Raw genomic sequence first — 56,021 nt, forward strand, 5'->3', positions numbered from 1 at the left:
AGTTGTCCACCAACCCCAAACAGGGCACGAACACCACCAACACCCCCGTCCCCACCCCCACACCCCGCACGATCAGGCCCCGGCCCGTGGCCAAAACCCAAAACCCCGCCCCCCCCCCCCCACTTCGCACGTCATCGCGTGGTGTCCCCGACCGGATGCCCGGGGCTGTCCAGCCACGCGTATTGTCGGCCGTCCGGCCGTACGGTGAGCCCGAACCTCGTCAGCTCGGGGCGCCCCCGCTCCAGCCACCACGTACGGGCCCGGCAGACCTCCTCCCAGAGCCGCCTGGGTCCTGCCTGCTGCACCGCCCCTTCGTCCGCCCAGTTCCGATAGCGGGCGGACGCCCACGAGCCGAGGCCGTCCGAGAGTTCGATCCGGTAAGTGGCTCCCGGGTCGGCGCAGTCCCAACGGTGAACGGATCGCACATTCGGCACCCGAAGGCCGATGGCGAAGGCGGCGTGGACGTCCTCCTCCGCCGACGCCGGGTCCATCGGAGAGGCGCAGGCCCTCGTCATGCCCGGGGCCGGCGCGGCCACCGCGTGCGGCCGCTGGGCACGCATCCACATGAAGGAGGCGTTCTCGACGAATCGCCCGTGCGCCGCTCTCCCCGCTCCTTCTGTGATGAGGCGCAGTAACCCCGCGTTGGCGTAAGGTGTTCCCCAGGGCGTCACGACGACCCCGCCGGGAGCCGTCTGCTCGATCCATGCCGGGGGAATCATCCGGACGGCCGCCGTCGAGTGGATGCGGTCGTAGGGCGCTTCAGGGCTCCAGCCGCCGAGTCCGTCCCCGACCACCCGACGGGGAGCGAGGTGAGCGGCCTCCAGCTTCCGTCCGGCCTCGGCCGACACCACCGGATCGATCTCGATGGTGGTGACCTGCTCGCCGCCGAGACGGGCGGCGAGCAGGGCGCTCGTCCACCCGGTCCCGGTGCCCACGTCGAGGACCCTGTGCCCCTTCCGGACGGCCAACTCCCTCAGCATGGTTGCCACCAGGGACGGCATGGAGCCGGACGAGGTCGGCACTCCCGGGCCGCCGCTCGCACCGTCGTCGAGTTGCGTGACCACGGAGTCGTCGGTGTTCACCGCGTCCCACCAGGCATCGGGTTCCCGACTCCGGGTGACCTGCCGATAGCCGGACAGGCTGTGCTCGTCGGGAAGCCAGATGGTGTTCGGGACGAAGACGTGGCGCGGGGCGCGTTCGAACGCGCCCCGCCAAGCTGCCTCCAGGGTGCCGGACGTCGTCAGTCCGGCGATCACCTCCGCGTACCTGTGCACGGATGCCTACTTCTTCTTCTCGTCCGGTCCCGGCGGAGGGACCGGACGAGTCCATCTACCGTCCGACTCCTTCGGAGACTGCTGCTGATCGCCGGTCTTCCCGTCCTGGCCGTCGCCGTGCTCGCCCATGTCGTCGGTCTCCGTCCTGTCGGGTCAGGCTTTGCCGGGAATGGGCATGGGGTCGGGTGTGGGGCCGGTGCCGGGTTCGGGCGGTGTCGGACCGGGGCCGGGGAAGGGGGTGCTCATGCCGGAACTCCTCTCGTCGGGAAGTTTCTCGGATCACGCTAGAAGCGCCCCCTCAGAACTTTCAAGAGAATTCCTGTTACCGACTAAATGCCGTTCCTGAAGTCGTTGGCGACTGTGGACAGGAAGGCGTCGGAAGCCGCGCCAAAAATGGCCATTCCTTCATACAGGGCGAAGATGGCAAGATGTTCGGAGATGTCCCGGGAGTCCCGGAAGACTATTCTTCCGGTGAACGTCTCCACGGTCGCCAGATGCTCGCCGTAGACGGTGAAGGTGTTCATCGGGCCCCGGCCGGTCACTACGCCGTTCGGGACGATCCCGATGCGCACGTTCGGCAGTCGGGAGAGTGCGACCAGGCGCTCGACCTGTACGGACATCGCCATCGGCGGCACCACTGCCCATCGCACAGCCTGCTCCGTGAGCAGGAAGGTGAACGACTTGGAGGTGTCGTACAGCACCGCCTGCCGTTCCAGCTTCCGTGCGACGACGGACGCGGTGTCGCCGGGGGAATGTGCGAGTCCGGCCCGCACGTACTCGGGTGTGGCCAGCAGTCCGGTGACCATCGCAGGCAGGAAGTAGCGGAACACGGTCGCCGACGTCTCGAGCGCGGCCAGTTCGGTTTGCCGCTTCTCCAGGCCGCGACGCAGGGAGGCGCGGACGCCCTGCCACTCGGTGTTCGCGACCCTGGCGAGGGACATGATTTCCTCGGCCGGCCCAGGTGGTACTCCGAGCGCGCGGAGAATGGATTCCACCTCGGTGAGGCGCGGCGTCTTCCGCCCGGTCTCGATCTTGCTGATCGTGCTCTGGGACAGGCCGCAACGCCGAGCGAGCCGGTCTCCGCTGAGACCGGCTCGCTTACGCAGATCGCGGAGCAGCCGGGCCAGATCGGCCTTCGACCGGTCCAACTGCTCAGGGGCGAAGGTCACTCACCCATGATCCTTCACGTACTCCAGGAAGGGAACGGACTCGGCGATCGCCAGGCGCTTCCAGGCGGAGTATGGGGCGGAATCGCCGTCGTGGACCTGGCGGTTGATCTGGGTGCCGTCCCGGCGGTAGTTCATCAGCACCACGCGGCGGTCGTCGAAGAGCCAGAAGTCCCGGTCGGGCAGGCCGGGATTCGGCCGGTCGGTGAGGTCGAGGATCCTGATGTCCTCCCCGGCCCCGACGTTGTGGCGGTAGTGCGCGAACTCGTAGTGCAAATAGTCCGTCAGGGGGCGCGTGAGTACATGGACACGGCCGATACTCCGGCCGGTCTCCCGGTATCCCCGGACGCGTGCCGTCCACGCGGCGGTCGCCTCGGCGGTGAGAGGTTCGCCGGTGAGGAAGCGGCGGAGTCCTTCCTCCTCCTGCGGCATCGTGTAGACGTCGAGGGTCTCCAGCCGCCAGGCGTCGTGTTCCATGGCGTCGAAGTACGCCCGCCAGTCGTCACCATCCAAGAACACGGAACGCCTCCCGCAGGGTCTCCTCGGGGATCTCGACGAGCGACTCCCCGTCGGGCGCGCGGAAGCCCGTGAACGTACTGCCCTGGACCACGAACGAGCCCTCGCCGGTCGCGTAGACGTTGGGGCAGTCGTCCGATCCGCATTCGCCCGATCCCTCGCCGCTGCCGCTCCGGGTGAGGCGGATCAGTCCCGGCCTACCGGTCATGGTGAACCCCCTTGTGGGTGCGCCTGGTTGAACAAGCCGGGGGTGACGTTACGCGCGGCGACCGTGGGGTGACCATCCGAACAGGCGACTATTCCTGTTCTCGCCTAAAGATCTTGCGGGGAGCGGGAAGTCGGGCCCGCCGACTTCCCGCTCCACGGCAGGTCAGCCGGGCAGGCGGAGGGTGTAGTAGGCCTTCAGGGCGGCGTCGGCGCCGGAGCCGGTGGCGGTCATGATGCGCTGGCCGCGGGCCGAGCGGAGGTCGCCGGCGGTGAGGACGCGGGGGTGCTGGCGGTCGGGCGGGCAGTAGCCGTCCTCGGTGCGGACCAGGGTGCCGGGCAGGGCGGCCGGGCGGACGCCCAGGTTCACGAAGACCGTGTCGGGGGCGAAGGCGCCCAGGCCGCCCGCCGTGACGTGGCCTTCGGGGGAGCGGCGGAGGTCGAGGGCGTCCAGCTCCAGCAGGGTGACGCGCGGATCGTCGCGGACCTCGTCGGCCTTGTAGGCGTCGGTGGCCGGGTGCGGGACGAGCAGGTCGAGTGCGGCGTCGGGGTGGGCGCGCAGCAGGGTGCCGAGGGGGCGGTCGGCGCCGAGGACGAGGGTGCGGCGGCCGGTCAGGAGCGCGGCGTCCGCTTCCCAGAGCGGCGGCGGGGCGTCCACGGTGGAGCTGAGCCAGGCGGTCTCCTCCGGTCGGGCCGCGCGGACGCCGGTGGCGACGATCGCGTACCGGCCGCGCACGGTGGTGCCCGGGGCGGCGAGGTGGACGGTCACGCCCTCGTCGTCGGCGTGCAGTTCGGTCGCCGGGGTGCCGAGCAGGAGGTCGCAGGAGTCGGCGACCCGCCGGACGTCCGCCGCGACGGCGTCGGCGAAGGCGGTGCCGGTCGCGAAGCCGAGCACGTTCTGCACCGCCGGGACGCGCCGCAGGGTGGCGCCGGGTTCGCGCCGCTCGACCAGGGCCGTCCGCAGCCCGACGCTCGCCGCCATCACGGCCGCCGCGCAGCCCGCGGGCCCGCCGCCCACGATCACCAGGTCGTACGTCTCCACGGTCCGCACCCCCTCCGTCGTCGGCGACCGGTACCCGGCCGCACCGCGCAGCGTAGTGCGGACCGAGGGGGACGGAAGCGGGACCGGCCGGCGCCCTGGTGAGGGGCGCCGGCCGGTGGGGACGGATCAGCCCTGCGGCGGAGCCGGCGGCTGGTACGGCGGCTGGTACGGGGCGGCCGGGGCGACGGGGGCCGCGGCCTGGTACGGCGACGCGGGCGCTGCCGGGGCGGCGGCCTGGAAGGGCGCGGCCGGCTGGGGGTACTGGCCGCCCTGCGGGTACGGCGCACCCTGGTGCTGGTACGGCGAGGCGGCCGGGACGGGCGGCGCGGCCGGTGCCTGGGAGCGCGTGACCAGCGCCTTCACCGCGTTGGCTATCAGCAGCACCGGCAGGATGAACGCCTTGAAGAAGATCACGTAGCTGGTGCCCTCGAAGACGAAGGCGAGGTAGTACGCGTAGCCGGTGAAGCCGAGGCCGGCGAGCACGTTGAGGGCGCGCCAGCCGAGCTTCAGGCCGCCGAGGTTGACGGCGCCGATGACCAGCAGGGCGATGCCGCTGACGGCCAGCAGGACGACGTACCAGGAGAAGAGCGGGTCGACGTCGAAGTCGAGGTTCACGAGTGGTTCCTGTTGTTGCCGGGGTCGGGCGGACGCGAACGGGCGGCCGCCGGGGGACGAGTGGGGACAGTACTGGAGCGGGACGACATCCGTCCTCACGATTTCGTCACGGTGTCATCGCCGAATCCGCCCGGAGAACCTCCCTTCCACCCCTTGAAAACCGCTCAGGAAGCGTCCGTGCGTTCGGATATGATGCGCCCGTCGCTGGTGGTTGGGGGGCGAAGCAGCGACCCGGGTGAGAGTCCCGGAGCGGCCTCCCACCTCGGCGAAACCGCCCTGCTGCCGGGTTCGTCGGGTTCGCCCGCCTTCCTTCCGTGAGGTCCCCCGTGCGTATTCAGCACCGCAGATCCCTGGCCCTCGCCGCCGCTGCCACCCTGGTCTCGGGGGCGGCCCTGACCGCCGCCCCCGGTGCGGCCGCGCTGTCGCGTTCCGGCGGTACCGGCGGAGCGGTCCTCGGTGCCCCCAACGGGGTGGGCACCCCGGGGCCGGTCGGGACCCAGGAGCGGCGCAGCCCGGTGACGATCACCGTCGCGGGCTTCCCCGGCACCCTGACCGCAGGCGGTCCGGCCGCCGAGTTCACCGCCACGCTGCGCAACTCCGCCGACCACGCCGTCGACGTCACCACCGGTTTCGTCGTCGCGAACGTCGATGCCGGGATCCGTGAGAACCAGCTCGTGCTCGGTTACCAGTCCCCCGGCGGGGCCTCCTGGAAGCCCGCCGCCCCCGCCCCCGGCGCCGGTACCGGCGCCGGCTGGAACCTCGACACCTTCGCCACCCGGCTGAGCCTGCCCGCCGGGGCCTCCGCGACGTACCGGCTGCGCCTGGCCGCCACGGCCGACGCGCCCGCCGGCCGGGCCACCGGCGGGTTCACGGCGACGGTCGCCGACCCGACCCTGCCGCCGGAGACCCGGATCACCGAAGCGGCGAGCCAGCCCAGGGAGTTCACACTCGCCGCGGCCGGCCCCACCGGGGCGCCGACGACCGCCCCCGCGCCCGGTGTGCCCTACCTCGGCCTGGACGCGGTGCCCGGCTCGTTCACCGCGGGTGGCGAGCCGAAGCCGTTCCGGCTGACGCTCACCAATCGGAGCGGCAAGGACGTCGCGTTCCTGCCCGAACTGACCTTCCGGGGCAAGGCCCTGCCCGGCGCGGAGGCGGTCCGGCTGGAGTTCCGGGCTCCCGACGGCGAGTGGCTGCCGGCCGTGGACAGCGGTCAGGGCGCCGCCGGGCGGCTGACGCTGACGCTGCGCACGGGTGACCGGGAAGCCTCGCTGGTGCGGCTGCGCGACGGCGAGTCCCGGACGCTGAACGTGCGGCTGGCGTTCGCCCAGGACACCCCGGCCGGGGTGCTGTCGCTGCTGCCGACCGGGAGCAGCCTGCCGGCGGTCGGTACCGGCGCCGGGGTGCCCGCCGCCGGCTCGGCGGTCGACATCACCGTGGCCGCCCCCGCCGCGCCGTCCCCGTCCGCCGTGCCGAGCACCCCGTCCGCCGAGGCCGGCGGCTCGCCGTCCGCCCCGGCCGCGCCCCCGGCCGCCGAACCGCCCGCATCGACCGGTACCGCCCCCGGGGTGGGACTGGCGGCGGTCACGCCGTCGGCGGACCCGAGCGGCACACCGGCGGCCGTCCCGGCCTCGGAGGTCACGCAGACGCCGCCGAGCACGGCCGCCGTCCCGGCTCCGGCGGTCACGGTGACCGTGGCGGCGCCCCCGGTGCCGTCCGTGGACCTCGCCTCGACCGGTGGCTCGTCCACCAACACCCCGATGGCGATCACCGGCGCCACCTCGATCGCGATGGGCATCGGCACCCTGGTGGTGGCTCACCGGCGGCAGCGGACCCGCCCGGCGGCCGCCCGGACGCCACTCCCCGCCGGGGGCCCGGGCGCGGGCCCGCACCCGGTGGCGGGCGGTCCGGGCGCGCGGCCGGGGGCGGCTCCGGCCGTCCGGCCCGCGCCGGGCCCGGCCGCCGGTCCCGCGGCGCGCTGAGCCGACCGGACCCGCAGGTCCGGCCGGAGGGTGCCAACCGGCCTGCGCGACCGCCGCGCGACCGCCGCGCGGACCCGATCGGACGAGGAGTGACCGCGGCATGGCCGACCACGAGGTGCTGTACGTGTTCTGCGGGCCGGACGGTACGCACGGCAACGCGCTGGGCGTGGTCCGGGACGGCGCGGCCGTGCCCGACGACGCGGACCGGCAGGCGATCGCGCGACGGCTCGGCTTCAGCGAGACGGTGTTCGTCGACGACCCGGAGCGCGGCGCGATCGACATCCGGACCCCGACCCTGCGCCTCCCGTTCGCCGGTCACCCGTGTGTCGGCGCCGCCTGGCTGCTGGGCGTGGACCGGCTGGTCACCGCCGCGGGCGTGGTCCGGGTGCGGCACGGCGGCGGGTTCACCCGGGTCGCGGCTCCGGCCGCCTGGGCGCCGCCGCGCACGCTCCGCCGGTACGCGACGGCGGCCGAGGTCGACGGGCTGGCGGTGCCGCCGCCGGGCGAGTGGATCTATGCCTGGGCCTGGCAGGACGAGGCGGCGGGCACGGTCCGCGCCCGGGCCTTCCCGGGACGGGGCGACGGCATCGACGAGGACGAGGCGACCGGTGCGGCCGCGCTCCTGCTGACGGCCGAGCTGGGCCGGGGGCTGACGATCACCCAGGGGCGTGGCTCGCAGCTCGTCACCGGGCTCCTCGGGGACGGGCTGGTCGAGGTCGGCGGCCGGGTCCGCCGCGCGGACCGGTAGCGCGGACCGGTAGCGCGTCCCGGCAGCCCGGGAACGGGTGCTGCTCAGCTCCGCCGGGCGGGGCCCGGCGAACCGAGGCTGAGCAGGGGTTCGGCCTTCCGCCCGGGGTGCGCGGCCGGGGTGGCGGCGGCCCTGGCAGGGGTCGGGACGGTGACGGTCACGCTGTCCTGAGCCTGAGCCTGAGCCTGAGCCTGAGCCTGAGTCGGGGCCGAGGTCGCAGCCGAGGCAGAGGCCGGGGCCGGGGTCGCAGCCGGAGCGGGGTCCGGCTCCGCGGTGCGGCCGAGATCCTGGAGGCCCGCGTCGCGCCGCAGGAGCAGGATCCGGCCGGCCGGGACCAGGGCGAGGTGGGTCGCCGCGACACCGGCGACGGCGAGCAGTATGTGGTCGACGTTGAGCACGTGCCCGGGCGCCCACGAGGAGAGGAACTCCAGTGCTGTGGCCAGCAGGGCCGAGGCGCCGGTGGTGCGCAGGAAGGACGGGAGCCAGGGGGTCCCGAGCCGGCCGCCGGCGAGCGGGAGGAGGACGCCGAGCGGGGCGGGCAGCAGCAGCTCGCCGAGCAACTGGCCCGCGGAGGAGAAGCGGAGCGAGGCCAGTGGCGTCAGGTTGGCGTCGTAGACCCAGGCCACCGGCAGTGGTCTCAGCACCAGCCAGCCCAGCAGCAGCAGGTGGAGGGCGAGGCCGAACAGTCCCACCGCCCGTAGTCGACGCCGATGGTGCTGGACGGCCGTCGCCCGTCCGGTCTCGGTCCGCACGTCGGCACGCTCCCCGCGTGTCCTGGTGCCATCTCGCTGCACGGGGGGAAGGACGTGTTCCGGCGGCGTGACGGTTCCACACCCGGTGCGAACTTTGCGCCGCGCGCCGGGGACGGGTCCCCGACCCGGGCGGAACCGCCGGGTGAACTCCCCGGCGGCCCGCCCGTACGAACCGCTGACCGCGCACCTGCGCCGACCGGCCCGAAGGCGACCGGCCCGAAGGCGACCGGCCCGGAGGCGACCGGCCCGGAAGCCGACGGACCCCGAACCGCCGACCGCCCGCCTACCGGCAGGGCGGCGCCGTGGTCGAGGCCGACGGCGACGGCAGCGCGCCGAACACGTTGTCCGCCGGCCCCGTCGGAGCGGCCGATGCGGCCGATGCGGTCGGTGCCACCACCGAGGGCGAGGGCGACGCCGAGCCGCCCGGCGGGGCCGGGTGCGCCGCGGCGGTGGGTGTCGGCGCGCCGTGCGCCGCCGCGGCCTGCGGCGGGCCGCCGACCGCGCCGGACGGCGTGCTCGGGGCCGTGGGTATCCGCGCCACCGTCGGACAGGCGGTCCGGCTGGCCGGCGCACCCGCGTCGACCGGGACGGCCGTCGGACGGATGCCGCAGCCGGCGGCCAGCACGGCCAGCCCGACCAGCGCGGCGGCGGCGAACGGGCGCCGCAGCGGGCTCGCTCCTCGGGTCACCGGGCACTCTCCTCGGCGGTGTCGGCGGACGGCGGCGGAGGCGGCTGGGTCAGCGGCAGCGTCAGCGTGAACACCGCCCCCACTTCGCCGTTCGCGGCCGTGATGGACCCCCCGTGGATCTGCGCGTTGGCCATCGCGATGGACAGGCCCAGGCCGCTGCCCTCCGAGCGGGCCCGCCCCTTGTCGGCCTTGTAGAAGCGGTCGAAGACGTGCGGCAGCACGTCCTCCGGGATGCCGGGACCGCTGTCCGACACCGCGACGACCACGGTGTCCCCCTCCTCGCGCACCCGCACCCGCACCGGCGAACCGCCGTGCTTCAGCGCGTTGCCGATCAGGTTGGCGAAGACGACGTCCAGCCGGCGCGGGTCGACCACCGCCAGGATGCCGCGCGGGGCGTCCACCTCCACCGCGTCGTACCAGGCCCGGCCGTCGATGCAGGACATGATCAGGTCGGCGATGTCCACCTCGTCGGCGACGAGCTTGGCGGTGCCGGCGTCGAAGCGGGTCACCTCCATGAGGTTCTCCACCAGGTCGGAGAGCCGCCGGGTCTCGCTGACCACCAGCCGCACGGCCGGTTCGATCATCGGGTCCAGCGACTCCGCCTCGTCCTCCAGGATGTCCGTCACGGCGGTCATCGCGGTCAGCGGGGTGCGCAGCTCGTGCGACATGTCGGCGACGAACCGCCGGCTCTGCGCCTCGCGCGCGCTCAGCTCCTCGACCTGCCCGTGCAGCGACTCCGCGGTCCGGTTGAAGGTCCGCGCCAGGTCGGCGAGTTCGTCCGAGCCCTCGACCTCCAGCCGGGTGTCCAGATGGCCCTCGCCGAGCCGCCGGGCCGCGTCGCCCAGCCGCTTGACCGGCCGCAGCACCGTCGCCGACGCGGCCTGCGCCAGCAGCGCCGAGCCGATCAGCGCCAGCAGGGTGGCGATCGCCAGCGACCAGCCGAGCGTGTTCAGGTCGGCCCGCTCGTTCTCCAGCGACTTGAACATGTACGCGGTCGGGCCGGTCGTCACCACCTTGGTGCCGCCGATGACGAACGGCCGCCCGTCGAGGTTCTGCCGCTGCCAGTACAGGTGGTAGGTGTACGGGTTGGACTCGGTGATCTCGCGCGGCTTGCCGACCGCCGTCCGCAGCGCGGCCGGCACACTGGCGATCGTGTACGACGCCGAGCTGGACGAGGCGACGCAGTTCGGCAGCGCCGGATCGGCCACCACCACGTCGTAACTGAGGCCGGAGCTGGCGACGGTGCTCGCGAGCGTGTTCAGGTCCTCGCAGGTGGCGTTCAGCGGCAGGTTCGACACGTTGCGGCTGAGCGAGACCCGGAAGTCGTTGAGCGCGGTGTCCTGGGCCCGCTTCAGCACCGCGTCGCGGTTGAGCCAGTACGCGATGCCGGACGCCGAGACGGCGGTGGTCAGCGCGACCGCGGCGAACACCGCGATCAGCCGCACGCGCAACGAGCGCAGGCGGCGCCACGGGCCGGAGGAGAACCGGGCCGTCGTCTGTTGGTCAGTCACAGGAGCCTGTCGTTACGGAGGCCGTCAGCGCGCGCGGCGGGATATCGCCGGCGCCGGACGGAGGTGGGCGGGTGCGTCGGTCGGGCCGGTCACGCCGGCGGGTCCAGCCGGTAGCCGACCCCGCGCACGGTGCGGATCAGCGTCGGCGCCGAGGGCACGTCCTCGACCTTGGCCCGCAGCCGCTGCACACAGGCGTCCACCAGCCGGGAGTCGCCCAGGTAGTCGTGCTCCCAGACCAGGCGCAGCAGTTGCTGCCGGGACAGCGCCTGCCCGGGCCGCCGGCTGAGCTCCAGCAGCAGCCGCAGCTCGGTCGGGGTGAGCTGGAGGTCCGCACCGTCCTTGGTGACCGTCATCGCCGCACGGTCGATCACCACGGTCCCGTACACGGACGAGTCCGAGCTCTCCCGCTCGCCGCGCCGCAGCACGGCCCGGATCCGGGCGTCCAGCACGCGGGGCTGCACCGGCTTCACGACGTAGTCGTCCGCGCCCGACTCCAGGCCGACCACGACGTCGATGTCGTCGGACCGGGCCGTCAGCAGGACGATCGGCAGCTGGTCGGTGCGGCGGATCCGGCGGCACACTTCGAAGCCGTCGATTCCGGGCAGCATGACGTCCAGCACGATGAGGTCCGGCCGCTGCTCCTTGAAGAGCCTCAGGCCGTCCTCGCCGGACGCGGCGGTGGCCACGCGGTGGCCCTGGCGGGTGAGGGCGAGTTCGAGGCCGGTGCGGATGGCGTCGTCGTCCTCGATCAGAAGGAGGAAAGGCACGGCCTCATTCTGGCTCACCCGGAGCGGCGAATCACCCCCCACTGTCCGCTCGGGGGTCGCACCCGCCCCGCCCGCCGCGCGACCGGGAACCGGAATGCCCGCCACCGGCGTCCGTCAACGGCGGGACAGCGGCAGGGACGAAAGCCCCGGGCCTGTGACAGCCCTGTGACAGTCGACGGACAGCGCCATCACAACCGGCGGGCAGGATTTTCCGTGTCGCCGCAGGACAGCGGGCCGATCGGCCCACTGGACGGCGGCGACGGAACCGCTCGAACCGATCCAGAGGGGGCGCACGATGAACGCCACGCTTCAGACCCGGACCAACCCGGCCGTCCGGACCGCGCGTTCGTCAGCGACCGCCCACCGGAGCCGTTTCGAGACCGGGGCCGAGGAGGTCTCCGGTGCCGTGATCGCACGGGGGTGCGCGCACAGCACGGGTGCAAGCACTGTCGCCCGCCGGGTGAGCGGCGGCGGCAGGACGGGGGAGCTGTACGGGATCGGCCACCGGGGGAACACGGCCGACTCCGCCGCGACCTTGACGCTGCGGGGGATCCTCCCCGTCCGCGTCGAGGGCGCGGACACCCCGGCGGGGAACCGGGGAATCGCGGGAACGGGCCTGCGGAAGGCCGACTCGGGGGAGTCGGCCGGCCGCGAGGCCGCCGGTGCGACGCTGCTGCGGCTGAACCCCGCGGCGGCCCGCACCACCGAGCGGACGGCGGGCGGGGCGGCGTTCACCGCGGCGCAGGGCGAGCGCCCGGCGGTCGCGGAGGACCACATCACGGAGTTCACCGCGTACGTGCGGGAGCGCCGCGCCTCCCTCTACGCCACCGCCTACCACCTCACCGGTGACCGCTACGAGGCCGAGGACCTGCTGCAGAGCGCGCTCTTCAGCACCTACCGGGCCTGGGGCCGGATCACCGACAAGGCCGCGGTGGGGGGCTACCTCCGCCGCACCATGACCAACCTGCACATCTCCGCCTGGCGGCGCCGCAAGGTCAACGAGTACCCGACCGAGGAGCTGCCGGAGACGGTCGGCGACACCGACGCGATGGGCGGCACCGAGCTGCGCGCCGTGCTCTGGCAGGCGCTGGCCAAGCTGCCGGAGAACCAGCGGACCATGCTGGTGCTCCGCTACTACGAGGGCAAGACCGACCCGGAGATCGCCGACGTGCTCGGCATCAGCGTCGGCACCGTCAAGAGCAGCATCTGGCGCGCGCTGCGCCGGCTGCGCGACGACGAGCAGCTGAACACCTCGGGCGACACGATCCGGGCGTTCGGCGAGCTGGTCGCGTAACGCGACCGGGAATGGACTCCCGTCGGGGGACGGGTAGCAGGACGGAAACGGACCAGGCGGCGCCGGCTCGGGGGAGCGGCGGCGCAGGGGGGAGCCGTGACCGTCCGGGGAAGGCGGCGGGCCCGGTGCGGGGGAGACGCACCGGGCCCGCCGTTCCGCGTTTCCGCCGTTCCGTGTTTACGCCGTTCCGCGTGCCCGCTGTCCCGGTCTCCGCCGTTCCGCGTGCCCGGCGCACCCGTGCGAGGGGCGGCCGTCGTTCAGACCGCCGAGAGCTCCCCGGCCCGGGCCGCCGCCCGGATCCGCCGCTCGGCCTCGGCCCCGGCGCACGGACGCGCCCCCAGCGCGACCTGGCGGCCGACGATGCCCCGCTCGGCCCGCATCAGCCGCCAGCCGCGCCGCACCAGCACGGGCAGCGACTTGCGGCCCTCGCGGACGTCCCGGCGCAGCCGCCACCAGGCGGTCGTGAGCGCGCCGTTGCGCAGGCACAGCGCGTCGCCCAGCAGCTCCGCCGCGGCGCAGTCGGCCGTGATCTCGGCCGCGAAGATGCCCTCGGCGACGAAGGCGGTGGCCCCGTCGAGCTCCAGCACCCTGGTGGAGACCCGCCCGTTGGCCGGGATCGAGTACACCGGCACCTCGGCCCGGCCGGTGTCGCACAGGGCGCGGATGGCCGCCAGGGCCTGGTCGCGGTGCCAGGAGAGCGGGGAGTCCCAGTCCACCGCCCCGTCGGGCAGCAGGGGCAGGCTGGGGTCGTCGCCGTCCTTGTAGAAGTCGTCGAGCTGGAGCACGGGCAGGCCGCTGCGCTCGGCGAGCGAGGACTTCCCGGAGCCGGAGGGCCCGGAGAGCAGGATCACCCGGGCAGGGGCTGTCGGCACAGGGTTCAGCGGGGAGTCACTCACGGGACACCAGTCTGACGCATCGGGGCCCGATGCCGAAACCCCGCGGATCACACCGCCCGCGCGACCGCCGGGGCGAGGAGCGAGGCGTGCAGCAGCGGCAGGTACCGGCTGTCGACCTGGAGGTACACCGGGTGATCGGCGCCGGGCGCCCGGTACGCGGTGGCGGCCCAGTCCTGGTCGTGCCAGACGTCCGGCTCGGGGGCCTCGAAGGTGCCGCCGACGGCCAGCTCGAGCGGGTCGCGGTCGCGCGCGGTGAAGACGACGAGCGGGGCACCGGGGGTGATCCGCAGCTTCCCGGCGACGTAGTCGGGCCGCCCGCCGGGGCCGTCGGCCCGCCCGCCGGGGCCGTCGGCGCGGGCCGAGCAGGGGATCCGGACCGGCCGCCCGGCCGCCAGCCGGCGCTTGGTACGGGCCACCCCCAGTGTGCGCAGGAACCCGTCCGCGAACAGGGCCATCAACTCGCCGACCAGCTCTCCCACGGACGTTCTCCCCCTCGGTGCGCGGTTGTCGGCCCCAGTCTGCGCGGCCGCTCCGGGGCGGCGGCAGCGTCGAACGGCTCGACCCGGTGCGACGAAAGTCGACGGCCGCGGCGGCCGGGGCAACGGCGCCGACGGGCGGGCCCGGGAAGTACGACGGACCCGCGCCAGGGGGGGAGAGGCGCGGGTCCGTCCTGTGACCGTCCGGGCCCTGGGGGGGTGAGGGCACGGGGGACGGCCAGTCTGTGGAGTTGTCACCGACTCGCGGTCACGGAGCGTAGCAGCTCCCGGGGGACCGTAGGTCAGATACCCATCGGGTGCCAGACCGTCTTGGTCTCCAGGAACGAGAGTAGCCGGTCCGTTCCGGGAGCATTGGTCCAGTCCTGGGCGAACGGGTCCGGTTCCGGTCGGATCACCCGCTTCAGGGTATCCGCGGCCAGCACCTCCAGGCCGCCCGCCGCGCCGGGACCGTCGGCGGCGATCGCGCCGGTCAGGTCCAGCGCGTTGACGTCCTGGTGCGAGGCCAGGGTCGGCGCGATGTCGGCGGTCCGGCCGGACAGGATGTTGACCACGCCGCCCGGGACGTCCGAGGTGGCCAGCACCTCGCCCAGGGACAGCGCGGGCAGCGGCGCGTCGGCCGCGGCCGCCACCACCACGGTGTTGCCCGTGGCGATCGCCGGGGCGATCACCGAGACCAGGCCGAGCAGCGAGTGACCGTAACCGGCCTGCGGCGCGACGATCCCGACCACGCCGGTCGGCTCCGGGGTGGAGAGGTTGAAGTACGGACCGGCGACCGGGTTGGCGCCGCCCGCGATCTGCGCCACCTTGTCGGTCCAGCCCGCGTACCAGACCCACCGGTCGATCGCGGCGTCCACCAGGGCGGCGGCCTTCTTCGCGCCGACGCCCTCGGAGAGCGCCACCTCGGCGGCGAACTGCTCCCGCCGGCCCTGCAGCATCTCGGCGACCCGGTACAGCACCTGGCCGCGGTTGTACGCGGTGGTGCCGGACCAGCCCTTGACCGCCGCGCGGGCGGCGACGACCGCGTCGCGGGCGTCCTTGCGGGTGCCGAGCGGCGCGTTGGCCAGCCACTCGCCCTTCGCGTCCGTCACCTCGTACACCCGCCCGCTCTCGGAGCGCGGGAACTTCCCGCCGACGTACAGCTTGTAGGTCTTGAGGACATCAAGACGGCTCACGACATCAGACATCGAGGTAGGCCTCCAGACCGTGCCGGCCACCCTCGCGGCCGTAGCCCGACTCCTTGAAACCGCCGAACGGCGAGGTCGGGTCGAACTTGTTGAAGGTGTTGGCCCAGACCACGCCGGCCCTGAGCCTGCTGGCCGTCCAGAGGATGCGCGAGCCCTTCTCCGTCCAGATGCCGGCGGAGAGGCCGTACGGGGTGTTGTTGGCCTTCGCGACCGCCTCGTCGGGGGTGCGGAAGGTCAGCACCGACAGCACCGGGCCGAAGATCTCCTCCTGGGCGATCCGGTGGGCCTGGCTGACGCCGGTGAACAGCGTCGGCCGGAACCAGAAGCCGGTGCCCGGCAGCTCGCACGCGGGCGACCAGCGCTCGGCGCCCTCGGCCTCGCCGGCGTCGGTCAGCGCGGTGATCCGGGCCAGCTGCTCGGCGGAGTTGATCGCGCCGATGTCGGTGTTCTTGTCCAGCGGGTCGCCGACCCGCAGGGTGCCCATCCGGCGCTTCAGCGCGTCCAGCAGCTCGTCCTGGACCGACTCCTGGACCAGCAGGCGCGAACCCGCGCAGCAGACGTGGCCCTGGTTGAAGAAGATGCCGTTGACGATGCCCTCGACGGCCTGGTCGAGCGGCGCGTCGTCGAAGACGATGTTGGCGGCCTTGCCGCCCAGCTCCAGCGAGAGCTTCTTGCGGGTGCCGGCCACCTGCTTGGCGATCGCCCGGCCGACCGGGGTCGAGCCGGTGAACGCGACCTTGTTGACGTCCGGGTGCGCGGTGAGCGCCGCACCCGTGCTGCCGTCGCCGGTGACGATGTTGACGACGCCCTTGGGCAGACCCGCCTGGCGGCAGATCTCGGCGAAGCGCAGCGCGGTCAGCGGGGTGGTCTCGGCCGGCTTCAGCACGACCGTGTTGCCGGTGGCCAGCGCCGGGGCGATCTTCCACGCCAGCATCAGCAGCGGGAAGTTCCACGGGATGACCTGGCCGGCCACGCCCAGCGGCTTCGGGTTGGGGCCGTAGCCGGCGAAGTCCAGCTTGTCGGCCCAGCCCGCGTAGTAGAAGAAGTGGGCGGCGACCAGCGGCAGGTCGACGTCGCGGGTCTCGCGGATCGGCTTGCCGTTGTCGATCGACTCCAGCACGGCCAGCTCGCGGCTGCGCTCCTGGATGATCCGGGCGATCCGGAACAGGTACTTGGCGCGCTCGCTGCCCGGCAGCGCCGACCAGTCGGCGAAGGCGGCCCGGGCGGCGGCGACCGCGCGGTCCACGTCCTCGGCGGTGCCGCGGGCGAACTCGGCGAGCACCTGCTCGGTGGCCGGGTTGACCGTCTTCAGCGCCTCGCCGCCGGAGGAGTCGACGAACTGCCCGCCGATGAAGTGGCCGTAGGAGCTGGCGATGTCGCCGGCCGCGGCGGGCGACTCGGGGGCGGGGGCGTAGCCGAAGAGGCCGCCCGCCGGCTTGCCGGCCGGCTCGGCCGGGGCCTGCGGCGAGGCCGCGGGCGCTTCGGTCTTCTTGGTGTTCTTGGCCATGATTCTCAGTCCACCGTCACGTAGTCGGGACCGGAGTACCGTCCGGTGGTCAGCTTCTGGCGCTGCATCAGCAGGTCGTTGAGCAGGCTGGAGGCGCCGAAGCGGAACCAGTGCGGGCTCAGCCAGTCGTCGCCGAGGGTCTCGTTGACCATCACCAGGTACTTCATCGCGTCCTTGGTGGTCTTGATCCCGCCGGCGGGCTTCACGCCGACCTGGACGCCGGTGGCCGCGCGGAAGTCGCGGACCGCCTCCAGCATCAGCAGGGTGACCGGCGGGGTCGCGTTGACGGCGACCTTGCCGGTCGAGGTCTTGATGAAGTCGGCGCCGGCCAGCATCGCCAGCCAGGAGACGCGGCGCACGTTGTCGTACGTCTGCAGCTCGCCGGTCTCGAAGATCACCTTGAGGTGGGCGTAGCTGCCGTCGGGGCGGCGGCAGGCCTCCTTGACGGCGACGATCTCGTTGTACACGTCCAGGTAGCGGCCGGAGAGGAAGGCTCCCCGGTCGATCACCATGTCGATCTCGTCGGCGCCGGCGGCGACCGCGTCCGCGGTGTCGGCGAGCTTGACCGGGAGCGCGGCGCGCCCGGCGGGGAAGGCGGTGGCGACGGAGGCGACCTGGATGTCGGTGCCCCGGAGCGCCGCCTTCGCGGTGGCGACCATGTCCGGATAGACACAGATCGCCGCGACGCGGGGGGTGGTCGGGTCGGTGGGATCGGGGGTCCTGCCCTTGGTGCACAGTGCGCGCACCTTGCCGACCGTGTCCGCGCCCTCGAGCGTGGTCAGGTCGATCATCGAGATGGCCAGGTCGATGGCGTACGCCTTGGCCGTGGTCTTGATCGAGCGGGTACCGAGAGTGGCGGCGCGCGCCTCCAGGCCGACCTGGTCGACACCGGGCAGGCCGTGCAGGAAGCGACGGAGCGAGGCCTCGGACGCCGCGACGTCCTCGAGACCGCTGCCCGCGACGCCGGGGGCATTGGCTGCAAGAGTGGACATAGTCACCACACCAGCATATCTACGCGCGTAGTCAATCGCCAGAGGCGCCGCGCATCGATGCCGGACCGAGATCTCCGTGCCCCGGCAACCGTGATCGTCACCCCTGTGGATCGCGCGGGCCATGGGGCAGAATCGTCGACATGACCGAATCCCACGGCGAGCCCCGACCGGGCCCGGCCGGTTCCGATGGGGAGCCCGTGTACGCCGACCGCGTGTACCGCTCCGTTCCCGGCGTGATCTCCGGGGTGCTGTTGCTGGCCGTCGCGGCCTGGCTGATCGGGGACGCGGCCCTCAACGGCAGCGGCAAGACACCGTGGGTGTCGCTGGCCGCCGTCCCGGTGTTCGCCCTCCCGGTGATCGCCTACACCCTGCGCCCGGCCGTCCGGGCCGACGAGCGCCGCCTGGTCGTCCGCAACCCGCTGCGCACGATCGTCGCGCCCTGGGCCGCCGTGGACGTGCTGCGCGCCGGGTACTCGGTCGAACTCCTCGCCGAGGGCAAGAAGTACCAGGTGTGGGCGGTGCCGGTGTCGCTGCGCCAGCGCAAGCGCGCCGCCCGGGCCCGCGAGCGCGGCGGGCAGGCGCACAGCTCCCGGCTCGGCATGGTCTTCGGCGCGGGCGGTACGCCGTCCGGGGTCGGGGTGCAGGGCTCCACGGACCCGAACCGGGCCTGGTCCGACCAGGTGGTCGGCGTCCTCCAGGACATGGCCGAGCGCAACGCCTCCCGCCCCGACGCGGCCGGACCGGTCGTGGTCCGCTGGTGCTGGTGGATCATCGCTCCGACGGTGGCCGGTCTGATCGCCCTGATCACCGTGATCGCGGTCTGACCCGCCCGCGTCCGCACGTACGAGGAGGGCCCGCCGGCACTGCCGGCGGGCCCTCCTCGTACGTACGGCCGTGTCAGCCGGCGATGCCGGCCGCCGCGGCGAGGTCCCGCTTGACGGTGGCGAGCAGCTCGGCGGCCCGGGCGCGGGCGTCCGCGAGCCCGGCGGCCGAGGCGACCGGGAGCACGACCTCCAGGTAGCACTTCAGCTTGGGCTCGGTGCCCGAGGGGCGGACCACGATCCGCGCCGAGCGGACGGCGTCGCCCGCCAGGTAGTAGCGCAGGCCGTCGGTCGGCGGCAGCTCGGCGGACCCGGCGGTGAGGTCGTCGGCGCGGGTGACGGTGAGCCCGGCCAGGGTCGTCGGCGGCCGCTCGCGCAGGGTGCGCATGGCGTCGGAGATGACCGAGAGGTCCTCGACCCGAACGGACAGCTGGTCGGTGGCGTGCAGGCCGTGCTCCAGCGCCAGGTCGTCCAGCAGGTCGGTCAGGGTGCGGCCGGAGCGCTTGAGGGTGGCGGCGAGCTCGGCGACCAGCAGGGCGGCGGTGATGCCGTCCTTGTCGCGCACGCCCTGCGGGTCGACGCAGTAGCCGAGCGCCTCCTCGTAGCCGTAGCGCAGGCCCTCGGCGCGCGAGATCCACTTGAAGCCGGTGAGGGTCTCGGCGTAGTCGAGCCCGGCGGCCTCGGCGATCCGGCCGAGCAGGGTGGAGGAGACGATGGTGGTGGCGAGGGTGCCGGTGGCCCGCTTGGAGACCAGCGCGGCGCCCAGCAGCGCGCCGACCTCGTCGCCGCGCAGCATCCGCCAGCCCTCCGCGCCGTCGGCCGGGACGGCCACCGCGCAGCGGTCGGCGTCCGGGTCGTTGGCGATGACGATGTCCGGGCCGGCCTCGGCGGCGGTGCGGAAGGCGAGGTCCATCGCCCCCGGCTCCTCCGGGTTGGGGAAGGCGACGGTCGGGAAGTCGGGGTCCGGCTCGGCCTGCTCGGCGACCACGGTGGGCGCCGGGAAGCCGGCCCGGTCCATGGCGGCGAGGAAGGTGTCGCGCCCGACGCCGTGCATCGGGGTGTAGACGACGTCGAGCTCGCGCGCGGTGTGCGGGTCGACGATCGACGCGGCGCGGTCGAGGTAGGCCTCGACGACGGACTCGTCCACCGTCTCCCAGCCGTCCGCGGCCAGCGGGACCTCGGTCAGCGAGCCGATCGCGTCGATCTCGGCGGCGATGCCCGCGTCGGCCGGCGGCACGATCTGCGAGCCGTCGCCCAGGTAGACCTTGTAGCCGTTGTCCTGCGGCGGGTTGTGGCTGGCGGTGACGGTCACACCGGCGGCGGCGCCGAGGTGGCGGACCGCGAAGGCGAGCACCGGGGTGGGCAGCGGGCGCGGGAACAGCAGCGCGCGCAGGCCGGCGCCGACCACCACGGCGGCGGTGTCGCGGGCGAAGTCGTAGGACTTGTGGCGGGCGTCGTAGCCGATCACGACCAGGTCGCCGAGGCCCTGCCGCTTGACGTAGGCGACCAGGCCGGCCGCGGCCCGGATCACCACGGCGCGGTTCATCCGCATCGGGCCGGCGCCGAGCTCGCCGCGCAGGCCGGCGGTGCCGAACTGGAGGCGGTCGGCGAAGCGGTCGGCCAGCTCGGACCAGGCGAGCTTGGCGTTGGCGTCCGCGTCCGGGGTCTCGGCGTCGGCGAGCAGCGCGGCGAGCTCCTCGCGGGTCTGCGGGTCCGGGTCCTCGGCGAGCCAGGTACGGGCCCGGGCGAGGAGGTCGGTGGTGGTTGCCTGCGTCATGGCTGCAGCTCCATCGGGAAGTGCGTCGGTGGTCGGCCGGGAGGTGACTCCGGACCGGGCCGGCCCGGACCGGACCCAGCGGGTCGGGCGGGTCGGGCGGCGGTGGCCGGAGGGTGCCGCGGGGCGTCCTCGGACGGGGACGCCGGGTGCGGGCGGGACGTGGTGGCTCGGACGGGCGTACCGGCGGTGCGGGGTTCTACGGGGCCGTGCGGTGCTTGCGGGGGTGCGCCGGTCCGGGCGGGGCCCACGGGGTCGCGCGGGGCCCGCCGGTCGTGCGGAGCGGGGCGGACGGGACGGGGGATGCGGGAGGAGCGGGAGCAGCGGAAGGAGCGGGAGGTGCGGGACGAAACGTACGGCGCGCGGGCGGCGGGACGCGGTGTCCGCGGCCCCCCGGGCGGCGGCGTGTCGGACCCGGGCACGCGGACGGGGCCCGCGGGCGGCTGTGATCACCGGATCACGCCCGTCCGCGGGCCCCGTCGCTCATGTCGCTGTCGCCCCGGCGTCAGATCCGCTCGAGGACCTTGGCCAGCAGCGCGCCCATCCGCTCGGCGGAGGCCTTGCCGGCCTCCAGCACCTCGGCGTGGTTGAGCGGCTCGCCGGTCATGCCGGCCGCCAGGTTGGTGACCAGGGAGATGCCCAGCACCTCGGCGCCGGCCTCACGGGCCGCGATGGCCTCCAGCGTGGTCGACATGCCGACCAGCTCGCCGCCGATCACCCGGGCCATGTTGACCTCGGCCGGGGTCTCGTAGTGCGGGCCGCGGAACTGGACGTAGACGGCCTCGTCCAGGGTCGGGTCCACCTCGCGGCAGAGCTCGCGCAGCCGCTTGGAGTAGAGGTCGGTGAGGTCGACGAAGTTGGCGCCCACGATCGGCGAGTCCGCCGTCAGGTTGATGTGGTCGCTGATCAGGACCGGCTGGCCGGGGACCCAGGTCGGGCGCAGACCGCCGCAGCCGTTGGTCAGCACGATGGTCGCGCAGCCGGCCGCGGCGGCGGTGCGCACGCCGTGGACGACGGTGGCGACCCCGTGGCCCTCGTAGTAGTGGTTGCGGCCCAGGAAGATCAGGGCCCGCTTCTCACCGATCCGGACCGAGCGGATCGTGCCGGCGTGACCGGCCACGGCGGGGGCGGGGAAGCCCGGGAGGTCGGTGACCGGGAACTCCGCCACGGTCTCGCCGAGGGCGTCGGCGGCCGGCACCCAGCCGGAGCCCATCACCAGGGCGACGTCGTGGCGCTCGGCACCGGTCAGCTCGCGCAGGCGCTCGGCGGCGGCCTGGGCGGCGGCGTAGGGGTCGGCGGAGACGACCGACTGAGGAGATGCGTTCACACGTCCGAGGATAGACGGGAAATGGCTACGCGCGTAGAAAATCCTGGTACGACGTGCCGGATCGTTACCCGGATGGCGTGAACGTACAGCTCCGGGGCGGCGGAACGGTGCCGCGACCCGGAGCAATCTCCAAAGAGGTCTCAGCAGGGACGGCGGCGCAGGTCCAGCACGTAGTCGTCGGGGGCGCCGGCGCTCTCCGCCGCGTCCGCGATCAGGCCCAGGTAGCGGGCCGCCGGCAGGCCGCCCTCGTAGTCGTTGAGCACGTACGTCCAGACCGGCACGTCGCCGTCCAGGGTCTGCGCCCGCAGCCTGGTCTTGCGGTAGATGCCGAGCTGGACGCCCTCCCAGCGGTCCAGCCCCTCCTCGTCCATCGGCGACACGTCGTACAGCGAGACGAAGACCTGGTCCTTCTCGTCCTCCACCACGGTGGCCAGCGAGCCCTCCCAGCCGAGGTGCTCGCCGCCGAAGGTCAGCCGCCAGCCGGACAGCCAGCCCGTGCCGCGCAGCGGCGAGTGCGGGGCGCGGCGGGTCATCTGCCGGGCATCGAGGTTGGTGGCATACGCGGCGTAAAGGGGCATGGGGCGAAGCCTACGTTCACCGGCCGATCCGACAGAAGCCCCGACCCCGGCGTGGCAGTGCTCCCGGCGTGCGGGACAATGGGTGACGTGACTCGGATCGTGATCATCGGTGGCGGACCAGGCGGCTACGAGGCGGCGCTCGTCGCGGCCCAGCTCGGCGCGGAGGTGACCGTCGTCGACCGCGACGGCCTGGGCGGATCGGCGGTGCTCACGGACTGCGTGCCGTCGAAGACGCTGATCGCGACGGCGGAGGTGATGACGACCTTCGACAGCTCGTACGAGGAGCTGGGCATCATCGTCGCCGACGACACCCCGCACATCGACTCCCCGGCCAGGGTCGTCGGTGTCGACCTCGGCAAGGTCAACCGCCGGGTGAAGCGCCTCGCGATCGCGCAGTCCCACGACATCACCCAGTCCGTCACCCGCGCCGGTGTCACCGTGCTGCGCGGCCGCGGCCGGCTGGGCGGCGGCGGGCAGGCCGTGGACGGCTCCCGCGAGGTGCTGGTCGACGCCCCCGACGGCAGCGTGCAGTCCCTGCGCGCCGACGCGGTGCTGATCGCCACCGGCGCCCACCCGCGCGAGCTCCCCGACGCCCAGCCGGACGGCGAGCGGATCCTGACCTGGACCCAGGTGTACGACCTGGAGGAGCTGCCGCGCGAGCTGATCGTCGTCGGCTCCGGCGTCACCGGCGCCGAGTTCGCCGGCGCCTACCAGGCGCTCGGCTCCAGGGTCACCCTGGTCTCCTCGCGCGACCGGGTGCTGCCCGGCGAGGACCCGGACGCCGCCGAGGTGCTGGAGGAGGTCTTCCGCCGCCGCGGCATGAACGTCATGAGCCGTTCCCGCGCCGAAACGGTCAAGCGGATCGGCGACACGGTCGAGGTCACCCTCTCCGACGGCACCGTGGTCGAGGGCACCCACTGCCTGATGGCCGTCGGCTCGATCCCGAACACCGCGGGGATGGGCCTGGAGGAGGCCGGGGTCAAGCTCAACGACTGGGGCCAGATCCAGGTCGACCGGGTGTCGCGCACCTCCGCCCCCGGCGTCTACGCGGCCGGCGACTGCACCGGCGTCTTCATGCTCGCCTCGGTCGCCGCCATGCAGGGCCGGATCGCGATGTACCACGCGCTCGGCGACGCGGTGCAGCCGCTCAACCTCAAGACCGTGGCCTCCAACGTCTTCACCGACCCCGAGATCGCCACCGTCGGCTACACCGCGGCCGATGTGAAGTGCGGCAAGATGGACGCGGTCGAGGTCAAGCTCCCGCTGCGCGGCAACCCGCGCGCCAAGATGCAGGGCATCCGGGACGGCTTCGTGAAGCTGTTCTGCCGCCCCGGTACCGGCATCGTCGTCGGCGGCGTGGTCGTCGCCCCGCGGGCCAGCGAACTGATCCACCCGATCGCGCTCGCGGTGGACGCCAATCTGACGGTCGAACAGGTGGCCAGCGCCTTCACCGTCTACCCGTCGGTCTCCGGCTCCACCGCCGAGGCCGCCCGCCAGCTCCACATCCGCAAGCGCGACGCGGGCGAATCCTGAGCCTCCGGTGCCCAGTTGAGGGCGGTCGCCGTTCGGCGGCCGCCCTTCGCGCGTCCGGGGGCGTCACCCGGACGGCGGGCGCAGCCCCGGCGTACCGGCGGCGCGAATTGTACGGTCACGCGCCGCTCGGGCGTGAGCAATTCCCGCTACTAGCAGCAAACGCCTGAAAGCAGACGGTCACGCAGGTTACCGTCGGTTCTGTGTTTGCAGCAGAACGTCGCCAGTTGATCCTCGAAATGGTGCGCGCCAACGGAGCCGTCTCGCTCCGGGAGTTGGCCCGCGTCGTCCAGACCTCCGAAGTGACCGTACGCCGCGACGTACGGGCGCTGGAGGCAGAAGGGCTCCTCGACCGCCGGCACGGCGGCGCGGTGCTCCCCGGCGGCTTCAGCCGCGAACCCGGCTATCCGCAGAAGACCCACCTCTCCGCCGCCGAGAAGAGCGCCATCGCCGATCTCGCCGCCGGACTGGTGGAGGAAGGCGACGCCGTGGTGGTCGGCGCCGGCACCACCACCCAGGAACTCGCCCGCCGACTCGCCCGGGTGCCCGGGCTGACGGTGGTCACCAACTCCCTCCTCGTGGCCCAGGCCCTGGCGCACGCCAACCGGGTCGAGGTGGTGATGACCGGCGGCACCCTGCGCGGGTCCAACTACGCCCTGGTCGGCAGCGGTGCCGAACAGTCGCTGCACGGACTGCGGGTCACCAAGGCCTTCGTCTCGGGCAGCGGGCTCACCGCCGAACGCGGACTCTCGACCACGAACATGCTCTCCGCGAGCGTGGACCGGGCACTGGTGCAGTCGGCCGCCGAGGTCATCATCCTCGCCGACCACACCAAGCTCGGCGCGGACACCATGTTCCAGACCGTCCCCACCGAGACCATCACCCGGCTGGTCACCGACGAGCACGCCACCGCGGACGACGCCACCGCCCGCGAACTGGACGCGCTCGCCGACTGCGGGGTGCAGATCGACCTCGCCCCGCTCGGGGCCCCGCCGCCCGGCGACGCCCCGGTCCACGGCACCGGCAGCGGCCCCGTCCACCAGACCCAGCCCGGTCCGCTGGCCCGCCGCAGCGCGCCGCCGCCCGGCGGGGCGCCGCTGCCCGGCCAGCGGCGGCCGGGCACCCACGGCGGTCCCGGCGGGCCGGGCGGGCCCGGTGGACCGCTGCCGGTCAGACTCGCCGAACTGGGCCTGCCGCGCGGGCGCTGAGGCCCGCGGGGCGGGGGCGCCGCTCCGGCGCTTCGGCTTGCCGTCGCGTCGCCGTGCCGCCGTGCCACTGCGCTGCCGTGCCACCGCGCCGCCGTGTTGCCGTACCGCCGCTCTGCCGCAGCACCGTGTTGCCGCGTCGCCGTACCACCGCACCGCCGCCGAAAACGTGACCGGTCCGCACACCCGAAGGTGTACGGACCGGCGGCGGACCTCTCGGTGCCCGATCGGGCCCCGGATCAGTCCTTGATCTCGCAGAGCGCCGCGCCGCTCGAGACGCTCGCACCCACCTCGGCCTTGAGGCCGACGACCGTGCCCGCCTTGTGCGCGTTCAGCGGCTGCTCCATCTTCATCGCCTCCAGGACGACGATCAGCTCGCCCTCGGCGACGACCTGACCCTCCTCCACCGCGACCTTCACGATGGTGCCCTGCATCGGCGAGGCCAGCGTGTCACCGCCGACCGCCGAACCGGCCTTCTTGGCACCGACCCGGCGCTTGGCCTTCGCGGCCCCCGCACCGGCCGCCGGGGCGGCGGCGACACCCAGCGAGGACGGCAGCGAGACCTCGATCCGCTTGCCGCCGACCTCGACGACCACGGTCTCCCGGCCCTCCGCCTCCTCGCCCTCGCCGGCGGCACCGGCGAACGCGGGAATCGTGTTGTCGAACTCGGTCTCGATCCACCGGGTGTAGACCGTGAACGGTCCCTCGCCGCCGTGCACCTCGGGCGCGAACGCCGGGTCGGTCACGACCGCCTGGTGGAACGGGATGGCCGTCGCCATGCCCTCGACCTTGAACTCGGCCAGCGCGCGCCGCGCCCGCTCCAGCGCCTGCTTGCGGTCCCGGCCGGACACGATCAGCTTGGCCAGCAGCGAGTCCCAGGCGGGGCCGATGACCGAACCGCTCTCCACACCCGAGTCCAGCCGGACGCCCGGGCCCGACGGCGGCGCGAACAGCGTCACCGTGCCCGGCGCGGGCAGGAAGTTGCGGCCCGGGTCCTCGCCGTTGATACGGAACTCGAAGGAGTGACCCCGCACCTCCGGGTCGTCGTAACCGAGCTCCTCGCCGTCCGCGATCCGGAACATCTCCCGGACCAGGTCGATCCCGGTGACCTCCTCGGTGACCGGGTGCTCCACCTGCAGACGGGTGTTGACCTCCAGGAAGGAGATCGTGCCGTCCGTCGCCACCAGGAACTCGCAGGTGCCGGCACCCTCGTAGCCGGCCTCCTTGAGGATGGCCTTCGACGCCCGGTACAGCTCGGCGTTCTGCTCGGGGGTCAGGAACGGCGCGGGCGCCTCCTCGACCAGCTTCTGGTGCCGGCGCTGGAGCGAGCAGTCACGGGTGGACACGACCACCACGTTGCCGTGCTTGTCCGCGAGGCACTGGGTCTCGACGTGCCGCGGGTTGTCCAGGTAACGCTCGACGAAGCACTCGCCGCGACCGAAGGCGGCGACCGCCTCCCGGACCGCCGAGTCGTACAGCTCCGGGATCTCCTCCAGGTTGCGGGCGACCTTGAGGCCGCGGCCGCCGCCGCCGAAGGCCGCCTTGATGGCGACCGGCAGACCGTGCTCCTGGGCGAAGGCGACGATCTCCTCGGCACCCGAGACCGGGTCCGGGGTACCGGCGACCAGCGGGGCACCGGCGCGCTGCGCCACGTGCCGGGCGGTCACCTTGTCACCCAGGTCGCGGATGGCCTGCGGCGGCGGGCCGATCCAGGTGAGGCCCGCGTCGAGCACGGCCTGGGCGAAGTCGGCATTCTCCGACAGGAAGCCGTAGCCGGGGTGGACGGCGTCCGCACCGGAGTCGGCGGCGGCCTGGAGGACCTTGGCGATGTCCAGGTAGCTGGTGCCGGGGGTGTCGCCGCCCAGCGCATAAGCCTCGTCGGCCGCGCGGACGTGCAGCGCATCCCGGTCCGGCTCGGCGTAGACGGCGACGCTGGCGATACCGGCGTCCGAGCAGGCCCGGGCGACGCGGACAGCGATTTCCCCGCGGTTGGCGATGAGCACCTTGCGCACTGTGGCTCCCTTCTTGAACCTCGTTGAGTTTATGGATTCCTGGGCAGTACCGGCGAGTAGCCCCAGGTTGTGAACTATCCCACACAGAGGGTGATGCGCCCGAGCGGGCGGTGGGCGGCCCGACGGGAGTATGTGCAGGTGGTGGCGCATGCGGCCTGGGTGGTGCGGCGACTGCGCTCGGTGACGGGGCGGCGTGGCGGCGTGACGGGTACGGCGGGCCGGGTGGCACCTGCCGTCGGTCTGCGTGCCGTTGGTGCGCGTGCCGTTGGTGCGCGTGCCGTTCAAGGAGCGGGGGTGGATGCGGGGGTCGGGCCGGGAGTCGGTGCGGGAGTCGGTGCGGGTGCCGTCGTGGACGCCGTCGCCGACGCCGTTGCGGGTGCGACCGCGGGCGTGGTTCCGGGAGTGGTTCCGGCGATGGTGTCCGGACCGCCCGGAGGGGTCGGCGGGTGCTCGACGGCCAGGGCGGTGACGTCGGCGATCTGCTCGACCACGTCCGGCCCGTACGCGCCGGGGTTGACCACCTTGAGCAGCAGGGCGAAGGTGCCGTCCGTGCCGTACAGGCGGACCAGCCGGCGGTGGTGGGCGACCAGGTGGCGGACGCCGGCGTGGTTGGCGATACCGGTCTGGCCGGAGATCAGGAAGACCGGGCGGCCGTGCCCGGGCGTGGCGAGCCGGGCGAGCAGGACGTACTCCCCGGCCCGGAGGTCGGCGGCGTACGAGCGGCCGCCGATGGTGATGGTGTTGTCCCGCACCTCCCGGTCGTTGGAGATCACGACCCCCGGCAGGCCCCAGGCCAGGTGGGCGGCCATCCGGTCGTTGGAGACGGGGCCGCCGAAGCAGAACTCGGTCTTGGTGCCGAGGCCGCGCGGGGCGGCGTCGTGCGCGACCAGGTCGGTGTGCGCGCCGCACTCCTTCACCAGGGCGGCCAGTTCCATCAGCGCGTAGGCGTCGCGCCGGGTGACCGTCCGGGGGTGCGCGCCGGTGCCGATGCTGCGGTTGACCACGATCAGGCACTCGCTGCCGGCGGGCAGGCCGAGGAAGTCCCTGGTCCGTTCCAGCCGGCGTCTTCGGCGCAGGCTCTGGCCGAGCCAGCCGAGGACAGCACTGATCGCGCTGGCCACCAGGCCCAGCAGGACGTTGAGCAGACTGTCGGTCATCCGCTCGCCATCTCCCCCGTCGGTTTGGAGCGTCGGCGCCGTCCGGGCGCCCCTCTAGCGTGCATCACATCGGATTGTCGGATGGTGAGATGGCGACAATTGTGCCGCTCTTTGGCGCGTGGGCGACGCCCCGGCGGCGTTCCGGTGGCCGACTTCCGGCGCGTGGGGGACGCTCCGCCGCGACCGGGCCCGCGGTGCGCGCGGGTCCGTCGTATGCGCAGGGCCCGGTGCGGGTGCGGGGCTTCGGCGCGGGGCGCCGTGGGTGCGGGTGCTGACCGTGGGCGCGGGCGGTCGGGCTGCGGATCCGGTCGGCCCGTCAGACCCAGAGGTCGGTGATCCGCACGCCGAGTTCGGCGAGCAGCCCGCGCAGCAGCGGCAGCGAGAGCCCGATGACATTGCCCGGGTCGCCGTCGATGCCCTCGACGAACGGGGCCGAACGGCCGTCCAGGGTGAACGCCCCGGCCACGTGCAGCGGTTCGCCGGTCGCGATGTACGCGGCGACCTCGGCGTCGTCCGGCGTGCCGAAGCGGACGGTGGTGGAGGCGGTGGCGGAGGCCTGCCGGCCGCTGACGGTGTCGATCACGCAGTGGCCGGTGCGCAGCACGCCCGCCCGGCCGCGCATGGCCTGCCAGCGGGCCAGTGCCTCGGCCTCGTCGGCGGGCTTGCCGAGGGCCTGGCCGTCCAGCTCCAGCACCGAGTCGCAGCCGATCACCAGTTCGCCCTCGGTGAGCGTGACGGCGACGGCCTTGGCCTTGGCCTTGGCGAGCACGAGGGCGAGTTCGGCGGGGGTGGCGGCGGTGATGGCGTCCTCGTCGACGCCGCTGACCACCACGCGCGGGTCGAGGCCCGCCTGGCGCAGCAGCCCGAGCCGGGCGGGGGAGGCGGAGGCGAGCACGAGGGAGCGACGGTCGGTCATGCCACCAGGGTAGAGGGCTGCTCCGGGCGGTCGTTCCGCGGTCGTCAGACCATCAGCAGGACGGCGATCACCAGCGCGAGGACGGCGAGCACATGACCGGCCCGCTGCAGCCGTCGCTGCATGCGCCGTGCTTCCGGGGAGGGCTCGTCGCGGGGGTCTGACCAGAGCATCGTTCCAGGGTGCGCCCCCGGTCGGCGGGACGCCTGAGTATCCGTACTCAGCTTTCGGGGCAATCCGGGCCCTCGGCGGGGTGCTCCTTCCTGCCCGCACTTTGCAAAGTGGGCACTTTGCAAAGTGCGGCTACTGAGCGGGCGCCGAAGCGTCCCGGTGCGGCCCGATGTGCTCGTTGTGGGGGTGTGAGCTGGGGAAACACGCGGTTTTCGCGCGGATTTCGCTGGGCGGTCGCCCGCTGCGGGGCCCGCTCCGCACCGGTCGGAGCGGGCCCGAGGAGCGTGCACTTTGCAAAGTGCACGCTTTGCAAAGTGCGCCCACCGCATCGACGCGTCCACGCGTCCACGCCCACACTCACGGACCCACGCGCGCACCGACGCCGACCTGCCCAGGAGGGAACGGCATCGGGGAGGAACGGCACCGGCAACAGCAACGGCCGCTCGGCACTGCAGCGCGCAGTGCCGAGCGGCCGTTCCCACCGTCCCCCGACGCCGACGTGGCGGCACCGGGGACGGTCGGCGCCGAGCGGTGCTAACCGGCCCAGCCGGAGGTGCGCCAGGCGTTGACGCCGGGGCGCGGGGTCGCGCGCAGCCGGCGCGCGCGGTCGTTCCAGGCGGAGTCCGGGCCGGCGCCCGCGCGGCGGGCCGCCTCGGCGGCGGCCTGCGCGGCGGCGGCCCGGGACTGGACCACCGCCAGGACGGTGGCCAGCTCCTCGGGGGTCGGCTGCCCGTGCAGCACATGGATCGGGGCCATGCTCAATCCTCTCGCGATCCTCCTGAGAGGAGCCACTACAGCGGAATGTTGCCGTGCTTCTTCGGGGGCAGCACCTCGCGCTTGCCGCGCAGCGCGCGCAGGCCGCGGACGATGTGCCGGCGGGTCTCGCTGGGCGCGATGACCGCGTCCACGTAGCCGCGCTCGGCCGCCAGGTACGGGTTGAGCAGGGTGTCCTCGTAGGAGGCGATCAGCTCGGCCCGCTTCTCGTCGGCGAGGCCGGCCGCGTCGGCCTCGGCGATCTCCCGCCGGTGGAGGATGTTGACCGCGCCCTGCGCGCCCATCACGGCGATCTGCGCGGTCGGCCAGGCCAGGTTGAGGTCGGCACCGAGGTGCTTGGAACCCATGACGTCGTACGCCCCGCCGAAGGCCTTGCGGGTGATCACGGTGATCAGCGGGACGGTGGCCTCGGCGTAGGCGTAGATCAGCTTGGCGCCGCGGCGGATGATGCCGTCCCACTCCTGCTCGGTGCCGGGCAGGAAGCCGGGCACGTCGACGAAGGTGATGACGGGGATGTTGAAGGAGTCGCAGGTGCGGATGAAGCGCGCGGCCTTCTCGCTCGCGGCGATGTCGAGGCAGCCCGCCAGGTCCATCGGCTGGTTGCCGACGATGCCGACCGGGTGGCCCTCGACCCGGCCGAAGCCGGTGATGATGTTGCCCGCGTAGAGCGGCTGGGTCTCCAGGAACTCGCCGTCGTCGAGGATGTGCTCGACCACGTGGTGCATGTCGTACGGCTGGTTCGCCGAGTCCGGCACCAGGGTGTCGAGTTCGAGGTCCTCGTCGGTGACGGAGAGGTCCGCCTCCTCCGGGAAGGCCGGCGGGTCGGAGAGGTTGTTGGAGGGCAGGTACGAGAGCAGGCTCTTGACGTACTCGATCGCCTCCTTCTCGTCCGCCGCCAGGTAGTGCGCGTTGCCGGACTTGGTGTTGTGGGTGCGCGCGCCGCCCAGCTCCTCCATGCCGACGTCCTCGCCGGTGACGGTCTTGATCACGTCGGGGCCGGTGATGAACATGTGCGAGGTCTGATCGGCCATCACCACGAAGTCGGTGATCGCGGGGGAGTAGACCGCGCCGCCCGCGCAGGGGCCCATGATCAGCGAGATCTGCGGGACCACCCCGGAGGCGTGCACGTTGCGGCGGAAGATCTCGCCGTACAGGCCGAGCGAGACGACGCCCTCCTGGATCCGGGCGCCACCGGAGTCATTGATGCCGATGACCGGGCAGCCGGTCTTCAGTGCGAAGTCCATGACCTTGACGATCTTCTCGCCGAAGACCTCGCCGAGCGAGCCGCCGAAGACGGTGAAGTCCTGCGCGAACACCGCGACCTGACGGCCGTCCACGGTGCCGTAGCCGGTGACCACGCCGTCGCCGTACGGCCGGTTCTTCTCCTGGCCGAAGTTGGTCGAACGGTGCCGGGCGAACTCGTCGAACTCGACGAAGGAGTCCTCGTCCAGCAGCTCCACGACGCGCTCGCGGGCCGTCAGCTTGCCCTTGGCGTGCTGCTTCTCGACCGCCTTGGCGGAGCCGGAGTGCACCGCCTCGTCGATCCTTCGCCGGAGGTCGGCGAGCTTGCCGGCGGTGGTGTGCGGGTCGTGCGACGCCTCGGTCATTCCGGTGGCTCTCCCTGATCCTGGGCCGCGACCTGTTTTCGGTGGCGCGGGCCGGGTGGGGGCGGCGCGGACGAGGGGTGCAGGGCGGCACAACGAACTACCGTTGGGTAGCGTAGCCAGCGCGGAGGGTCGGCGTAATGTCCGGCGGTTATGGTCAGCGCCACAGTGTCGTCGGCCCCCGTTCCGGGAGACGATGGGACGGCGTATGGGACGGCGTACGGCCTCCCGGCCGGTGCGGGGCGCGGTGTCCGCCTAGGGTGAGCCGCATGACCTCCGACACCCCCCGCCGCAGTGGACTGCGCGGCCTCGGCCACGCCGGGCCGTCGCCGTGGACCGATCTGGACCGCCCGCCGCTGGACGCCGCCACGCTCCGCCGGGACCTGGTGCGCCCCGGCGGGCTCTGGACCTCGCTGGACGTCGTCGAGGAGACCGGCTCCACCAATACCGACCTCGCCGCCCGGGCCCGCGCGGGCGCCCCGCAGGGCGCGGTGCTGATCGCCGAGTCGCAGAACTCCGGCCGCGGCCGGCTGGAACGGCAGTGGAGCGCGCCCGCCCGTTCCGGTCTCTTCCTCTCCCTCCTGCTTCGCCCGGACGAGGTACCCGTCGAACGGTACGGCTGGTTGCCGATCCTGGTCGGCGTCGCCGCCGCGAGCACCCTGGGCCGGGTCGCGGAGGTCGAGGTCGGCCTGAAGTGGCCCAACGACCTCCAGGTGGAGGTCGACGGCGCGGAGCGCAAGATCGGCGGCATCCTGACCGAACTGGGCGGCGGGGCGGTGGTCGCCGGTCTGGGCCTCAACGTGTCGTTGCGGGCCGCCGAACTGCCCGTGCCCACCGCCGCCTCGCTCGCCCTGGCCGGTGCCGCCGTCACCGACCGGCCCACCCTGCTGCGCGCGCTGCTGCGCGAGTTCGCCGAGCTGTACGGGGAGTGGACGGCCGCCGGGGGCGACCCGCACACCAGCGGCCTGCTGCGCGCGTACGCGCAGCGCTGCACCACGCTGGGCCGGCCGGTGAAGGTGCTGCTGCCCGGTGACCGGGAACTGGTCGGCGAGGCGGTCGCGGTGGACGGCGCCGGGCAGCTGGTGGTCCGCACCCCGGACGGCGGCCGACGGGCGGTCGGCGCGGGGGACGTCGTCCATGTGCGCCCGGAGCCGCGCGACGGGCGGTAGCGCGGGCACCCGGAACGGCCCGGGCGGTGCGGGGCGGCGCCCGGCCGGGGCGTACGCGGGCACCGCGCCGTCCCTGGGTCGGGCCTCGCGCCGGGCCCCGCGCCGTCCCTGCGCCGGACGGGTCGCGCGCCGTGCGCCGGGCGGGTCACCGTGCCTCCCCTTACCTCCCCTTGACTCGGGCGGATGCCCCGGATCGCGCGATTCCGTGCGAACATTCCACCTGGCAGCAGTGTGAGGCGCGCCACTGCCCGAACGGGGGCGGCCGCGCCCGCACTGGCACGACACGAGGCGAGTGCGGCGACCGCACGGGGACGGACCGGTGGCAGAGGACGGCAGCAACGGCGGCGGCCACGGCGCCGACGGCAACGGCGGCCCGGCGGGCTCCGACGACCAGACCGTCGCCCTCGACCTCGAACGCCTGATCCTGGACGCGCCACGCCGCTACACCCCGTACCAGGCCGCGCGGGCCGCCGACGTCCCGATGGAACTGGCCACCCGCTTCTGGCGGGCGATGGGCTTCCCGGACATCGGCCAGTCGCGGGCGCTGACCGACGGCGACGTGATCGCGTTGCGCCGGCTGGCGGGCCTGGTCGAGTCGGGTCTGCTGAGCGAGTCGATGGCGATCCAGGTGGCCCGTTCCACCGGGCAGACCACGGCCCGGCTCGCGGGCTGGCAGATGGACACCTTCCTGGAGAACCTCACCCAGTCCGTCGAGCCCGGTCTCACCCGGGCCGATGTCGCCTACCCGCTGGTCGAGCTGCTGCTGCCGGAGCTGGAGCAGTTCCTGGTGTACGTCTGGCGGCGGCAGCTGGCCGCCGTCACCGGCCGGGTGGTGCAGGCGGCCGAGGACAACGAGATCACCAGCGGCCGGCTCGCGGTGGGCTTCGCCGACCTGGTCGGCTTCACCCGGCTGTCCCGGCGGCTGGAGGAGGAGGAGCTCGGCGAGCTGGTCGAGACCTTCGAGAACACCTGCTCGGACCTGATCGTCGGCCGGGGCGGCCGCGTGATCAAGACGCTCGGCGACGAGATCCTCTTCGTCTCCGAGGACCCGGTGATCGCGGCCGGGATCGCGCTCAGCCTGATCGAGGCGCTGGCCGAGGACGACACCATCCCCGCGCTGCGGGTCGGCATGGCCTTCGGCACGGTCACCTCGCGGATGGGCGACGTGTTCGGCACCACGGTGAACCTGGCCAGCCGGCTCACCTCGATCGCGCCCAAGGACGCGGTGCTGATCGACGGCGAGTTCGCGGCCGCGCTGGAGCAGTACGGCAGCGTCGCGCCGGCCGGGGAGGACGGGTCCGGGCTGGCCGACGCCCTGTCGGTGGCCGCTGGGCTGCCGCCGACCGGTCACCACGGGCCGCTGCCGGAGGCCGGGCACCGGTTCAATCTGCAGCCGATGTGGCGCCGTCCGGTGCGGGGGCTCGGGCTGGTCGAGCCGTGGCTGCTCTCCCGGCGGCCGCACGGGGAGTAGGGTCCCGGCCTCGTACGGGCCTGGTCACGGGCCTGGTCACGAGCCTGGTCACGGGCCTCGTCACCGGTCCCTCCGCCGATTCCGGCAACGGCCCGTCACCGGCGGAACCGCCCCGCCCGTCACCGCCCCCGTGGCCGTCCGTCATCGCTGCGCGCCGCCCTCCCGCCGTCCTACGGGCGCCCTCCCGCCGTCCGACGGGCGCACGACGGGCGCCCGTCGGGCCACGCCGAACGGTGGAAGGCGCGCGCGGTCCGGCGAATCCCGGCTCCCAAACAGGGCATAACCGAACGAAACCGCCATAGTCTTGGTGCAGGCGCTCCGGTCCGGGCGGCCGGAGTGGCGAACCGTCGGGCGGGTAACCGATGTCGGACGGGTAGGACCTTCGGGAGCCTTCGGTGGTGGCACCGGTACGGACGGTGCGGGCACGGCGGTCGTCCGCCGGCCACCAGGAGGACCGGGCACAGGGAGCGAGGCGAGCCGGTGAGCAGTGAGGCGATCATGACGGACCGCGACTGCGACCGGACGCGGCAGCCGGCGGCCGGCGGTCCGGTGCCCCCGGCTCCCGGAGCGCCCGGCGATGCCCCCGTCGGTGCCGCGGCCACCGACGCGCGGCTGACGGCCGTGGTCGAGCTCGCCCAGGACATGGCGGGGGCGCTCACCCCGCTGGAGGCGGTCCGGGCCGCCGCCGCCCGTGCCACCGCGGCGCTCGACGCCGCGATGGCCGCCGTCTCGGTCTGGGACCGCGAGTCCGGGCGGCTGCGGGTCCTGGTCAACCACGGCGAGCTCTCCCCCGGCGAGGAGGAGCTGCCCGAGGACGAGTCCTACCCGGTCGCCGACTTCCCCGAGATCGTCACCTACCTGGAGGAGCGCTGGAGCACCGGCCGGCTGCCGCGCGCCTGGGTGCAGAGCGCCGACAACTCCCAGCCGCACGCCGGGCACACCCACCCGACCGCCGGCGCGTACTGCCAGGAACGCGCCGCCGCGCTGCGCCGACGCGGCCGGGCCTGCTGCGTGGTCGCCCCGATCGTGCTGCACGGGCAGGCCTGGGGCGAGCTCTACCTGGCCCGGACCGCGGGGGCGGCCGAGTTCACCGAGGCCGACGCCGACTACGCGACCCTGCTCGCCGCCCAGATCTCGGCCGGCCTGGCCCAGACCGAGCGCCTCGCCGACCTGCGCAAGCTCGCCTTCTCCGATCCGCTCACCGGCCTCGCCAACCGGCGCGCGGTGGACGCCCGGCTGGAGAGCGCGCTGGCCGCCCACAACCGGGACAACACGGTGGTGTCCCTGGTCGTCTGCGACGTCAACGGCCTCAAGCGGGTCAACGACCAGCTCGGGCACGAGGTGGGCGACCGGCTGCTGGAGCGCTTCGCCCACCAGCTGTCGCTGGCCGCGGCGAAGCTTCCCGGGAGCCTCGCGGCCCGGCTCGGCGGTGACGAGTTCTGCCTGCTCGTCGAGGGCCGCAAGGCGGACGAGGTGGTCGCCGTCGCCGAGGAGCTGTGCGCGCGGGCGCTGGCCCTGGCCGAGGGCGAGGGCGTCGCCTGCGGGATCGCCTCCACCGGGGACTCCATCGGTCCCGTCACCACCCCCGACCGGCTCTTCCGGCTCGCCGACGCCGCGCAGTACCGGGCCAAGGCCGCCCGCGCTGCGCACCCGGTGGTCGCCGGCCGCAGCCACGGGCCGGGCTTCGCCCCCGACCCGACGGTGCTGCTCGCGGACGCCGCCGACCCGCAGTACCGCACCGACGGGCGCCCCCGCTCCGGCGGCCGGGCCGGTACCGGCGACCGCCGGCGGTTCCGCGGCGCCGCGCACAGCGCCGATCCCGGCCAACTGCTCACGGCGGTGCTCGCCGCGCTCGACCGGCAGGGCGCCGCCCGCGCCGTCCACCCGGCCGACACCATGGGCAAGCTCGCCGTCGTCGCGGAGACCACGGCCCGGCTGCTGGACGCGGTCGGCTGGTGGATCTCCTACGTGCCGCCCGGGTCGCAGCTGATGCACACCGCGCGGCACGCCGTCTACCGGATGACCAGCGGGCCGAGCAGCACCCGGGCGGAGACCCAGCGCGCCCAGATCGAGGCCCCGGACGCCGTCTTCGACCTCCGCCACTACCCGCTGACCCGGACCGCCGTGCGCGGCGGCGCCTTCGCGCTGCGCGCCGGGGCGGCGGGCAACGACCCGGCGGAGGAGGCCATGCTGGTGGTCGCCGGTTACCGCGGCATGGTCGCGGCCGGTGGCCAGAACCCGGCGGGCGGCTGGCTGCTCGAACTCTTCGCCGACGACGCCACCCTCCCGCTCGGCCAGGTCGCCTCGGCCCTCCGCGCCCTCGTCGCCGTCGCCCTCGCGGGCCCCGCCTCCCCGCCCGGCACCTGACCCGCGGCCCGGTCCCGGGGCGGCGTCGGGACCCGGGTGCCCCGGGGAGTGTGGTGCTTCGGTGACCGGTTGGTTCCGAGCCGGTCGCGGTCCGGTTCCGGGGGTGGGCGGGGCGGGGCGGGCGTGGGATGGTGTCGGCGGTCGGCGGGCCGTCGGGGTCGCGCCGGATCGATGACGGGGGTTGATTCCTGTGCGTGCTCGGGTGACGGGCCTGGTGCTCTCCGCGGTGCTCGCGTTCGGCGGGACGGCGCTGGCGGCCGCGCCGGCGGCCTCGGCCGCTCCGGCTGCGTCCGTGGCTTCCGTGGCCTCGGTGGCTTCCGTTGCCTCCGCGACCGGGGCCGGGGTGCGGACGGCGGCGGGGCAGGGCGCCGGGCAGGTCGGGGCGGCGACGGAGCGTCACGACGCCGCGCAGCTCGCCGCGTCCAAGGACAAGTCGAAGAAAAAGAAGAAGAAGGGCCTCGGCAAGATCATCGGACTGGTGATCGGCATCGGTGCGGTGCTGTTGGTGATCGCGGTGATCGTCGTCGTGGTGCTGATGCTGCGCCGCCGCAACCGCTCCTGAGGCCTGCCCCGGTCCCGGTCCGCCCGGGCGTGCTCAGTCCCGGGCGGGGCCGAGTGCGCCCAGGACGGCCGCGACGACCTGGTCGGCGTAGCCGGGGTCGAGCGGGCCGAGGCCGTGCAGCCACCGGTAGTACAGCGGGCCGTAGAGGAGTTCGACGGCGAGGTCGAGGTCCGCGTCGGCGCGCAGCTGTCCGGCCTCGCGCGCGGTTCGCAGGCGTTCGCGGGTGACGGTCAGCAGGGGGTCGAGCAGGCGTTCGCGGTAGTCGCGCAGCAGGGCGGGGTCGGTGAGGACCTCGGCGGTGAGGGCGCGGCCGGTGCGGTCGAAGGCGGGGTCGGCGAGTTCGAGGGCGGTGAGCCGCAGGACGGTCCGCAGGTCCTCGCCGAGGTCGCCGGTGTCGGGGAGGGCGAGACCGCCGGAGGGGTTCTCGTTGGCGGCGAGGAAGGCGTCGAAGACGACGGCGCCCTTGGAGGGCCACCAGCGGTAGATGGTCTGCTTGCCGACGCCGGCGCGGGCGGCGATCTTCTCGATGGTCAGCTTGCCGAAGCCGAGTTCGGCGACGAGTTCGGCGGCGGCGGTGAGGATGGCGGCGCGGCTCTGTTCGCTGCGGCGGCTCGGGTCGGGGGCGGTCTGCGGTCCGGTCATGGGCGCCATTCTAGCGAGACAACGAGACGATCCGTCTCGTCTTGACAGTGCGGATCCGCCGGGGCATTCTGGTGGCACGTCAACGAGACGAACCGTCTCGTCTCGACAGAGACGGTCGCAGCACAGCCTTCCGAGAGGACCACCGAGATGACCCGCTCCGCCCATGTCGCCATGGTCTCCATCCCGGCCCACGGCCACGTCAACCCGAGTCTCGCCCTGATCGCCGAGCTCGTCGCCCGGGGCCACCGGGTGAGCTACGTCAACGCGCCGTCCTTCGCCGACACGGTCGCGTCCACCGGCGCCACGCCCGTCCCGTACGACACCGCGCTGCCGCTCGACGGCGACCCCGCCGGGTGGCCGGAGGACCCGGTCGCGGTCCAGGACGTCTTCCTCGACGACGCCCTCGCGATGACCCCGGCGCTGCTGAAGCTCTTCGCCGAGGACCGGCCCGACCTCGTGCTGTACGACATCGGCGCCTTCGCCGCCCGGGCGGTGGCGCAGGCGCACGGCGTGCCGGTGGTGCAGCTGTCGCCCACGATGGTCGGCTGGGAGGGCATCGAGGAGGACATGGCCCCGATGTTCGAGATGCTCCGCACCGGGCCCGGCGGTCCCGAGCACTACCGGCGGTTCGCCGACTGGCTGACCGGCAACGGCCTCGCCGTCCAGGACGTCGAGCGGGACGTCGAGCGGTTCAAGAACCGTCCGGACCGCGCGCTCGCGCTGATCCCCCGGGCCCTGCAGCCGCAGGCGGACCGGGTCGACACCGACCGGATCACCTTCGTCGGCCAGTGCTTCGGCGACCGCTCGCACCAGGGCCGCTGGCAGCGGCCCGCCGGGGCGGACAAGGTGCTGCTGGTCTCGCTCGGCTCGGCCTTCACCGACCGGCCGGCCTTCTACCGGGCCTGCCTGGAGGCCTTCGGCGGCCTGCCCGGCTGGCACGTCGTCCTGCAGATCGGCCGCCACACCGACCGGGCCGGGCTGGGCGAGGTGCCGGCCAATGTGGAGGTGCACCGCTGGGTGCCGCAGTTCGACGTGCTGGCGCAGGCGGACGCCTTCGTCACCCACGCCGGCACCGGCGGCGCGAGCGAGGGCCTCTTCCACGGGGTGCCGATGATCGCGGTGCCGCAGGCCGTCGACCAGTTCGCCAACGCGGACTCGCTGGTGGCGCTCGGGGTGGCCCGGCGGCTGGACACCGAGGACGCGACCGCCGAGGCGCTGCGCTCCGCGTTGCTGGAGCTGACCGGGGACCCGACGGTGGCCGGGCGGCTGGCCGAGGAGCGCGCCGCGGTCCGGGCCGAGGGCGGCACGGCGCGGGCGGCGGACCTGGTCGAGGCGGAGCTGCGGTGAGGCGGGGCGGGCCTCGCCGAGGAGCTGGGCCTGACCCTGGTCGGGTCGGGGCTGCGTGGGGCGGGGCGGGCCCGGTCGGGGTGGGGCGAGGGGGCGAGTCGGGCCCGGGCGCGGTGGCGCGGCTCAGGCGATCCGGTCGGGCCGGGTGTAGACGTTGGCGCCCTCGCCGCGCAGGAAGCCGACCAGGGTCAGGCCCAGCTCCTCGGCGAGGTCCACGGCCAGCGAGGACGGCGCCGAGACCGCGGCCAGCAGCGGCACCCCGGCCAGCGCCGCCTTCTGGGTCAGTTCGAACGAGGCCCGGCCGCTGACCAGGAGCACGTGGCCGGTCAGCGGCAGCAGGCCCTCCCGCAGCGCCCAGCCGACCACCTTGTCCACCGCGTTGTGCCGCCCGACGTCCTCCCGGGCGCACAGGAGTTCGCCGGTCCGGCCGTCGAACAGGCCGGCCGCGTGCAGGCCGCCGGTGGAGTCGAAGGTGCGCTGGACGGCGCGCAGCCGGTCCGGCAGGGCGTAGAGCAGCGCGGGCGGGACGCTCAGCGGGTCCGCGTCGACCGGGTGCCGGACGTGGGTGCGCACGGCGTCCACGGTGTCGCGGCCGCACAGTCCGCAGGCGCTGGTGGTGAGCAGGTTGCGGTGGGCGGAGAGCGGCAGCGGGCGGCCGGTGTCGCGCAGCGTCGCGTCCACCACGTTGTAGGTGTTGGCGCCGTCCGCGTCGGTGCCGGCGCAGTAGCGCAGCGCCGCCAGCTCCTCGCCGGTGGCGACCAGGCCCTCGCCCACCAGGAAGCCCGCCACCAGGTCGAAGTCCTGGCCGGGGGTGCGCATGGTGACGGTGAGCGGTTCGCCGCCGAGCCGGATCTCCAGCGGTTCCTCGGCGGCGAGCGCGTCGGGCCGGGTGCTGCGCCCGTCCCCGCGCAGCCGGAGCACCCGCCGCCGTGCCGTCGCCCGCGTCATCGTCCCGCCCGCCTTCCCGTCCGCCGCGCCCGGCGTTGCGCCGTCCGCCTCCCCACAGCGTGCGGCACCGGCCCGGTTATTCGAAAATCCTGATGACCGGCCGGTCCGGCCCGGGGAGTTTCGACCGGGCCGAGATGGTTGTCATATCTCCATTCACCTGCTGAGATGATGCATATGGATATGCACAGTGCTGCGGCCGCCCACGCGCCGCTCGTCCAGGTCGGCAAGGCCGACGTCGGCGCCGAGGACGTGCTGGCCGTCGCCCGGGGCAACGCCCGGGTCGAGATCGGCCCCGACGCGATCGCCGAGATGGCGACCGCGCGCGCCCGGATCGACGCCCTGGCCGCCGAACCGCGCCCCGTCTACGGCGTCTCGACCGGGTTCGGCGCCCTCGCCGTCCGGCACATCAGCCCCGAGCTGCGCGCCCAGCTGCAGCGCTCGCTGGTGCGCTCGCACGCCGCCGGGATGGGCCCGGTGGTCGAGCGCGAGGTCGTCCGCGCGCTGATGTTCCTGCGCATGAAGACCCTCGCCAGCGGCCGCACCGGCGTCCGCCCGCTGGTCGCGCAGACCATGGCGGCCCTCCTCAACGCCGGCATCACCCCGGTGGTCCGCGAGTTCGGCTCGCTCGGCTGCTCCGGCGACCTCGCGCCGCTGTCGCACTGCGCGCTCGTCCTCATGGGCGAGGGCGTGGCCACCGGCCCGGACGGCGTCGAGAAGCCGGCCGCCGAACTGCTCGCCGCCGCCGGCATCGAGCCGGTCGAGCTGCTGGAGAAGGAGGGCCTCGCCCTCATCAACGGCACCGACGGCATGCTCGGCATGCTGGTCATGGCCATCGCGGACCTGCAGCGGCTGTTCACCACCGCCGACATCACCGCCGCGATGACCCTGGAGGCCCTGCTCGGCAGCGACAAGGTGCTCGCCCCCGAGCTGCACGCCCCGATCCGCCCGCACCCCGGCCAGGCCGCCGCCGCCGCCAACATGCTGGCCGTGCTCCGCGGCTCCGGCCTCACCGGCCACCACCAGGACGACGCGCCGCGGGTCCAGGACGCCTACTCGATCCGCTGCGCCCCGCAGGTCGCCGGCGCCGGCCGCGACACCCTCGCGCACGCCCAGCTGGTCGCCTCCCGGGAGCTGGCCGCCTCGGTCGACAACCCGGTGGTGCTGCCGGACGGCCGGGTCGAGTCCAACGGGAACTTCCACGGCGCCCCGGTCGCCTACGTGCTGGACTTCCTCGCCATCGCCGCCGCCGACCTGGGCTCGATCTCCGAGCGCCGCACCGACCGGCTGCTCGACAAGGCCCGCTCGCACGGCCTGCCGGCCTTCCTGGCCGACGACCCGGGCGTGGACTCCGGCCTGATGATCGCCCAGTACACCCAGGCGGCGCTGGTCAGCGAGAACAAGCGGCTCGCGGTGCCGGCCTCGGTCGACTCGATCCCCTCCTCGGCCATGCAGGAGGACCACGTCTCGATGGGCTGGTCCGCCGCGCGCAAGCTGCGCCAGTCCGTGGAGAACCTCGGCCGCGTCCTGGCCGTCGAGCTCACCGCCGCCGCCCGGGCGCTGGAGATCCGCCGGCAGGCCGGCACGGGCGCCGAGCCGGCGCCGGCCACGGCCGCGGCGATGGAGGCCGCCCGTGCCGCCGGGGTCGGCGGCGCCGGTCGCGACCGCTTCCTCTCGCCGGACCTGGAGGCCGCCGCCGCGCTGGTCGCCTCGGGCGAGCTGGTGCGGGCCGTCGAGCGGGTCACCGGCCCGCTGGCCTGACCTCCGCGCCGCACCGCACGGACGGGGCGGGTGACCGGTGGCCGCGAAGGCCGCCGGTCACCGGTCCCAGTCGCTCTCCGGGGCCTTCGTGCCGCGCTGCTCCTGGATCCGCTCGGCGAGCGCGGAGGAGACGTTGACGCCGACGATGCCGCCCCAGCACACCAGCAGGCCCCAGAAACCGGAGCTGCCGGCGGCGATGCCGGACAGCGGGATGCCGAGCACCAGCGAGATGATCGGGAGCCGGGTCGCCGACCGGCCGCCGAAACGGCGCGGCCCGTACCCCGGACGGGCGTACGCCCCGGCCGGTCCGTGGCCCTCGGCGGGGCCGTAACCGTCGGCCGGGCCGAGCCGCTCGGCCACCCGGCGCTCCACCCGGGCGTCCAGGCGGGCGTCGATCCGGGAGAGGAAGGAGTCGACGAGTTCCGACTCGTACTCCGGGCCGAGCTCCTTGCGGGCCTGCAGCGTGGCGTCCAGATCGCGCCGCAGATCGTCCTGACGAGTGTCCATGGGCACCAGCTTCCTCCCCCCGGGGACCGCCGGTCCATCGGTCCGACGGGGATTCAGGGCGGTCTCAGGGGTATCTCAGGGTCACCCCGAGACGGGCCCGCGCCCCGCCCGGGGACCGCTCCGGGAGGTCTCGCCCGATGTCCCGTCGGGCGAGACGTCTTTGCCAGCGGCCGTCCGCTGCTGCACAGTCGTCCGAACAGCTCGCATCCGGAGGTACCGCCATGACCGCCACCGACGACGCCGGCACGGTCGGTCCCTCCGCCCGGCTGCTCCAGCTCTTCGAGGGGCACCGGCTCACCCCGACCCAGCGGCGGATCGCGCACTCGCTGGTCCGGCACGCCACCGAGGCGCCGTTCCTCTCGAGTGTCGAGGTCGCCGAACTCGCCGGTGTCAGCCAGCCCTCGGTGACCCGGTTCGCGGTGGCCCTCGGCTACGACGGCTACCCGGCGCTGCGCAAGCAGCTGCGCGAACTCGGCGCCGGCGAGGCAGCCGCGCCCGAGACCCCGGCCGACGCCGTCCGCAACGAGCACCAGCAGGCCGTGCTCGCCGAGATCGAGCACCTGCGGCACCTGGCCGAGCTGCTCGCCGACCCCGAGCCGATCGCCCGCGCCGCCCGGCTGCTGGCCGCCTCCCGCCCGCTGCCGGTGCTCGGCCTGCGGGCCGCCTCCGCGCAGGCGCGCGGCTTCGCCTACTTCGCCGCCAAGGTGCACCCGGACATCCGGCTGCTGGACGAGGGCGGCAGCATGCTCGCCGACCGCCTCGAACAGGCCGCGGCCGCGGGCGCGAGCGTGCTGCTCTGCTTCGCCCTGCCGCGCTACCCGCGCGAGCTGATGGACGCCCTGGCGGTGGCCCGGGAGTGCGGGCTGACCGTCGTCACCGTGGCCGACAGCGTCTTCGCGCCGGTCGCCAAGCTCTCCGACCTGATGCTGCCGGCCGCCGTCGGCACCGGGCTGGTCTTCGACACCGCCTGCGCTCCGATGATGCTGGGCCGGGTGCTGCTGCAGACCATGTGCGACGAGCTGCCGGGCGCCGAGGCGCGGTTGGAGGCCATCGAGCAGTCGGCGGCCGCCCGGGGGCTGTTCCTGGAGTAGCCCGGCCCCCCGGGGCGGGGCTGGGGGGCTGTTCCCGGTGCGGTCCGGCCTGGTGGTCCGCCGCGGGTCAGGCCTCCAGGGTCCGCCGGATCCGGCGCAGGGTCGCCCGCATGCCGGCCCGGTTGTGCGCGGCCCGCCGCTCCGGGGCGACACCGCTGAAGACCTTGCCGAGCAGTTCGGCGGCGGGTGCGCCGCGCCCGGTCCGCAGGTCCCGCCAGTACTCGGTGAGGATCGTGCCGCCCTCGCCGTCCGGCGCGAACCGGTAGCCCCACTCGGCGATCGGCAGCCCGAACGCGTCCACCCGGAACGCGAAGTCGCTGCCGGGGCGGGCCGTCGTCACCCGGCAGGTGGTGAACCAGACGAACAGGCCGCGCCGGTTGAAGCCGACGAACCGGTCCCCGGCCCGCAGCGGTCCCCGTCGCGCCCACACCGCCCGGCACTCGGGGCTCCACTCGCCGGTCCGCCGGACGGTGCTGACGGCCCGGTAGACCTCCGTCGGCGTGGCGGCCACACCGATGCTCTCCTCGACGCCCCACTCGCGGTCCATCGCCCGCCCTCCCCGTTCGTCCGCGCGGCCAGGAACCACCGCCCCGGCGACCGTACCCGCAGGTTGGCGATCCGCCCAGGGCGGGCATCATTCCGGTCAGGGGGTGCCGCCATGCGTGTGATCCACGAAATGAAGTTCGTCGGCCGGCTCGCCTCCGGAGCCGACGAGTGGTCCTGCCCGACCTGCGGACGGCGCGTCACCCTGCGCCGTCTGCCCGATCCCGAACTCACCGTGCTCGACCCGGGCGACGAGAGCGTCGTCCATGTCGGCGTCATCGAACCCGACGCCCGCGCCGCCGCGGCCGCCGAACAGTACGGCCTCGGCCCCGTCCAGGAGATCCCCCGCCCACCCCGGACCCCGGCACCGCCCACGCCTTCCGGCGCCCGGTCCGCCGAGGGCCCCGACGACGCCGACCGCCGCTGGCTCGCCGAGATCGGCATCGACTGGGACGGCGACGCGGCGGCCTGAGGGCCGGTCAGCGCCGGGGCGCGTACAACGGCAGGTCCACGGTCGGCAGTTCGTCCGTGAACGGCGCGGTGAGCGGCACCGGCTCGCCGTACCTGCCGCGCAGCACGCCCCGGTACTCCCGGTCGCGCGGGTGGGTGAAGTACGTCCAGGTGCCCTTGCGGGGGTCGACGGCCAGGAGTGCGGCGAGCCCCGCGGCGGCGTACCAGTCGGCCCCGGGAGTGGTGCCGCTCGCCCCGTCGGCCCTGGCGGCCACCTCCACCGCGAGTGCCGCGTCCCGGGGGTCGGCGAGCCACTCGTCGCTCCTTCCCCAGTCGGTGGGGAGGACGACGAGGTCCGGGGTCGCGTAGTCCTCGTCGTCGTCCGGTGTGCCCACGGACGAGACCTGGTAGCCGGCGAGCCCGGCCGGCAGCCGCTGGTCGAGCCGGACCCGCAGCCGGCCGACGGTCCCCGCGTGCTTGCCGCAGGGGGGAGGGGCCGCGATCAGGGATCCGCCGATGATCTGCACACGGAGGCCGGTGGTTCGCGCGAGCTCCTCGGCGATGTCCCGGAGTCTGCCGGGGGCTGCCTTCATCGGGTCTCCGTGGGGCGGGGCTGGGCCGAGTGGCTGGTGTCGGCCGTCGTTCAGCGTAGCGGGGGTACGACCTCGCCGCGGGCGCTGATCGGATGTGCGCAGGTCTGGCCGAAGGCTGAATGTTTGGATATATTCAGCGAAGTCGAGCCTGAATGAATTCATCCGCAAGGAGGCCGGGACATGGTGCAGCAGGCGAGTGGGCCGCGAGAGGTGCGGGCGGCGCGGGGGACCGGGCTGACCACGCAGGGGTGGCAGCAGGAGGCCGCCCTGCGGATGCTCATGAACAACCTCGACCCCGAGGTCGCCGAGCACCCCTCCAAGCTGGTCGTCTACGGCGGCACCGGCAAGGCCGCGCGCGACTGGCGCTCCTTCGACGCCATGGTGCGCACCCTCGAGGGCCTGAAGCAGGACGAGACCATGCTGGTCCAGTCCGGCCGGCCGGTCGGCGTCATGCAGACCCACGAGTGGGCGCCGCGGGTGCTGATCGCCAACTCCAACCTGGTCGGCGACTGGGCCAACTGGGAGGAGTTCCGCCGCCTGGAGAGCCTCGGGCTCACCATGTACGGCCAGATGACCGCCGGTTCCTGGATCTACATCGGCACCCAGGGCATCCTCCAGGGCACCTACGAGACCTTCGCCGCCGTCGCCAACAAGCGCTTCGACGGCACCCTCGCGGGCACCATCACCCTCACCGCCGGCCTCGGCGGCATGGGCGGCGCCCAGCCGCTGGCCGTCACCATGAACGGCGGCGTGGCGATCTGCATCGACTGCGACCCGTCCCGGATCTCCCGCCGGATCGAGCACCGCTACCTGGACGTCGAGGCCAAGAACCTCTCCCACGCGCTGGAGCTCGCCACCGCCGCCCGCGACAAGAAGCAGCCGCTCTCCATCGGCCTGCTGGGCAACGCCGCCGAGCTGTTCCCGCAGCTGCTGGCGATGGACGCGCCGATCGACATCGTCACCGACCAGACCAGCGCCCACGACCCGCTGAGCTACCTGCCGGTCGGCGTCTCCTTCGACGACATGGCCACCTACGCGGCCGAGAAGCCCGCCGAGTTCACCACCCGCTCGCGCGAGTCGATGGCCAGGCACGTCGAGGCGATGGTCGGCTTCCAGGACCGCGGCGCCGAGGTCTTCGACTACGGCAACTCGATCCGCGGCGAGGCCCAGCTGGCCGGCTACGACCGCGCCTTCGCCTTCCCCGGCTTCGTCCCCGCGTACATCCGGCCGCTGTTCTGCGAGGGCAAGGGCCCGTTCCGCTGGGCCGCCCTGTCCGGCGACCCGCAGGACATCGCCAAGACCGACAAGGCCGTGCTCGACCTCTTCCCGGAGAACGAGTCGCTGCACCGCTGGATCAGGATGGCCCAGGAGAAGGTGCACTTCCAGGGCCTGCCCGCGCGGATCTGCTGGCTCGGTTACGGCGAGCGCGACAAGGCCGGCGAGCGCTTCAACGACATGGTCGCCTCCGGCGAGCTGTCCGCCCCGATCGTCATCGGCCGCGACCACCTGGACTGCGGCTCGGTCGCCTCCCCCTACCGGGAGACCGAGGCGATGCTGGACGGCTCCGACGCGATCGCCGACTGGCCGCTGCTCAACGCCATGGTCAACGTCGCCTCCGGCGCGTCCTGGGTCTCCATCCACCACGGCGGCGGCGTCGGCATCGGCCGCTCGATCCACGCCGGCCAGGTCACCGTCGCCGACGGCACCGCGCTGGCCGGCGAGAAGATCCGCCGGGTGCTCACCAACGACCCGGGCATGGGCGTCATCCGCCACGTCGACGCCGGCTACGACCGGGCCGACGAGGTCGCCGCCGAGCGCGGTGTGCGCGTCCCGATGAACGAGCACGGCTCGACGGGCGAGCTGTGAGCGACCAGGGCTCCGCGAGCTTCGAACGGATGTGGGCGGAGCTGCTCCCCGTGGGCCGCTCCGCCGCGTCCGGCGGCTACCGCCGCTTCGCCTGGAACAGCGCCGACGCCGAGTGCCGGGCCTGGTTCGAGCAGCAGGCCCGCGACCGCGGCCTGCACTACGAGCTGGACCGCAACGGCAACCAGTGGGCCTGGCTCGGCGATCCGGCCGGCGAGGGCGCGGTGGTCACCGGCTCGCACCTGGACTCCGTCCCGGACGGCGGCGCCTTCGACGGCCCGCTCGGCGTGGTCTCCTCCTTCGCGGCGCTCGACGAGCTGCGCGCCCGGGGAGCGGGGCTCACCCGCCCGCTGGCGATCGTCAACTTCGGCGACGAGGAGGGCGCCCGGTTCGGGGTGGCCTGCATCGGCTCCCGGCTCACCGCCGGGGTGCTCGCCAAGGAGCAGGCGTACGAGCTGCGCGACGCCGACGGCGTCCGGCTGCCCGACGCGATGGAGCGGGCCGGCCAGGACCCGACCGCGATCGGCGCGGACGGCGACCGGCTGGCCCGGATCGGCGCCTTCGTCGAACTCCACGTCGAGCAGGGCCGCTGCCTGACCGAGGAGCACCCGGTCGGGGTGGCCAGCGCGATCTGGCCGCACGGCCGCTGGCGGTTCGACTTCCGCGGCGAGGCCAACCACGCCGGCACCACCCGGATCGAGGACCGCCGCGACCCGATGCTGACCTACGCCAACACCGTGCTCGCCGCGCGGAAGAAGGCGAAGCTCGCGGGCGCGCTGGCCACCTTCGGCAAGGTCGCCGTGGAGCCCAACGGCACCAACGCCATCGCCTCGCTGGTGCGCGGCTGGCTGGACTCCAGGGCGGCCGACGAGGCCACCCTCACCGCGCTGGTCGAGGAGATCGGCCGGGCCGCCGCCGAGCGCGGCGAGCGCGACGGGGTCGAGGTCGGGCTGACCCGCGAGTCCTACACCCCGGTGGTGGACTTCGACGGCCCGCTGCGCGACCGCCTCGCGGCCCGCCTGGGCGGCGTCCCCGTGCTGCCCACCGGCGCGGGACACGACGCCGGGATCCTCGCTTCGGCGGTCCCGACCGCCATGCTTTTCGTGCGCAACCCGAGCGGCGTCTCGCACTCCCCGGCGGAGCACGCCGAGCCGGCCGACTGCCTGGCCGGCGTCGCCGCCCTCGCCGACGTACTGGAGGACCTGGCGTGTCAGTGAACCGTGCCGACGGCACGCCGACCACCTACTGGGCGCGGCACGCCTGGCTGCCGCACGCCAACGGGCCGGTGGTCGAGCCGGACGTGCTGATCACCACCGGGCCCGGCGGCAAGATCGCCCGGGTGCAGCCGGACAGCGGGCCCTGCCCGCCCGGCGCCGTCCGGCTGGAGGGCCTGCTGCTGCCGGGGCAGGCGAACGCGCACTCGCACGCCTTCCACCGGGCGCTGCGCGGCCACGTCCAGGTCGGCTCCGGCACCTTCTGGACCTGGCGCGACACCATGTACCGGTTCGCCGGCGCGCTCGACCCGGACCGCTACCTGGCGCTCGCCACCGCGGCCTACGCGGAGATGGCGCTCGCCGGGATCACCGCCGTCGGCGAGTTCCACTATCTGCACCACGCGCCCGGCGGCGCCCGGTACGACGATCCCAACGCGATGGGCGAGGCACTGATCGAGGCCGCCGCCCGGGCCGGCATCCGGATCACCCTGCTCGACACCTGCTACCTGTCGTCCGGCTTCGGCACCGAGCCGACCAGGCCGCAGCTGCGCTTCAGCGACGGCGACGCCGACGCCTGGGCCGAGCGGGCCGACCTGCTGAAGGCCCGCGAGCACGCCCGGATCGGCGCCGCGATCCACTCGGTGCGCGCCGTGCCCGCCGAGCAGCTCGGCACCGTCGCCGACTGGGCGTCCTCCCGCCGGGCGCCGCTGCACGTCCACCTGTCCGAGCAGACCGCCGAGAACGACGCCTGCCTCGCCGCGCACGGTGTCACCCCGACCCGGCTGCTCGCCGACCGCGGCGCGCTCGGCCCGCGCACCTCGGTCGTGCACGCCACCCACCTCACCGAGGACGACATCGCCCTGCTGACCGGCTCCTCCACGACCGTCTGCATGTGCCCCACCACCGAGCGGGACCTCGCGGACGGCATCGGCCCGGCCCGGCAGCTGGCCTCCGGGGGGTGCCCGATCACCCTCGGCAGCGACAGCCACGCCGTGATCGACCCGTTCGAGGAGGCCCGGGCGCTGGAGCTGGACGAGCGGCTGCGCACCCGCACCCGCGGCCACTGGACGGCGAACGCGCTGCTCCGGGCCGGTGCGGAGGACGGCCACGCCTCGCTCGGCTGGCCGGAGGCGGGGCGGATCGAGGCCGGCGCGCTGGCCGATTTCACCGTGATCGCCCTGGACTCGGTGCGCACCACGGGTCCGGCGCCCCGGCTGGGCGCGGAGATCGCGGTGTTCGCGGCCTCCGCGGCGGACGTCCGGCACGTGGTGGTCGGCGGCCGGCACGTGGTCAGGGACGGCACGCACACCCTGGTGCCGGACGTGCCGGGTGCGCTGCGGTCCTCGATCGCGGCGCTCGGCTGCTGAGGTCCGGCATTCCCGTGGGTGACCGGGGGCGGGCGGCATCGGACCGCCCGCCCCCGCTCCCGTTCTCCCGTTCCGCAGTTCCGCTCCCGCTCCCGCTTCCGTTCCGCCCCCGTTTCCCGCTTCCCGCTCCCCGAAAGGTTCCGACGTGAGCAGCTCGACCAGCACCCCGAGCAGCAGCCCGACCATGCCGAGCACCCTGATCACCGGGATCGGCACCCTGGTCACCAACGACCCCGCGCACGGGACCGGGCCGCTCGGCGCGCTCACCGACGCGGCCGTGGTGATCGACGGCGGCACCGTCGCCTGGGTCGGCCCGGCGGCCGAAGCCCCGGCCGCCGACGAGGTGTTCGACGCGGCGGGCCGCGCCCTGCTGCCCGGCTGGGTGGACTCGCACGCCCACCTGGTCTTCGCCGGCGACCGCACCGCCGAGTTCAACGCCCGGATGTCCGGGCAGTCCTACTCGGCCGGCGGCATCCGCACCACGGTGGCCGCCACCCGGGCCGCCGCCGACGCCGAGCTCGACGCCAACCTGGCCCGGCTGGTGCGGGAGGCGCTGCGTCAGGGCACCACACTGGTCGAGTGCAAGTCCGGGTACGGGCTCACGGTGGAGGACGAGTCGCGGGCGCTGCGGATCGCCTCCTCGTACACGCCGGAGACCACCTATCTGGGCGCGCACGTGGTGGCCCCGGAGTTCGCCGACGACCCGGCGGGCTACGTCGAGCTGGTCACCGGCCCGATGCTGGACGCCTGCGCGCCGTACGCCCGCTGGGTGGACGTGTTCTGCGAGAAGGGCGCCTTCGACGGCGACCAGGCCCGGGCGATCCTCACCGCCGGGATCGGGCGCGGGCTGGTCCCCCGGGTGCACGCCAACCAGCTGACCCACGGCCCCGGGGTGCAGCTGGCGGTGGAGCTGGGCGCCGCCTCGGCCGACCACTGCACCCACCTCACGGACGAGGACGTGGCCGCGCTGGCGGGATCCTCGACGGTGGCGACGCTGCTGCCGGGGGCCGAGTTCTCCACCCGGGCGGTCTACCCGGACGCGCGCCGGCTGCTGGACGCGGGGGCGGTGGTGGCGCTGTCCACCGACTGCAACCCGGGTTCCAGCTTCACGAGTTCGATGGCGTTCTGCATCGCGGTGGCGGTGCGGGAGATGGGCATGACGCCGGACGAGGCGGTCTGGGCCGCGACGGCGGGCGGTGCGCGGGCGCTGCGGCGCACGGACGTCGGCGTGGTGCGGGTGGGGGCCCGGGCCGACCTGCAGCTGCTGGACGCGCCCTCGCCGGTGCACCTGGCCTACCGGCCGGGTGTGCCGCTGACGGCCGCGGTCTGGCGGGCGGGCGTGCGCGAGGTCTGACGGGGTGGCGGGCGGTGCGCGGGGCCGGGAGGGGGTGTCCCTCCCGGCCCCGCCGTCGTGCTCAGCCGAGTCCCAGCGACCGCCGCAGGAAGTCGAGCTGGTGGTGCAGCAGGTGCTCGGCCGTGCCGGGGTCGGCCGGTGCGTGGCCCGCGCCGGGGAGCGGCAGGAACTCGTGCGGCCGACCGGCGGCTAGCAGCGCGGCGGAGAGCCGCAGGCTGTGGGCGGGCAGCACGTTGTCGTCGGCGAGGCCGTGGATCAGCAGCAGCGGTCGGCGCAGCCCGGGGGCGTCGGGGAACAGCGAGGCGGCCTCGTAGCGCTCGGGGTGCTCGTCCGGGTGGCCGAGGAAGCGTTCCTTCCAGTGGGTGTCGTAGAGCCGGTGGTCGGTGGGGGCGGCCCCGGCGACGGCGGCGTGGAACACGTCGGGGCGGCGCAGGACGGCGAGCGCGGCGAGGAAGCCGCCGAAGGACCAGCCGCGGATGCCGACCCGGTCGAGGTCGAGCAGTCCGGGGCGGAGCGCGGCGGTGGCGTGCAGGGCGTCGACCTGGTCGGCGAGCACGGGGGCGGCGATGTCGGCGAAGACGCTCTTCTCCCAGCGGGGGCCGCGGCCGGGGGTGCCCCGGCCGTCGACGACCAGGACGGCGAAGCCCTGGTCGGCGAACCACTGGGAGGTGAGGTCCCACCAGTGCGGGGCGGCGGAGACCTTGGCCGTGGCGGGGCCGCCGTAGGGGTCGAGCAGGACGGGCAGCGGGCCGTCGCCGGGGCGGTGGCCGGCGGGCAGGAAGAGTGCGGCGCGCAGTTCGCGCGGGCCGAGCCGGAGCGGTTCGGGGCGGGCGGTGAGGACGGGCGTCTGTGCGTGCGAGACAAGGGTCGCGGCGGGCCGGCCGGGGCGGTGGACGGTGGTCCGGCCGGTGGGCGCGTCGGGTGTGCGGGCGGTGTGGACGAGCGTGCCGGCGCGGCGCACGCCGGTGTGCGTGCCGGGCTCGTGGCTGAGCCGGACGGCGCCCGCGGCCGGGTCCCACGACCAGAGGTGGGTCTCGGTCGGTTCGTCGGAGGCGGTGAACAGCACCTGCTCGCCGTCGGTCCCGAGGACGGCGCGCAACTGGAGGCCGGGCGGGGTGACGGGGGTGCCGTCGACGGTGAGGTGGCGGGTGTCGCCGTGGTCGGCGGTGTCGACGAGGGAGCCGGCGGCGGTCCGGGCGGGCAGACCGGGGAGGAGTTCGACCCAGTGCTCGTCGTGGCGTTCGGCGAGGACGCGGGTGGTGCCGTCGGCCGGGTCGACCGCGAGCGTGAGCACGGTGCGCTGGTCGCGGCTCTGCACGGCGGCGTAGGGGCCGTGGGCGTCCCAGCCGGCGGCGGTCAGGTACTCGAAGCCGGCCCGGTCCCAGCGGACCTCGGTGCGCGAGCCGTCGAGGTCGAGCAGCCAGAGGGTGACCTCGGCGTTGGCGGTGCCGGCCAGCGGGTAGCGGTGCGTGCGCGGCGGCCGGGCCGGGTCGGCGGGGGCGGCGTGGTGGAGGCGGCGCAGCGGGCGCTCGTCGACCCGGGCGACCAGCAGCCGGGCGCCGTCGGGGGACCACCAGTGGGCGCGGTGGCGGTGCATGGACTCGGCGGCGACGTGTTCGGGCAGGCCGTAGCGGACCTCCTCGTGCTCGGGTTCGGCGAGCGCGCGGTCGTCCCGGCCGTCGGCCCCGACGACCCGCAGGGCGCCGCCGCCGGCGTAGGCGATCCGGCGGCCGGTGGGGTCGGGGCGGGGGTCGTGGACCTCGGTGGCGGTGGGTACCCGGCGGACCTCGCCGGTGGCGGTGTCGGCGAGCAGCAGGGTGCCGGACAGGGCGAGGGCGGCGGTGCGGCCGGTGGCGTCGGTGGCGTACGCGGTGATGCCGCGGCCGAGGACGCGGGCGCGTTCGCGCCGGATCCGTTCGGCCTCGGGGAGGCCGTCGCCGGGGACGCCGGCGTCGGTGTCGCCGAGCGCGGCCGGGTCGGCGATCAGGCGCTCCTCGCCGGTGTCGGTGTCGAGGGCCCAGAGCCGTCCGGTCGGGTCGTCGCCGGCGCGACTGCGCAGGAAGAGCACGGTGCGGCCGTCGGCGGTGACGGCGGGTGCGGCGGGCGCGCCGAAGGTGAGGCGTCCGGTGCGGGCGAGCTGGCGGGGGAGCGAGTCGGTCGGCATGCCGGGCACCATAGGCAGATCCGGGCGGGAGGTGTCGAGAGGCGGGAGGCCGGGTGCCGGACGGGGGAGAACGGCCGGGGCCGCCGCGGATTCCTGGAATCCACGGCGGCCCCGGGTGCCGGTCGGGCCGACGTCAGTGGACGTCGCCCATCAGCCGCACGACCTTGCGGCGGTACATGTACAGCGCCGCGCCGGCGAGGATCGCCATGGCGCCCTGGACCGCGAAGTACCAGGTGGAGCCGACCACGTCGTCACCGAGGACGAGCTGGAAGATGGCGGCGACGCAGTCGCCCGCGGTGACCGCGAGGAACCACACGCCCATCATCTGGCTGGCGTACTTGGTCGGTGCCAGCTTGGTGGTGACGGACAGGCCGACCGGGGAGAGGGTCAGCTCGCCGACGGTCTGGATCAGGTAGACCGAGGCCAGCCAGAGCGGCGTGACCTTGGTGTCGCCGGAGGCGGCGGCCATCGCCAGCATCATGACGATGAACGAGGCGCCGATCATCAGCAGGCCGAAGGAGAACTTCGCGGTGGTGCTGGGGTTCTTGGAGCGGTGCGAGAGCGCCACCCAGATCCAGGCGAAGACCGGGGCCAGGGCCATGATGTACAGCGGGTTGAGCGACTGGAACCAGCTGGACGGGAAGTCGAAGCCGAACAGCGTGGACGAGGTGTTGTCCTGCGCGAAGATGTTCAGCGTCGAGCCGGACTGGTCGTAGATCATCCAGAACACGGCGGCGGCGACGAAGAACCAGATGTAGCCGCTCATCCGGGACTGCTCGGTCTCGTCGAGGTCCTTGTCGCGCTTCACCTTGGCGAAGACGAAGACCGGGATCGCGAGGCCCGCGATGGACAGCGGCCAGATCGCCCAGTTGATGGTGAAGTGGCCGGTCAGCGCGACGACCGCGTAGAAGACGACCGCGGCGGCGAGCCACAGGGCGGCCTTCTTGAAGATCGCGCTCTTCTCGGCGGCCGAGATCGGCGAGGTCACCACGTCGCTCTTGGCGCTGAGGTGGCGGGTGCCGAGCAGGAACTGGCCGAGGCCCAGGGCCATGCCGACGCCGGCGAGGGCGAAGCCCAGGTGCCAGTCGACCTTCTGGCCGATGGTGCCGATGACCAGCGGGGCGGCGAAGGCACCGAGGTTGATGCCCATGTAGAAGACGGTGAAGCCGCCGTCCCGGCGCGGGTCGTTGGGCCCGTCGTAGAGGTGGCCGACCATCGTCGAGATGTTCGCCTTGAGCAGGCCCGAGCCGATCGCGATCAGCGCGAGGCCGCCGAAGAACGACACGCTGACCGGCAGGGCCAGCAGGAAGTGCCCGATCATGATGATCGTGCCGCCGAGGGCGACGGTCTTCCGGGCGCCGAGGAAGCGGTCGGCGATCCAGCCGCCCGGGAGGGCCAGCAGGTAGACCATCGCCGTGTAGACGCTGTAGACGGCGCTCGCGACGGCGAACTTCATGCCGAGGCCGCCGTCGGTGACGGAGGCGGTCATGTAGAGCACCAGCAGGGCACGCATGCCGTAGTAGCTGAAGCGTTCCCACATCTCGCTCATGAAGAGCGTGGCGAGGCCCCGGGGGTGCCCGAGGAAGGTCTTGCCGCTGGGAGAGGCCGACTGTACGCCGGGCTCCAGGGTCGTAGACGCCATGTGTAGTGGTTCCTTGCCTGACAGCGTCCGCCAAGGGGGGTGGAGGCGGACGTGGACGAAACCACTCTACGTGGCGATATTTGGCGGCATCAGCTGACAAAAGCCGTGCATCAGGTATGGAAATGGCAAAGTCCGCGCGAGATCAGTCCACGCTATCCATGGTCGAGCAGTGATTATTCCTTCGCTTGCAAGCTCGAGGAGCAAAATCTTCGGCGAACGCGCGGGCCGGGCGTGGCGGTTGGGCCTCGGACACCCCCCGTATAACGATCACGCACTGTGAACTACCTCACGGCGGCAACGGCCGCACCCCGGCGGACTACCATCAGCCCATGACCTGTGTGCTGCTCGCCGAGGACGACCCCGCGATCTCCGAACCGCTCGCCCGGGCGCTGCGCCGTGAGGGGTACGAGGTGCTCGTCCGTGAGGACGGCCCGTCCGCACTGGCCGCCGGGCTCGGCGAGGAGGTCGACCTCGTCGTGCTCGACCTCGGCCTGCCCGAGATGGACGGCCTCGAGGTGTGCCGCCGGCTGCGCGCGGACGGCCGCAGCTGCCCCGTCCTGGTGCTCACCGCCCGCGCCGACGAGGTCGACACGGTGGTCGGCCTGGACGCCGGCGCCGACGACTACGTCACCAAGCCGTTCCGGCTCGCCGAACTGCTCGCCCGGGTCCGGGCCCTGCTCCGGCGCGGCAACGTCGACCAGCTCACCACCGGCGCGCACGGCGTCAAGATCGACATCGAGTCGCACCGCGCCTGGCTCGGCGAGGAGGAGCTCACCCTCTCCGCCAAGGAGTTCGAGCTGCTCCGGGTGCTGGTCCGGGACGCCGGCCGGGTGGTCACCCGCGAGGAGATCATGCGGCAGGTCTGGGACACCACCTGGTGGACCTCCACCAAGACCCTGGACATGCACATCTCCTGGCTGCGCAAGAAGCTCGGCGACGATGCCGCCAACCCCCGCTACATCGCCACCGTGCGCGGAGTGGGCTTCCGGTTCGAGAAGAATTAGCCCGAGCGGACGCCCCGGCCGGGGGCGCCCACCACCGTCGGGAGCGGCAGCGTGAAACGCCGAATGATCAACTCGCTGCTGGGCGTCGTCCTGGTGGTCGTCGTGGTGTTCTGCGTCCCGCTGGCGGTGGTGGAGAAGCGCACCATCGTCAGCTCCGCCCAGGACCGGGTGGACGCCGCCGCCGTCCGGGTGCTCGCCCTGGTGGAGAACCGGCTCGCCGCCAACGAGCCCGTCACCGGCGACAAGTTCGCCAACCAGGTCTCCGAGGGCCAGTACGTCGAGGTGGACATCCCCGGCCGGGCGATCGTCTCCAGCGGGCAGCGGCCCGACGGCGACCACGTGCTCAAGGCGGTCGAACGCGGCGCCAGCGGCGAGACCGTCACCGTCGAGCAGTCCCGCGAGGCGGTCGACCACGAGATCGCCAACATGCTGCTGCTGCTCGGCGTGGTCGCGCTGCTCGCCGTGCA

The 56,021-nt window shown here is 74.0% G+C and carries 50 protein-coding genes and 1 pseudogene (1 of these 51 running past the window's edge); 20 read left to right on the forward strand and 31 right to left on the reverse strand.

Annotated features, from left to right (window positions below):
• Window positions 1-131: 131 nt before the first annotated feature.
• The 6 genes from ACIPYS_RS37340 to ACIPYS_RS37365 form a co-directional block, all read right to left on the reverse strand.
• The gene (locus ACIPYS_RS37340; protein ID WP_400754684.1) at window positions 132-1,274 is read right to left on the reverse strand and encodes a methyltransferase domain-containing protein; all 1,143 of its coding nucleotides are present in this window, start codon (window positions 1,272-1,274) and stop codon (window positions 132-134) included.
• A gap of 329 nt (window positions 1,275-1,603) precedes the next feature.
• The gene (locus tag ACIPYS_RS37345) at window positions 1,604-2,443 is read right to left on the reverse strand and encodes a helix-turn-helix domain-containing protein (protein ID WP_400754687.1); all 840 of its coding nucleotides are present in this window, start codon (window positions 2,441-2,443) and stop codon (window positions 1,604-1,606) included.
• Window positions 2,444-2,959, reverse strand: a complete 516-nt coding sequence (locus ACIPYS_RS37350) for a DUF6879 family protein (RefSeq protein ID WP_400754689.1) — start codon at window positions 2,957-2,959, stop codon at window positions 2,444-2,446.
• Window positions 2,943-3,164 (reverse strand): hypothetical protein, encoded by a 222-nt coding sequence (locus tag ACIPYS_RS37355; RefSeq protein WP_400754692.1) that lies wholly within the window; start codon window positions 3,162-3,164, stop codon window positions 2,943-2,945. The genes ACIPYS_RS37350 and ACIPYS_RS37355 overlap by 17 nt, the downstream gene beginning before the upstream one ends.
• 162 nt (window positions 3,165-3,326) lie before the next feature.
• A complete protein-coding gene (locus tag ACIPYS_RS37360; RefSeq protein WP_400754695.1) occupies window positions 3,327-4,202 on the reverse strand; it encodes an FAD-dependent oxidoreductase in 876 nt (291 codons plus the stop codon).
• A gap of 126 nt (window positions 4,203-4,328) precedes the next feature.
• Window positions 4,329-4,817 (reverse strand): hypothetical protein, encoded by a 489-nt coding sequence (locus tag ACIPYS_RS37365; RefSeq protein ID WP_400754698.1) that lies wholly within the window; start codon window positions 4,815-4,817, stop codon window positions 4,329-4,331.
• 326 nt (window positions 4,818-5,143) lie between these two features.
• On the opposite strand from ACIPYS_RS37365, the gene ACIPYS_RS37370 reads away from it, so the two are divergent.
• On the forward strand, window positions 5,144-6,796 hold the full coding sequence (locus ACIPYS_RS37370; RefSeq protein ID WP_400754701.1) for a hypothetical protein: 1,653 nt from the start codon (window positions 5,144-5,146) through the stop codon (window positions 6,794-6,796).
• Window positions 6,797-6,896: 100 nt separating this feature from the next.
• Window positions 6,897-7,544 (forward strand): PhzF family phenazine biosynthesis protein, encoded by a 648-nt coding sequence (locus ACIPYS_RS37375; protein WP_400754704.1) that lies wholly within the window; start codon window positions 6,897-6,899, stop codon window positions 7,542-7,544.
• A gap of 44 nt (window positions 7,545-7,588) precedes the next feature.
• On the opposite strand, the gene ACIPYS_RS37380 is transcribed toward ACIPYS_RS37375, so the two are convergent.
• From ACIPYS_RS37380 to ACIPYS_RS37395, 4 genes are all read right to left on the reverse strand, one after another.
• Window positions 7,589-8,236: a VanZ family protein gene (locus ACIPYS_RS37380; protein WP_400754707.1), complete on the reverse strand. Its 648-nt coding sequence runs from the start codon at window positions 8,234-8,236 to the stop codon at window positions 7,589-7,591.
• 343 nt (window positions 8,237-8,579) lie between these two features.
• Window positions 8,580-8,984: a hypothetical protein gene (locus tag ACIPYS_RS37385; protein ID WP_093861808.1), complete on the reverse strand. Its 405-nt coding sequence runs from the start codon at window positions 8,982-8,984 to the stop codon at window positions 8,580-8,582.
• Entirely contained in the window at window positions 8,981-10,495 is a 1,515-nt protein-coding gene (locus ACIPYS_RS37390; RefSeq protein WP_093861809.1) for a HAMP domain-containing sensor histidine kinase, read from the reverse strand. The genes ACIPYS_RS37385 and ACIPYS_RS37390 overlap by 4 nt, the downstream gene beginning before the upstream one ends.
• An 89-nt stretch (window positions 10,496-10,584) precedes the next feature.
• Complete coding sequence (locus tag ACIPYS_RS37395) at window positions 10,585-11,262, reverse strand: response regulator transcription factor (RefSeq protein WP_045938110.1); 678 nt, start codon at window positions 11,260-11,262, stop codon at window positions 10,585-10,587.
• 601 nt (window positions 11,263-11,863) lie between these two features.
• Here ACIPYS_RS37395 and ACIPYS_RS37400 point away from each other — a divergent pair.
• A complete protein-coding gene (locus tag ACIPYS_RS37400) occupies window positions 11,864-12,556 on the forward strand; it encodes a SigE family RNA polymerase sigma factor (protein WP_400754780.1) in 693 nt (230 codons plus the stop codon).
• Window positions 12,557-12,813: 257 nt separating this feature from the next.
• Here the strand turns inward: ACIPYS_RS37400 and ACIPYS_RS37405 are convergent, their stop codons facing one another.
• From ACIPYS_RS37405 to deoC, 5 genes are all read right to left on the reverse strand, one after another.
• Window positions 12,814-13,452: an ATP-binding protein gene (locus ACIPYS_RS37405; RefSeq protein WP_093861810.1), complete on the reverse strand. Its 639-nt coding sequence runs from the start codon at window positions 13,450-13,452 to the stop codon at window positions 12,814-12,816.
• Between the two features lie 47 nt (window positions 13,453-13,499).
• A complete protein-coding gene (locus tag ACIPYS_RS37410; protein ID WP_093861811.1) occupies window positions 13,500-13,931 on the reverse strand; it encodes a hypothetical protein in 432 nt (143 codons plus the stop codon).
• 299 nt (window positions 13,932-14,230) lie between these two features.
• A complete protein-coding gene (locus ACIPYS_RS37415) occupies window positions 14,231-15,133 on the reverse strand; it encodes an aldehyde dehydrogenase family protein (protein ID WP_093861812.1) in 903 nt (300 codons plus the stop codon).
• Window positions 15,126-16,640, reverse strand: coding sequence for an aldehyde dehydrogenase family protein (locus tag ACIPYS_RS37420; protein ID WP_231977751.1), 1,515 nt, complete (start codon window positions 16,638-16,640; stop codon window positions 15,126-15,128). Before ACIPYS_RS37420 ends, ACIPYS_RS37415 begins: the two co-directional genes overlap by 8 nt.
• Before the next feature lie 5 nt (window positions 16,641-16,645).
• Window positions 16,646-17,632 (reverse strand): deoxyribose-phosphate aldolase, encoded by a 987-nt coding sequence (deoC, locus tag ACIPYS_RS37425; protein WP_030393421.1) that lies wholly within the window; start codon window positions 17,630-17,632, stop codon window positions 16,646-16,648.
• Between the two features lie 140 nt (window positions 17,633-17,772).
• Here deoC and ACIPYS_RS37430 point away from each other — a divergent pair, with 140 nt between their 5' ends.
• Window positions 17,773-18,456, forward strand: coding sequence for a PH domain-containing protein (locus ACIPYS_RS37430; RefSeq protein WP_093861813.1), 684 nt, complete (start codon window positions 17,773-17,775; stop codon window positions 18,454-18,456).
• A 73-nt stretch (window positions 18,457-18,529) separates the two neighbouring features.
• Here ACIPYS_RS37430 and ACIPYS_RS37435 read toward each other — a convergent pair whose 3' ends face one another.
• The 3 genes from ACIPYS_RS37435 to ACIPYS_RS37445 all read right to left on the reverse strand — a co-directional run bounded on the left by ACIPYS_RS37435 (window position 18,530) and on the right by ACIPYS_RS37445 (window position 22,132).
• Entirely contained in the window at window positions 18,530-20,230 is a 1,701-nt protein-coding gene (locus tag ACIPYS_RS37435) for a phospho-sugar mutase (RefSeq protein ID WP_400754717.1), read from the reverse strand.
• Between the two features lie 502 nt (window positions 20,231-20,732).
• A complete protein-coding gene (locus ACIPYS_RS37440; RefSeq protein ID WP_093861815.1) occupies window positions 20,733-21,554 on the reverse strand; it encodes a purine-nucleoside phosphorylase in 822 nt (273 codons plus the stop codon).
• Window positions 21,555-21,694: 140 nt separating this feature from the next.
• A complete protein-coding gene (locus ACIPYS_RS37445; RefSeq protein WP_030393425.1) occupies window positions 21,695-22,132 on the reverse strand; it encodes a gamma-glutamylcyclotransferase in 438 nt (145 codons plus the stop codon).
• A 78-nt stretch (window positions 22,133-22,210) separates the two neighbouring features.
• On the opposite strand from ACIPYS_RS37445, the gene ACIPYS_RS37450 reads away from it, so the two are divergent.
• Window positions 22,211-23,665, forward strand: coding sequence for an NAD(P)H-quinone dehydrogenase (locus tag ACIPYS_RS37450; RefSeq protein WP_093861816.1), 1,455 nt, complete (start codon window positions 22,211-22,213; stop codon window positions 23,663-23,665).
• 236 nt (window positions 23,666-23,901) lie between these two features.
• Window positions 23,902-24,870: a DeoR/GlpR family DNA-binding transcription regulator gene (locus ACIPYS_RS37455; RefSeq protein WP_231978832.1), complete on the forward strand. Its 969-nt coding sequence runs from the start codon at window positions 23,902-23,904 to the stop codon at window positions 24,868-24,870.
• A 236-nt stretch (window positions 24,871-25,106) separates the two neighbouring features.
• Here the strand turns inward: ACIPYS_RS37455 and ACIPYS_RS37460 are convergent, their stop codons facing one another.
• From ACIPYS_RS37460 to ACIPYS_RS37485, 6 genes are all read right to left on the reverse strand, one after another.
• On the reverse strand, window positions 25,107-26,879 hold the full coding sequence (locus ACIPYS_RS37460) for an acetyl/propionyl/methylcrotonyl-CoA carboxylase subunit alpha (protein ID WP_400754722.1): 1,773 nt from the start codon (window positions 26,877-26,879) through the stop codon (window positions 25,107-25,109).
• Window positions 26,880-27,160: 281 nt separating this feature from the next.
• Entirely contained in the window at window positions 27,161-28,036 is an 876-nt protein-coding gene (locus ACIPYS_RS37465) for a hypothetical protein (RefSeq protein ID WP_400754725.1), read from the reverse strand.
• Between the two features lie 316 nt (window positions 28,037-28,352).
• On the reverse strand, window positions 28,353-28,952 hold the full coding sequence (locus tag ACIPYS_RS37470) for a nucleoside triphosphate pyrophosphatase (RefSeq protein ID WP_400754727.1): 600 nt from the start codon (window positions 28,950-28,952) through the stop codon (window positions 28,353-28,355).
• Window positions 28,953-28,996: 44 nt separating this feature from the next.
• Window positions 28,997-29,122: a morphogenic membrane protein MmpB gene (gene mmpB / locus ACIPYS_RS37475; protein WP_286158579.1), complete on the reverse strand. Its 126-nt coding sequence runs from the start codon at window positions 29,120-29,122 to the stop codon at window positions 28,997-28,999.
• A gap of 532 nt (window positions 29,123-29,654) precedes the next feature.
• Window positions 29,655-29,876 (reverse strand): acyl-CoA carboxylase subunit epsilon, encoded by a 222-nt coding sequence (locus tag ACIPYS_RS37480; protein WP_093861821.1) that lies wholly within the window; start codon window positions 29,874-29,876, stop codon window positions 29,655-29,657.
• A 35-nt stretch (window positions 29,877-29,911) separates the two neighbouring features.
• Window positions 29,912-31,501, reverse strand: coding sequence for an acyl-CoA carboxylase subunit beta (locus ACIPYS_RS37485; RefSeq protein ID WP_400754732.1), 1,590 nt, complete (start codon window positions 31,499-31,501; stop codon window positions 29,912-29,914).
• Window positions 31,502-31,767: 266 nt separating this feature from the next.
• On the opposite strand from ACIPYS_RS37485, the gene ACIPYS_RS37490 reads away from it, so the two are divergent.
• From ACIPYS_RS37490 to ACIPYS_RS37505, 4 genes and pseudogenes are all read left to right on the forward strand, one after another.
• Window positions 31,768-32,667 carry a biotin--[acetyl-CoA-carboxylase] ligase gene (locus tag ACIPYS_RS37490; protein ID WP_093861823.1) on the forward strand — a complete coding sequence of 300 codons (900 nt, stop codon included), beginning with the start codon at window positions 31,768-31,770 and terminating at the stop codon, window positions 32,665-32,667.
• A gap of 319 nt (window positions 32,668-32,986) precedes the next feature.
• Entirely contained in the window at window positions 32,987-34,138 is a 1,152-nt protein-coding gene (locus ACIPYS_RS37495) for an adenylate/guanylate cyclase domain-containing protein (RefSeq protein WP_093861824.1), read from the forward strand.
• A 642-nt stretch (window positions 34,139-34,780) separates the two neighbouring features.
• Window positions 34,781-35,917, forward strand: a pseudogene (locus ACIPYS_RS37500) (diguanylate cyclase domain-containing protein); the annotation flags it as partial.
• A gap of 778 nt (window positions 35,918-36,695) precedes the next feature.
• Window positions 36,696-37,067 (forward strand): hypothetical protein, encoded by a 372-nt coding sequence (locus ACIPYS_RS37505; protein WP_400754737.1) that lies wholly within the window; start codon window positions 36,696-36,698, stop codon window positions 37,065-37,067.
• 33 nt (window positions 37,068-37,100) lie between these two features.
• On the opposite strand, the gene ACIPYS_RS37510 is transcribed toward ACIPYS_RS37505, so the two are convergent.
• Complete coding sequence (locus ACIPYS_RS37510) at window positions 37,101-37,709, reverse strand: TetR/AcrR family transcriptional regulator (RefSeq protein WP_093861826.1); 609 nt, start codon at window positions 37,707-37,709, stop codon at window positions 37,101-37,103.
• A 147-nt stretch (window positions 37,710-37,856) separates the two neighbouring features.
• Between ACIPYS_RS37510 and ACIPYS_RS37515 the strand changes: the two genes are divergently transcribed.
• Window positions 37,857-39,056 carry a macrolide family glycosyltransferase gene (locus tag ACIPYS_RS37515; RefSeq protein WP_400754741.1) on the forward strand — a complete coding sequence of 400 codons (1,200 nt, stop codon included), beginning with the start codon at window positions 37,857-37,859 and terminating at the stop codon, window positions 39,054-39,056.
• Window positions 39,057-39,179: 123 nt separating this feature from the next.
• Here the strand turns inward: ACIPYS_RS37515 and fdhD are convergent, their stop codons facing one another.
• The gene (gene fdhD, locus ACIPYS_RS37520) at window positions 39,180-40,004 is read right to left on the reverse strand and encodes a formate dehydrogenase accessory sulfurtransferase FdhD (protein WP_400754744.1); all 825 of its coding nucleotides are present in this window, start codon (window positions 40,002-40,004) and stop codon (window positions 39,180-39,182) included.
• A gap of 174 nt (window positions 40,005-40,178) precedes the next feature.
• Here fdhD and hutH point away from each other — a divergent pair, with 174 nt between their 5' ends.
• The gene (gene hutH / locus ACIPYS_RS37525; RefSeq protein ID WP_400754747.1) at window positions 40,179-41,762 is read left to right on the forward strand and encodes a histidine ammonia-lyase; all 1,584 of its coding nucleotides are present in this window, start codon (window positions 40,179-40,181) and stop codon (window positions 41,760-41,762) included.
• 57 nt (window positions 41,763-41,819) lie between these two features.
• Here the strand turns inward: hutH and ACIPYS_RS37530 are convergent, their stop codons facing one another.
• Window positions 41,820-42,269 (reverse strand): hypothetical protein, encoded by a 450-nt coding sequence (locus tag ACIPYS_RS37530; RefSeq protein WP_093861830.1) that lies wholly within the window; start codon window positions 42,267-42,269, stop codon window positions 41,820-41,822.
• Between the two features lie 221 nt (window positions 42,270-42,490).
• On the opposite strand from ACIPYS_RS37530, the gene ACIPYS_RS37535 reads away from it, so the two are divergent.
• On the forward strand, window positions 42,491-43,360 hold the full coding sequence (locus ACIPYS_RS37535; RefSeq protein ID WP_030393442.1) for a MurR/RpiR family transcriptional regulator: 870 nt from the start codon (window positions 42,491-42,493) through the stop codon (window positions 43,358-43,360).
• Between the two features lie 67 nt (window positions 43,361-43,427).
• Here ACIPYS_RS37535 and ACIPYS_RS37540 read toward each other — a convergent pair whose 3' ends face one another.
• On the reverse strand, window positions 43,428-43,907 hold the full coding sequence (locus ACIPYS_RS37540) for an SRPBCC family protein (RefSeq protein ID WP_400754752.1): 480 nt from the start codon (window positions 43,905-43,907) through the stop codon (window positions 43,428-43,430).
• A gap of 111 nt (window positions 43,908-44,018) precedes the next feature.
• On the opposite strand from ACIPYS_RS37540, the gene ACIPYS_RS37545 reads away from it, so the two are divergent.
• Window positions 44,019-44,375 carry a hypothetical protein gene (locus ACIPYS_RS37545; protein WP_159424982.1) on the forward strand — a complete coding sequence of 119 codons (357 nt, stop codon included), beginning with the start codon at window positions 44,019-44,021 and terminating at the stop codon, window positions 44,373-44,375.
• A gap of 7 nt (window positions 44,376-44,382) precedes the next feature.
• On the opposite strand, the gene ACIPYS_RS37550 is transcribed toward ACIPYS_RS37545, so the two are convergent.
• Window positions 44,383-44,946 carry a Uma2 family endonuclease gene (locus ACIPYS_RS37550; protein WP_400754755.1) on the reverse strand — a complete coding sequence of 188 codons (564 nt, stop codon included), beginning with the start codon at window positions 44,944-44,946 and terminating at the stop codon, window positions 44,383-44,385.
• 180 nt (window positions 44,947-45,126) lie between these two features.
• On the opposite strand from ACIPYS_RS37550, the gene hutU reads away from it, so the two are divergent.
• The 4 genes from hutU to hutI all read left to right on the forward strand — a co-directional run bounded on the left by hutU (window position 45,127) and on the right by hutI (window position 50,744).
• Window positions 45,127-46,812: a urocanate hydratase gene (gene hutU / locus ACIPYS_RS37555; RefSeq protein WP_093861834.1), complete on the forward strand. Its 1,686-nt coding sequence runs from the start codon at window positions 45,127-45,129 to the stop codon at window positions 46,810-46,812.
• A gap of 29 nt (window positions 46,813-46,841) precedes the next feature.
• Entirely contained in the window at window positions 46,842-48,026 is a 1,185-nt protein-coding gene (locus ACIPYS_RS37560; RefSeq protein WP_093865084.1) for an allantoate amidohydrolase, read from the forward strand.
• Window positions 48,017-49,390, forward strand: coding sequence for a formimidoylglutamate deiminase (locus ACIPYS_RS37565; protein ID WP_400754760.1), 1,374 nt, complete (start codon window positions 48,017-48,019; stop codon window positions 49,388-49,390). Before ACIPYS_RS37560 ends, ACIPYS_RS37565 begins: the two co-directional genes overlap by 10 nt.
• A 184-nt stretch (window positions 49,391-49,574) precedes the next feature.
• Window positions 49,575-50,744, forward strand: coding sequence for an imidazolonepropionase (gene hutI, locus ACIPYS_RS37570; protein ID WP_093865085.1), 1,170 nt, complete (start codon window positions 49,575-49,577; stop codon window positions 50,742-50,744).
• Between the two features lie 61 nt (window positions 50,745-50,805).
• On the opposite strand, the gene ACIPYS_RS37575 is transcribed toward hutI, so the two are convergent.
• Both ACIPYS_RS37575 and ACIPYS_RS37580 read right to left on the reverse strand, forming a co-directional pair.
• On the reverse strand, window positions 50,806-52,908 hold the full coding sequence (locus tag ACIPYS_RS37575) for a prolyl oligopeptidase family serine peptidase (RefSeq protein ID WP_400754763.1): 2,103 nt from the start codon (window positions 52,906-52,908) through the stop codon (window positions 50,806-50,808).
• Window positions 52,909-53,041: 133 nt separating this feature from the next.
• On the reverse strand, window positions 53,042-54,550 hold the full coding sequence (locus tag ACIPYS_RS37580) for a peptide MFS transporter (protein WP_093861836.1): 1,509 nt from the start codon (window positions 54,548-54,550) through the stop codon (window positions 53,042-53,044).
• 329 nt (window positions 54,551-54,879) lie between these two features.
• On the opposite strand from ACIPYS_RS37580, the gene ACIPYS_RS37585 reads away from it, so the two are divergent.
• Both ACIPYS_RS37585 and ACIPYS_RS37590 read left to right on the forward strand, forming a co-directional pair.
• Window positions 54,880-55,554 (forward strand): response regulator transcription factor, encoded by a 675-nt coding sequence (locus ACIPYS_RS37585; RefSeq protein ID WP_030300686.1) that lies wholly within the window; start codon window positions 54,880-54,882, stop codon window positions 55,552-55,554.
• A 51-nt stretch (window positions 55,555-55,605) separates the two neighbouring features.
• Window positions 55,606-56,021, forward strand: the start of a protein-coding gene (locus ACIPYS_RS37590; RefSeq protein ID WP_093861837.1) for an ATP-binding protein. 832 nt of this gene lie beyond the right edge of the window; only the first 416 of its 1,248 coding nucleotides appear in the window; it begins with the start codon at window positions 55,606-55,608; its stop codon lies beyond the right edge, outside the window.

This window comes from Kitasatospora sp. NPDC089913, from assembly GCF_044748625.1.
Lineage (GTDB): Bacteria > Actinomycetota > Actinomycetes > Streptomycetales > Streptomycetaceae > Kitasatospora.

What these genes read in the sequence shown, in the direction of transcription:
- ACIPYS_RS37355 (WP_400754692.1), bottom strand. Translation starts at nt 3,164, where the DNA reads ATGACCGGTAGGCCGGGACTGATCCGCCTCACCCGGAGCGGCAGCGGC.
- ACIPYS_RS37375 (WP_400754704.1), top strand. Translation starts at nt 6,897, where the DNA reads ATGGCCGACCACGAGGTGCTGTACGTGTTCTGCGGGCCGGACGGTACG.
- ACIPYS_RS37415 (WP_093861812.1), bottom strand. Translation starts at nt 15,133, where the DNA reads ATGTCTGATGTCGTGAGCCGTCTTGATGTCCTCAAGACCTACAAGCTG.
- ACIPYS_RS37420 (WP_231977751.1), bottom strand. Translation starts at nt 16,640, where the DNA reads ATGGCCAAGAACACCAAGAAGACCGAAGCGCCCGCGGCCTCGCCGCAG.
- deoC (WP_030393421.1), bottom strand. Translation starts at nt 17,632, where the DNA reads ATGTCCACTCTTGCAGCCAATGCCCCCGGCGTCGCGGGCAGCGGTCTC.
- ACIPYS_RS37430 (WP_093861813.1), top strand. Translation starts at nt 17,773, where the DNA reads ATGACCGAATCCCACGGCGAGCCCCGACCGGGCCCGGCCGGTTCCGAT.
- ACIPYS_RS37435 (WP_400754717.1), bottom strand. Translation starts at nt 20,230, where the DNA reads ATGACGCAGGCAACCACCACCGACCTCCTCGCCCGGGCCCGTACCTGG.
- ACIPYS_RS37445 (WP_030393425.1), bottom strand. Translation starts at nt 22,132, where the DNA reads ATGCCCCTTTACGCCGCGTATGCCACCAACCTCGATGCCCGGCAGATG.
- ACIPYS_RS37450 (WP_093861816.1), top strand. Translation starts at nt 22,211, where the DNA reads ATGGGTGACGTGACTCGGATCGTGATCATCGGTGGCGGACCAGGCGGC.
- ACIPYS_RS37455 (WP_231978832.1), top strand. Translation starts at nt 23,902, where the DNA reads ATGGTGCGCGCCAACGGAGCCGTCTCGCTCCGGGAGTTGGCCCGCGTC.
- ACIPYS_RS37465 (WP_400754725.1), bottom strand. Translation starts at nt 28,036, where the DNA reads ATGACCGACAGTCTGCTCAACGTCCTGCTGGGCCTGGTGGCCAGCGCG.
- ACIPYS_RS37470 (WP_400754727.1), bottom strand. Translation starts at nt 28,952, where the DNA reads ATGACCGACCGTCGCTCCCTCGTGCTCGCCTCCGCCTCCCCCGCCCGG.
- mmpB (WP_286158579.1), bottom strand. Translation starts at nt 29,122, where the DNA reads ATGCTCTGGTCAGACCCCCGCGACGAGCCCTCCCCGGAAGCACGGCGC.
- ACIPYS_RS37480 (WP_093861821.1), bottom strand. Translation starts at nt 29,876, where the DNA reads ATGGCCCCGATCCATGTGCTGCACGGGCAGCCGACCCCCGAGGAGCTG.
- ACIPYS_RS37485 (WP_400754732.1), bottom strand. Translation starts at nt 31,501, where the DNA reads ATGACCGAGGCGTCGCACGACCCGCACACCACCGCCGGCAAGCTCGCC.
- ACIPYS_RS37490 (WP_093861823.1), top strand. Translation starts at nt 31,768, where the DNA reads ATGACCTCCGACACCCCCCGCCGCAGTGGACTGCGCGGCCTCGGCCAC.
- ACIPYS_RS37510 (WP_093861826.1), bottom strand. Translation starts at nt 37,709, where the DNA reads ATGACCGGACCGCAGACCGCCCCCGACCCGAGCCGCCGCAGCGAACAG.
- ACIPYS_RS37515 (WP_400754741.1), top strand. Translation starts at nt 37,857, where the DNA reads ATGACCCGCTCCGCCCATGTCGCCATGGTCTCCATCCCGGCCCACGGC.
- fdhD (WP_400754744.1), bottom strand. Translation starts at nt 40,004, where the DNA reads ATGACGCGGGCGACGGCACGGCGGCGGGTGCTCCGGCTGCGCGGGGAC.
- hutH (WP_400754747.1), top strand. Translation starts at nt 40,179, where the DNA reads ATGGATATGCACAGTGCTGCGGCCGCCCACGCGCCGCTCGTCCAGGTC.
- ACIPYS_RS37530 (WP_093861830.1), bottom strand. Translation starts at nt 42,269, where the DNA reads ATGGACACTCGTCAGGACGATCTGCGGCGCGATCTGGACGCCACGCTG.
- ACIPYS_RS37535 (WP_030393442.1), top strand. Translation starts at nt 42,491, where the DNA reads ATGACCGCCACCGACGACGCCGGCACGGTCGGTCCCTCCGCCCGGCTG.
- ACIPYS_RS37540 (WP_400754752.1), bottom strand. Translation starts at nt 43,907, where the DNA reads ATGGACCGCGAGTGGGGCGTCGAGGAGAGCATCGGTGTGGCCGCCACG.
- ACIPYS_RS37545 (WP_159424982.1), top strand. Translation starts at nt 44,019, where the DNA reads ATGCGTGTGATCCACGAAATGAAGTTCGTCGGCCGGCTCGCCTCCGGA.
- ACIPYS_RS37550 (WP_400754755.1), bottom strand. Translation starts at nt 44,946, where the DNA reads ATGAAGGCAGCCCCCGGCAGACTCCGGGACATCGCCGAGGAGCTCGCG.
- hutU (WP_093861834.1), top strand. Translation starts at nt 45,127, where the DNA reads ATGGTGCAGCAGGCGAGTGGGCCGCGAGAGGTGCGGGCGGCGCGGGGG.
- ACIPYS_RS37560 (WP_093865084.1), top strand. Translation starts at nt 46,842, where the DNA reads ATGTGGGCGGAGCTGCTCCCCGTGGGCCGCTCCGCCGCGTCCGGCGGC.
- hutI (WP_093865085.1), top strand. Translation starts at nt 49,575, where the DNA reads ATGCCGAGCACCCTGATCACCGGGATCGGCACCCTGGTCACCAACGAC.
- ACIPYS_RS37575 (WP_400754763.1), bottom strand. Translation starts at nt 52,908, where the DNA reads ATGCCGACCGACTCGCTCCCCCGCCAGCTCGCCCGCACCGGACGCCTC.
- ACIPYS_RS37580 (WP_093861836.1), bottom strand. Translation starts at nt 54,550, where the DNA reads ATGGCGTCTACGACCCTGGAGCCCGGCGTACAGTCGGCCTCTCCCAGC.
- ACIPYS_RS37585 (WP_030300686.1), top strand. Translation starts at nt 54,880, where the DNA reads ATGACCTGTGTGCTGCTCGCCGAGGACGACCCCGCGATCTCCGAACCG.